The 43,798-nt window shown below is 61.6% G+C and carries 37 protein-coding genes (1 of these 37 running past the window's edge); 13 read left to right on the top strand and 24 right to left on the bottom strand.

What is annotated here, in order from left to right; all coding sequences use genetic code 11:
- The 3 genes from QD356_RS17340 to QD356_RS17330 form a co-directional block, all read left to right on the top strand.
- On the top strand, positions 1–268 hold a 268-nt coding region (locus tag QD356_RS17340; protein ID WP_279878426.1), incomplete at its 5' end, for a M24 family metallopeptidase.
- A gap of 346 nt (positions 269–614) precedes the next feature.
- Positions 615–1,673, top strand: coding sequence for a hydrolase (locus QD356_RS17335; RefSeq protein ID WP_192838784.1), 1,059 nt, complete (start codon positions 615–617; stop codon positions 1,671–1,673).
- 348 nt (positions 1,674–2,021) lie between these two features.
- Positions 2,022–3,191, top strand: a complete 1,170-nt coding sequence (locus QD356_RS17330) for a dicarboxylate/amino acid:cation symporter (RefSeq protein WP_043334254.1) — start codon at positions 2,022–2,024, stop codon at positions 3,189–3,191.
- 180 nt (positions 3,192–3,371) lie between these two features.
- Here QD356_RS17330 and msrA read toward each other — a convergent pair whose 3' ends face one another.
- A complete protein-coding gene (gene msrA / locus QD356_RS17325) occupies positions 3,372–4,010 on the bottom strand; it encodes a peptide-methionine (S)-S-oxide reductase MsrA (RefSeq protein ID WP_131432038.1) in 639 nt (212 codons plus the stop codon).
- 49 nt (positions 4,011–4,059) lie between these two features.
- Here msrA and QD356_RS17320 point away from each other — a divergent pair, with 49 nt between their 5' ends.
- A complete protein-coding gene (locus QD356_RS17320; RefSeq protein WP_192838783.1) occupies positions 4,060–4,536 on the top strand; it encodes a YchJ family metal-binding protein in 477 nt (158 codons plus the stop codon).
- A gap of 148 nt (positions 4,537–4,684) precedes the next feature.
- On the opposite strand, the gene QD356_RS17315 is transcribed toward QD356_RS17320, so the two are convergent.
- From QD356_RS17315 to QD356_RS17305, 3 genes are all read right to left on the bottom strand, one after another.
- Positions 4,685–8,887 carry a translocation/assembly module TamB domain-containing protein gene (locus QD356_RS17315; protein WP_192838782.1) on the bottom strand — a complete coding sequence of 1,401 codons (4,203 nt, stop codon included), beginning with the start codon at positions 8,885–8,887 and terminating at the stop codon, positions 4,685–4,687.
- A gap of 92 nt (positions 8,888–8,979) precedes the next feature.
- Positions 8,980–11,043 carry an autotransporter assembly complex family protein gene (locus tag QD356_RS17310; RefSeq protein WP_192838781.1) on the bottom strand — a complete coding sequence of 688 codons (2,064 nt, stop codon included), beginning with the start codon at positions 11,041–11,043 and terminating at the stop codon, positions 8,980–8,982.
- A 151-nt stretch (positions 11,044–11,194) separates the two neighbouring features.
- A complete protein-coding gene (locus QD356_RS17305) occupies positions 11,195–12,403 on the bottom strand; it encodes a hypothetical protein (protein WP_192838780.1) in 1,209 nt (402 codons plus the stop codon).
- Positions 12,404–13,057: 654 nt separating this feature from the next.
- On the opposite strand from QD356_RS17305, the gene QD356_RS17300 reads away from it, so the two are divergent.
- Entirely contained in the window at positions 13,058–13,642 is a 585-nt protein-coding gene (locus QD356_RS17300; RefSeq protein ID WP_043334256.1) for a Fe-Mn family superoxide dismutase, read from the top strand.
- A 441-nt stretch (positions 13,643–14,083) separates the two neighbouring features.
- A complete protein-coding gene (locus QD356_RS17295; protein ID WP_225996559.1) occupies positions 14,084–15,211 on the top strand; it encodes an alcohol dehydrogenase family protein in 1,128 nt (375 codons plus the stop codon).
- A 233-nt stretch (positions 15,212–15,444) separates the two neighbouring features.
- On the opposite strand, the gene QD356_RS17290 is transcribed toward QD356_RS17295, so the two are convergent.
- From QD356_RS17290 to mtnA, 3 genes are all read right to left on the bottom strand, one after another.
- Entirely contained in the window at positions 15,445–16,731 is a 1,287-nt protein-coding gene (locus tag QD356_RS17290) for a nucleotide sugar dehydrogenase (RefSeq protein ID WP_192838779.1), read from the bottom strand.
- A 3-nt stretch (positions 16,732–16,734) separates the two neighbouring features.
- On the bottom strand, positions 16,735–17,619 hold the full coding sequence (gene galU, locus QD356_RS17285) for a UTP--glucose-1-phosphate uridylyltransferase GalU (protein WP_192838778.1): 885 nt from the start codon (positions 17,617–17,619) through the stop codon (positions 16,735–16,737).
- Between the two features lie 185 nt (positions 17,620–17,804).
- Complete coding sequence (mtnA, locus tag QD356_RS17280; RefSeq protein WP_192838777.1) at positions 17,805–18,989, bottom strand: S-methyl-5-thioribose-1-phosphate isomerase; 1,185 nt, start codon at positions 18,987–18,989, stop codon at positions 17,805–17,807.
- Between the two features lie 270 nt (positions 18,990–19,259).
- Here mtnA and ubiG point away from each other — a divergent pair, with 270 nt between their 5' ends.
- Entirely contained in the window at positions 19,260–19,976 is a 717-nt protein-coding gene (gene ubiG / locus QD356_RS17275; protein ID WP_192838960.1) for a bifunctional 2-polyprenyl-6-hydroxyphenol methylase/3-demethylubiquinol 3-O-methyltransferase UbiG, read from the top strand.
- Positions 19,977–19,978: 2 nt separating this feature from the next.
- The gene (locus tag QD356_RS17270) at positions 19,979–20,659 is read left to right on the top strand and encodes an HAD-IA family hydrolase (protein ID WP_192838959.1); all 681 of its coding nucleotides are present in this window, start codon (positions 19,979–19,981) and stop codon (positions 20,657–20,659) included.
- Between the two features lie 227 nt (positions 20,660–20,886).
- Here the strand turns inward: QD356_RS17270 and QD356_RS17265 are convergent, their stop codons facing one another.
- From QD356_RS17265 to QD356_RS17205, 13 genes are all read right to left on the bottom strand, one after another.
- Positions 20,887–21,651, bottom strand: coding sequence for a YciK family oxidoreductase (locus tag QD356_RS17265; protein ID WP_192838776.1), 765 nt, complete (start codon positions 21,649–21,651; stop codon positions 20,887–20,889).
- A 236-nt stretch (positions 21,652–21,887) separates the two neighbouring features.
- A complete protein-coding gene (gene ybgF / locus QD356_RS17260; RefSeq protein ID WP_107334807.1) occupies positions 21,888–22,673 on the bottom strand; it encodes a tol-pal system protein YbgF in 786 nt (261 codons plus the stop codon).
- Between the two features lie 138 nt (positions 22,674–22,811).
- Positions 22,812–23,321 carry a peptidoglycan-associated lipoprotein Pal gene (pal, locus tag QD356_RS17255; RefSeq protein ID WP_054556684.1) on the bottom strand — a complete coding sequence of 170 codons (510 nt, stop codon included), beginning with the start codon at positions 23,319–23,321 and terminating at the stop codon, positions 22,812–22,814.
- Positions 23,322–23,391: 70 nt separating this feature from the next.
- Positions 23,392–24,684: a Tol-Pal system beta propeller repeat protein TolB gene (gene tolB, locus QD356_RS17250; RefSeq protein ID WP_054556685.1), complete on the bottom strand. Its 1,293-nt coding sequence runs from the start codon at positions 24,682–24,684 to the stop codon at positions 23,392–23,394.
- Positions 24,681–25,880: a cell envelope integrity protein TolA gene (tolA, locus tag QD356_RS17245; protein ID WP_192838775.1), complete on the bottom strand. Its 1,200-nt coding sequence runs from the start codon at positions 25,878–25,880 to the stop codon at positions 24,681–24,683. The genes tolB and tolA overlap by 4 nt, the downstream gene beginning before the upstream one ends.
- Positions 25,881–25,883: 3 nt before the next feature.
- The gene (gene tolR / locus QD356_RS17240; RefSeq protein ID WP_054556687.1) at positions 25,884–26,330 is read right to left on the bottom strand and encodes a protein TolR; all 447 of its coding nucleotides are present in this window, start codon (positions 26,328–26,330) and stop codon (positions 25,884–25,886) included.
- Between the two features lie 14 nt (positions 26,331–26,344).
- Positions 26,345–27,022, bottom strand: a complete 678-nt coding sequence (gene tolQ, locus QD356_RS17235) for a protein TolQ (RefSeq protein WP_054556734.1) — start codon at positions 27,020–27,022, stop codon at positions 26,345–26,347.
- A 135-nt stretch (positions 27,023–27,157) separates the two neighbouring features.
- Positions 27,158–27,592: a tol-pal system-associated acyl-CoA thioesterase gene (ybgC, locus tag QD356_RS17230; protein WP_131432032.1), complete on the bottom strand. Its 435-nt coding sequence runs from the start codon at positions 27,590–27,592 to the stop codon at positions 27,158–27,160.
- Positions 27,589–28,632 carry a Holliday junction branch migration DNA helicase RuvB gene (gene ruvB / locus QD356_RS17225; protein WP_192838774.1) on the bottom strand — a complete coding sequence of 348 codons (1,044 nt, stop codon included), beginning with the start codon at positions 28,630–28,632 and terminating at the stop codon, positions 27,589–27,591. The genes ybgC and ruvB overlap by 4 nt, the downstream gene beginning before the upstream one ends.
- 240 nt (positions 28,633–28,872) lie before the next feature.
- Positions 28,873–29,487, bottom strand: coding sequence for a Holliday junction branch migration protein RuvA (gene ruvA / locus QD356_RS17220; RefSeq protein ID WP_043333607.1), 615 nt, complete (start codon positions 29,485–29,487; stop codon positions 28,873–28,875).
- A gap of 312 nt (positions 29,488–29,799) precedes the next feature.
- Positions 29,800–30,378, bottom strand: coding sequence for a crossover junction endodeoxyribonuclease RuvC (ruvC, locus tag QD356_RS17215; RefSeq protein WP_043333606.1), 579 nt, complete (start codon positions 30,376–30,378; stop codon positions 29,800–29,802).
- Positions 30,379–30,658: 280 nt separating this feature from the next.
- Complete coding sequence (gene aspS / locus QD356_RS17210) at positions 30,659–32,446, bottom strand: aspartate--tRNA ligase (RefSeq protein WP_043333603.1); 1,788 nt, start codon at positions 32,444–32,446, stop codon at positions 30,659–30,661.
- A gap of 147 nt (positions 32,447–32,593) precedes the next feature.
- A complete protein-coding gene (locus QD356_RS17205) occupies positions 32,594–32,818 on the bottom strand; it encodes a zinc ribbon domain-containing protein (protein WP_043333602.1) in 225 nt (74 codons plus the stop codon).
- 319 nt (positions 32,819–33,137) lie between these two features.
- Here QD356_RS17205 and QD356_RS17200 point away from each other — a divergent pair, with 319 nt between their 5' ends.
- Positions 33,138–34,190: a D-2-hydroxyacid dehydrogenase gene (locus tag QD356_RS17200; RefSeq protein WP_192838773.1), complete on the top strand. Its 1,053-nt coding sequence runs from the start codon at positions 33,138–33,140 to the stop codon at positions 34,188–34,190.
- 138 nt (positions 34,191–34,328) lie between these two features.
- Here the strand turns inward: QD356_RS17200 and QD356_RS17195 are convergent, their stop codons facing one another.
- Positions 34,329–36,269, bottom strand: coding sequence for a hypothetical protein (locus QD356_RS17195; protein ID WP_192838772.1), 1,941 nt, complete (start codon positions 36,267–36,269; stop codon positions 34,329–34,331).
- 170 nt (positions 36,270–36,439) lie between these two features.
- Here QD356_RS17195 and QD356_RS17190 point away from each other — a divergent pair, with 170 nt between their 5' ends.
- From QD356_RS17190 to QD356_RS17180, 3 genes are all read left to right on the top strand, one after another.
- A complete protein-coding gene (locus QD356_RS17190) occupies positions 36,440–37,360 on the top strand; it encodes a ribokinase (protein ID WP_054556692.1) in 921 nt (306 codons plus the stop codon).
- A 143-nt stretch (positions 37,361–37,503) separates the two neighbouring features.
- A complete protein-coding gene (locus QD356_RS17185) occupies positions 37,504–38,457 on the top strand; it encodes a nucleoside hydrolase (protein WP_131432025.1) in 954 nt (317 codons plus the stop codon).
- A 386-nt stretch (positions 38,458–38,843) separates the two neighbouring features.
- Positions 38,844–39,998, top strand: a complete 1,155-nt coding sequence (locus tag QD356_RS17180; RefSeq protein WP_107334817.1) for a bifunctional nicotinamide-nucleotide adenylyltransferase/Nudix hydroxylase — start codon at positions 38,844–38,846, stop codon at positions 39,996–39,998.
- Positions 39,999–40,153: 155 nt separating this feature from the next.
- Here the strand turns inward: QD356_RS17180 and QD356_RS17175 are convergent, their stop codons facing one another.
- Positions 40,154–41,086, bottom strand: a complete 933-nt coding sequence (locus QD356_RS17175) for a LysR substrate-binding domain-containing protein (protein ID WP_054556694.1) — start codon at positions 41,084–41,086, stop codon at positions 40,154–40,156.
- A gap of 321 nt (positions 41,087–41,407) precedes the next feature.
- On the opposite strand from QD356_RS17175, the gene QD356_RS17170 reads away from it, so the two are divergent.
- The gene (locus QD356_RS17170; RefSeq protein WP_225348134.1) at positions 41,408–42,817 is read left to right on the top strand and encodes an aspartate ammonia-lyase; all 1,410 of its coding nucleotides are present in this window, start codon (positions 41,408–41,410) and stop codon (positions 42,815–42,817) included.
- Between the two features lie 137 nt (positions 42,818–42,954).
- Here QD356_RS17170 and QD356_RS17165 read toward each other — a convergent pair whose 3' ends face one another.
- Positions 42,955–43,443: a hypothetical protein gene (locus tag QD356_RS17165; protein ID WP_192838770.1), complete on the bottom strand. Its 489-nt coding sequence runs from the start codon at positions 43,441–43,443 to the stop codon at positions 42,955–42,957.
- Between the two features lie 158 nt (positions 43,444–43,601).
- Positions 43,602–43,798 carry the 3' end of a protein kinase gene (locus QD356_RS17160; RefSeq protein WP_192838769.1) on the bottom strand. Its footprint extends 1,702 nt past the window's final position, so only the last 197 of its 1,899 coding nucleotides appear in the window; its start codon lies off the right edge, out of view; it ends in the stop codon at positions 43,602–43,604.

The following is a 43,798-nucleotide window of genomic DNA, read 5'->3' as shown; positions in this document are numbered from 1 at the left end:
CGGCGACATCCGTCATCCGCCACAAGGTCACCCGATGCTGCGCCTGACGCGTGTGCTCGAGACCGGCATGGCCATCACCATCGAACCGGGCTGCTACATCATCCCCATGCTGCTGGAGCCGCTGCGCAACGATGCACGCGGTGAGCATATCGACTGGAAGCTGGTCGAGGCGCTGGCACCGCATGGCGGTGTGCGTATCGAGGACAATCTGGTCATCACCGCAGACGGTGCCCTCAATCTGACACGCAGCCCGGCGACGGGCCTGTAATCAGGCCTGCCACAAACTGTCTGGGTCTCTCGCTGTGACACTTGCCGTCACACGCCTGCCTCACGCCGCCATGGGCCCTGTGCCGATGGCGGCTTTTTGTCGCGTATCCCGGGGCTGAGTATTCGAGCACCAGGCCAGGAATGTGATCCAGGGCCGAGCTATCGCCGTTGGCATCGATGCGTATGCTGCACTGCGACTAGCGATTGGCGTCGCCAAGTGAAATGATGCCAACGATATCCGTGCAGAAATTCCTGTCAGATCTTGCTGCAGGCCACCGCCATCAAGGGCATGTCCATCATCCGACCAACAACGTCATCGCCCTGGCCTGCCACTGGAGCTACCTCACATGCCGCACTCCATCTTCACGTCAGAGTTTCGCCCTGCCCTTGGTCTGCGCAATCGCCATGTCCAGACCTTGTTGCCCCGCTTTCTGCCCCGCGCGCCCCTGAGTCGACGCACCGAGATTCTCAATCTCCCCGATGGTGACTTCGTCGAGCTCGCCTGGGTCATCAGCGACGGTCATGAAAAGCGTGAGCGTACGACGGCCCTGAGCGACGATGCGCCGCTGTTCGTGCTGTTTCATGGCCTTGAGGGTGACTTGAGTTCGCCCTACGCCCGTGAGCTGCTCAATGCAGCCGCCCGGATGGGCTGGCGACCGGTGATGATGCATTTCCGTGGCTGCGGGCAATCTCCCAACCGCCTGCCACGCGCCTATCACAGCGGAGATACCGCTGACGCCTATTGGGTGCTCGGCGAGCTGGGGCGACGCTACCCCCACGCCATCAAGGTCGCCTGTGGCGTATCGCTGGGCGCCAACATGCTGCTCAAGCTGGTGGCGGAGCAAGGCGGTGATGGTCTGGACCTGGCCGGCGCGATCGCCATCAGCGCCCCGCTGGACCTGGCAGCCAGCGCGGACGTGCTCAATCAGGGCTTCTCGCGCCTCTACCAGCGCCATCTGCTCAAGGGCTTGAAGGCCAAGGTGGCGGCGAAGCTTGCCAATGGTCCGTTACCCATCTCGATCGGAGCGCATCAGCTGACCCAGCTGAACAGTTTCTGGGCCTATGACAACGAAGTCACCGCACCCCTGCATGGCTTCACCTCTGCGAGTGATTACTACACGCGCTCCTCGGCGGGCCGTCTGCTGAGCGAGATCGAACTGCCGACGCTGATACTGCAATCACTGGACGACCCCTTCATGCCACGCGATCTGTTCGCACGCTTCCACCAACCTTCCGAGGCCGTGCGTATCGAGCTCAGTGAGCGCGGTGGGCATGTCGGCTTCGTCGAGTGGCGCCGTGGGCGACTGAGCTCCTGGTTGGCTCGTCGTGTCAGTCAGCAACTGGATGCCTGGAGCGGGCTGCCCAAGCCGCAAGCGCAGGCCGAGGTGCATAGCGAAGCGCACTGAGCTACCTGTATTGAACCGGCTGCATTGAACTGTCGTGCATCGAACTGGCGGCATTGTCCGCCATTCAGACGCCAACACGCTTTCCCCTCCCTGGCTTTCTTGTCCTTGGCTTTCCTCGCCTGTTCCGTCTCTCCCACCCTTGCTCGCCTTCCCACCCTCAGATCCGGTGGGAAGCCCTGAGCCCTGACTACTACCGTGTACGCTTTTGGGATGGCCAAATTTGGAGCATTAAAAATGATAACGGTATACAGAATGAGGGAGTGTAGGGTGACACGGATCACTGTCACGATTCAGGGAGAATGGTAGACTGCGCGCCCATCCTACGTTCAAGACTCTACTGGCCTGATAATGAACCTGATTTTTCGCCTGGTGCTCGGCATCGTGGCTGGCATACTGCTGGGACAATGGGCTCCCGAATCCCTGATACGCGCCCTGCTGACCTTCAAGGTACTGTTCGGTGAACTGCTGGAATACGCCATTCCGCTGATCATCCTGTTCTTCATCATGAGCGGGATCGCACGTCTCGAGCGCTCCTCGGGCCGTCTGCTGACCCTGACCATCGTGCTGGCCTATGCCTCGACCACGCTGGCAGGACTGTTGGCGGGCATCGTCGGGCTGGAGGTCGTGCCGCATATCGTGCAACAGGACCAGCTGCCGGTCAGTCATGCCATCAAGCACTTGAGCCCCTACTTCACGCTGGATATTCCGCCGCTGACCGATATCAGCACGGCTCTGGTAACGGCCTTCCTGTTCGGCATCGGCATTTCCGCCACCGAGCATGACGGCATGCGCCAGCTGGCCGACGGCGGCCGCGACATCGTCGAACGCTTCATTGCCAAGGCGTTGATTCCTGCCCTGCCGTTCTATATAGCCGGCCTGTTCTGCGAGATGACGATCGCCGGCACGGTAGCCAATACCCTCAAGAGCTTCGGCATGATCCTGCTGCTGGCTCTGACCCTGCACTGGCTGTGGCTGAGCGTGCTCTACGTCACCAGCGGCACCAGCACCGGCCGCTCGCCCATGAAGGCGCTGGCCCACATGCTGCCCGCCTACTTCACCGCCGCCGGGACCATGTCTTCCGCGGCCACGATTCCGGTCACCGTGCGCCAGATGCACCTCAATCACATCTCGCCGTCCGTGGCGAGCTTTGCGGTACCGTTGCTGGCCACCATCCACATGTGCGGCAGTGCCATCACGCTGACCGTGTGCGCCATTGGCGTGATGCTGGTCACTCCCTCCCTGGCAACGCCCGAGCTCACCACCCTGCTGCCGTTCATCGCCGCGCTGGGCGTGACCATCATTGCCGCGCCCGGCTCGCCCGGCGGGGCCGCGATGACCTCGGTGGGCGTATTGCAGAGCCTGCTGGGCTTCGATGCCGCCGCCGTCGGCCTGATGATGGCGCTCTATCTGGCGCAGGACAGCTTCGGCACCGCGTGCAACGTCACCGGCGATGGTGCCCTGGTGCAGTGGATCGATCGCTTTGCAGAAGCCGAGCAGGACCGACAGCGCTACCGCTGACACTGTGCCTCGCCGCACCTGACCGACAGCGGTTTCTGACAAAAGCTGTTCCTGAAAGAAAAAAAGCCTCATGGCGGCCGTGAACGTCGCGGCGACCATGAGGCTTTCGTGTCTCTCAGCGGCAATCTGTCACCAACAGGCTCATGACGGCATGCCCTGCCTGTCATGACTGCCGAGCTGTCAGCCGATGGGACAGCTGATTCCCGTGCCTTTCAGGCCGCAGTAGCCGCCCGGATTCTTGGCCAGATACTGCTGGTGATATTCCTCGGCGTAGTAGAACTCGCGCAACGGTGCGACCTCGGTGGTGATGCGGCCGAGACCGGACTGGTCCAGCGCCTGCTGGTAGTCGGCCATGCTCTTCTCGACGATGGCGCGCTGGTCTTCGCGGGTGTAATAGATCGCGCTGCGGTACTGGTTGCCGATGTCATTGCCCTGACGCATGCCCTGAGTCGGGTCATGGGCCTCGAAGCTGGCCCGCAGGATTTCCGGCAGACCGATCACCGTCGGGTCAAAGATCACACGCACGACCTCGGTGTGGCCTGTCTTGCCGGTGCAGGTCTCTTCATAGCTCGGATTCGGCGTATGGCCGCCGGCATAACCGACCGCCGTCACCTTGACGCCCGGCAGCTGCCAGAAGAGGCGCTCAGCTCCCCAGAAGCAGCCCAGTCCCAGCACGATCTCCTCACACTCACTGTCGAACGGCGGTACAATCGAGCGGCCATTGACGTGATGAACGCCGCTGATGCGAACCGCTTCACTGCGCCCTGGCAAGCTGTCCTGTGCTGAAGGAATGGTCTGCTTATCTTCCGTTATCCACATGGCGGACTCTCTCCTGTGTCGCGTCGTGCAATCGTGTATAGGTTCAATGATGTCATCTCTGCCCCCCAAGATCTGCCCCTGCCAGCCCAACAGCGCTGCGGCGCGACGCTACGTCGATTGCTGTCAGCCGATTCATGCTGACATCACCCGCGCCGAACGCCCCGAGCAATTGATGCGCGCCCGCTACAGTGCCTTCTGCCTTTCGCTGAGTGACTTCCTGATCGAAAGCTGGGATCCGGCACATTGCCCGGCGCGCGCCGATCTCGAAGGTGCTGGCCCGCAGTGGCTGGCATTGGAGATTCTGGACAGCGGACAAGACGCCGATACCGGCATGGTACGCTTTCATGCCACCTTCTTCGAGCAGGGAAAGTTCCAACAATTGCAGGAACTTAGCCGCTTTCATCACGATGGCCATCACTGGCGTTATGTCGACGGTGATGCCGAGTGGCAGACACTGACACCGGGGCGCAACAGCCTGTGTCCCTGTGGCAGCGGCAAGAAGATCAAGCGTTGCTGCACTGCGTGACCGTCAGCGTCTTGTGCTGACACGCGTGAGCACGATCTCTCGAGCACCTTCTGAAACGAGTTCTCCGAAACGCCCCCTCCAAAACGAGACAGCCCCACCGAACCTGTCGATGGGGGCTGAACCTATGGCAATCAATTGGCCCTGCGTGTCATCTGTCCTTGCCGACTCTGGGCGCCAGCTCACTGCGACCCAGCGAGAAGCTGTAGAGCAGATCCACGGCCTGCGCCGTGCCGGACACCGCTTCGGCATACAGATTGCGGAACAGCTTGTAGCGCAGTGTCAGCTCCGCGATCGGCGAGAACAGCCCGACGCCGTAACTGAGCTTCAGGTCCGGAGCGATATAGCCGCTGACCACCACCTGGCTGTCATCCCCGCTGCCGGAGCTGTCCAGACTCAGGTCGCGCACACCGAAGGTTTCCCCGATCTGGCCGACCACCTGACCACTTTGCGCCAGCGACATGCCGATCAAGGCGGATGTGACCGCACTGTCACTGCTGGTGTCGCTGTCCAGGCCCTCACCGCGCAGCAGATAACTCAGTGCCGAGGACTCATCCATCGACGGGTCCGAGAAGATCTCGACGCTGGGTGACGAGGCAAGTCCTGTCACACGCACCCCTGCAGTCACGTCGTCCTCGGTGTTGTCAGGATCACGGATCGCCTCGATATTCAGACGCGGGCTAGAAGGCGGCCCGGCCAGCAAGACCTGCCCCTTGCTGATCTGCAGGTCCTGCCCGAAGCTCTTGTAGGTTCCGTCGACCAGATTGACCTCACCGAAGACCTGCACGCCGCCCTTGGACTGACGCACATCGAGATCGCCTCTGAGCTTGGTCTTGAGCCCCATCGCCTCCAGGCGCGCATCCGGCCCGATATGGATGCCGATACGCACCTCCAGCGCCATGCCGGCCTCGTTGAGCGCCTTGGCGGTATCGCTGCCATCGGCAAGCTCGGCCGGGTTGGAGGTGTCCTCATCACTGGGACGCTCGATGATGATGGTGTCACTGGAGGGTGACACGGCAGACGGCGGCACCTGGTCAACTTCGATACGTGTCCACGGCACCTTGACGTCGCCCCGCAGCTTGAGCAGCGTGGGGCTGGCATTGATCTCGAGATCCGGTGCGACGCGCATGCGCCCGATCCCGGCGATATGCAGCTCGAGCGGATTCTTTGCACCGTCGAGGTTCAATGACGCCGTCCAGTCCTCAAGCGTCGGCCACGCCGCCTCGCCATCGATGCCCCAGCGCGCATCATTGCCCACCAGATAGCCATCGATATCGGCACTGTTGCCATCGAAGTTGACGGTGAACTGGGCATCCGACAGCGACACCGGCAGGCCTTCGCCCTGCACCTTGACACCGGTCAGCGCGATCGGGCCGGTCAACGACGGCAGGCTCAGGTTGCCGCCGACCTCGACGTCACCCGCCAGCTTGCCTTCCAGTTGAGTCATGCCTGCCACCAGCGGGCGATACGGCGAGAGGTCGATGTCGCGGATGGCCAGCGAGCCATCCAGATTGCCTGCGCCCGCCGGGTCGAGGACCGACACGGAGAGACCGATGCCGCCAGCGCTGTCGAGGCGAATCTGGGTATCGAGATCGGCCTTGTCGGGCGTGGCTTCCAGCGCCAGTTGCAGGGTGGTCTCGGGCAGAGACCAGGCATTGCCGTCGGCGTCTTCGCCGGACAGCGTCAACTTGCCCGCCAGCTCCGCGTCAGCATTCCAGCGTTGGCCGCCCTGCTTCCAGCTTGCCGTGATCTTGCCGCCCGTGGCACCGCCGATGATCCAGCTCTCCGGCATGGCGCTCTGGGCCATGTCCAGGGGAATCCCCTCGAGAGTCACCACGGCCTGACCGTCGTTACCCGCGCTCAATGGCTCGGCGACACAGATCTGGCCGCCCTGTTCGCGACTCAGACAGAACGGCTGCACCAGCACGCTGCCCTTGGCGAGATTGGCATCGAAGCTCGCCGGCGTGTCGAAGTTGAAGTCCCCGAAATCGGTATTCGCCGTCAGCGGAGACAGCGCACCACGATAATGCTCACGCGCCTTGTCGAGCCCACCCTTGAGGGTCAGTCCCAGACGAGAAAGCGGCATCTCACCGGCCATCTCGGTATCGAACTGCAGGGTGTGATCGCTCAGGAAGCCTCCCAGCGTCAGCGCGACCGTCGCGATCTGTTGTCCGCCAGCTCTGACATCATCGGCATTGAGGGCGATATCCAGTGCCGGGTCATCTATCCCCCGCTTGCGGGCATCGACCCCGGCCGACAGCGCCATGTCGGAGATACGGTTCTCACCGATCTGCAGGCGTCGTGCGGTGAAGTTGCTCGCCAGCTGAGGCTTGTCGAGAGTGCCCGAGGCATCGATCTTGCCCTTGAGCTCACCCGCGATATCCGGCATCAGGGTCGAGAGCGCCGGGAAATCGATGTTGGCCGCCAGGGTGATGGTCTTGGCAATCTTGCCATTGGCGCTCAGACGGTTCTGGCCCTGGCGCAGCTCCAGCGCGTTGACGTCCCACTGCATGTCGGCATTGCCTGAAAGCTTGCCGGTCAGCGTGAGCGGACGCTCGAGCAAGGTGCCATGGATATCCAGCTTGCTGACATCGACGGCCCACGGTCCTTGCTGCGGCTGGTTGAAGCTGGCCACGAGATTGCCGCTCAGCTCACCACGCACGGCTTTCTGACCACCCCCGGTCGGGGCCGGCAGCAAGTCTTCGGGATGCAGCTTGTCGAGGGCCAGCTCGGCGGCGACCCTAATGCCTTCCTGCCAATGAATCTCGCCACGGGTGGTCGCGGAGCCGCGCTTGAGCGCGATCTTGAGCGGCTGCCAGCGGTAATGCGCGAGATCGCCGTCGCCTGCCAATGACAAGGTGGCGCGCGGAATGTCACGCCCCTCGATGATGGCGTCCAGTGTGGTCGTATACCCCGACAGTGAACCCTTGGCGACCAGCGCCAGATTCTCGACGCTGTAGTCAGGCGTGAAGGAGGCAGCGGCAGCGGTGCCAGACGTATTCTTGCCATCCTTGGCTTGGGTCGCTGTCTGAGCGCCTTTCTGCGCATCCGCGGAGGTGTCATCAGAGGCATCAGTGACGGCAGCAAAGGGCCAGGTGATCCGCTCGGAGCTCAGGCGCGCCTCGAAGGGCAGATCGCTGTCCAACACATCCGCGCTGGCCACAAGCTCAGCGGCAAGTGGGCCGTCGGCCTTGAGAGAGGCTTCAAGATCCGCCAGCGAGCCTTCCAGAGACAGGCGCAGCTTTTCATGACGCACGGGATCAATCAGGGTCTCGGCATTGAGCGTGGCGCTCAGGGGATACTCGTCCTTCAAGGTGACCTGCGCCACGAGATCGGCGTTCACATCACGTGAATCGACCTCGAGACGCGAGAGCGTGATGTCATGCCCTTCCGCCTTGAGCGCCAGCGACAGGCGACTGACCTCATACGGGCTTGGCCCCTCGAGCGCAAAGTCTTCGATGGCGAGGTCGGGAACCTCGATGGTCAGCGGAATATAGACTTCCGGCAGGGCGATGCGCCCGGCCTGTGCTGTCTCATCCGTGGTTTCAGCGGCAGTCTTGCCAGACACTTCTGCGGCGTCATCCGTGACGGTCTCATCCGTGATGGACTTGTTCGAGATGGTCTTATTCGAAATAGCCTTGGCGGCGCTCTCGGCTTGAGACGCCACGACCTGAGTGTTGACCACTGCACTTGCCGCTTGCTGAGCCTCAGGCGTGATGCTCACTCCCTCGAGGCTGGCAGTGTCTGACGTCGCTTGAACCGCGGCGGCATCAGCCGGAATGAAACGACTGGTGATCAGGCGTGTCTCGCCCAGCGTCAGCGTACTCACTGACAGCGCGGCCGAGGTATGGAAGTGATCAAAGGTGACGCGACTGCCATCCGCCAGCGCCAGGGCGAAGTCATCAATGGCGACCTTGCGCACCTCGATGGGGATCGGCACCACGATGGGCACATTGAGACTCTCACCGCTCTCCGGTTCCGGTTCAGTGCTGGCACCGCTATCGCTCAGGGTGATCGCAAGACCACTGGACTCCAGCGACTCGAGACACAGCTTGCCCTTGAGCAGGCAGTCCTCACCCCAGGCCAGCGACAACGAGTCGGCATTGACGGCCAGCCCCGGCAGGTCCAGCGAGACGTCCTTGAGTGACAGCGCTTCCAGCGGAGAGCCGGAGGCCTGAGAGTAATCGATGAAGCCACGCGAGCGCGCCTGATCGAGCACCAGCCCGGTGCCCCACGGAGACAGCACGCCCCCGACCAGCAGCATCGTCAGCCCGATCAGGAACACGAGCAGCCATATCAGCAACCGGATGACCAGGCCGCCCCGACGTACATAGGGATTAGACAATTCCAACATCTCCATATCTTTTTTATCAGCTCACCCGCTCAGCTGATGGTCCTTTGCTGGCGCTTGATCCGCACGACACTCGCTCACGATGCGCGAGCCGCTCAGAATTCCGGCCCGATCGAGAAGTGAATACGGTAATCGTTGTCATCGTCATCGAAGGGATGGGCGATATCGAGACGAATCGGCCCTACCGGCGAGATCCAGCGAATCCCCATGCCGGCCGCCGTCTTGAGCTCGAGTGCGTCCCAGCCATTGAAGGCGTTACCGGCGTCGTAGAAGGTCGCGCCCCACCAGTCGCCGGTCAGACGGTAATCGTATTCCAGGCTGCTGGTGAGCAACGAGCTACCGCCCTCCAGATCGCCGTCATCATCTTCAGGGGCGAGTGTCTCGTAGGAATAGCCACGCACACTGTTGTCGCCCCCGGTGAAGAAGCGCATCGAGGGCGGCATGTCATCAAAGTTGTCGGTATCGACGTGGCCGACGCCCATGCGCGCCACGAAACGATGGTTGTCGCCGATGGAGCGTATCCAGTTGGTGTTGAACTGGGAGCGTAGGAAGGTCACGTCCGAGCCCCACATCTGATCGCCGTACTCGAAGGTCAGCTGTTGGCGATCGCCCCACATCGGGAAGGTCTTGGGACGCGTGCGGGTACGGTTCCAGCTCACACCGGGATACAGCAGCAGCACGGCCCCGGATTCGTCCGCCTGGGTGTAGTCCTCATAGGTCGAACCGAAGAACACGCGCTGGGTCCAGCCATTGTCGAACTTCCACTCGCGGGTGAAGCGCACGGTGGTCTCGAGACTCTCGGTATCTTCATCGTCGGTGTTCGACATCCCGTACTCGAGGACATAGCTATCCTTGAGCGGGTCTTCGAGCGGCATGCGGTATTCGCCCTCGAAGGTCTGTTCCGGCGAGGATAGGAACAGGCTGTTGGTCAGGCTATGGCCATAGCGATTGACCCACGGCATCTCCCAGCTGAACTGCAGGCGTGGCCCGACATCCGTCGCGTAGCCGATACCGGTCTCGAACTTGTGACGGTCTGCGGGAATCAGGCTGATGTCCACGGGGATGATGGGGCCGTTGGCCGTCTTGACCGCGGCCTCCAGCGCATCGCCCGTCAGCACCGGCGTGTCGTTGCCGGCGGCTTCGGTAGTGCCAGCCACAGCGGAGCGAGCGTCATCAGCCTCCACGGCGGCCTGCGCGACGGGCGCCGTCGAGTCCGAGCGGGACGCCGCGTCAGCGCGACGGCTCTCATCCTCCGCCTCGATTTCTGTCCTCTCGACATCGGCAAGCCATGAGCCCTCATAGCCCTGTGCCTCGGCATAGGGAGTCTTGATCTCGCTGTCGGGACTGGTGGTCTTGAGTTCGGCGCCCGGATTGAGCTGTGGCTTGATCGCGGCCGAGCGGAACCAGCCGGCCTCACTCAGCCGCTGGTTGAACTGGGTCAACTTGCCGGCTTCGTAATAATCGCCAGTCTCGAACGGCTGCATGGCCCTGACGCGATCCAGCTCTATCTGACTGTTGAGGTAGGTGATATCACCGAAGCGGTAGCGCTGACCGCTCTGCATGACCAGATAGATGCGTGCCGAGTGCAGCCAGGGGCGTACCTCGATGCGCTGCTGGGAGAAGGAGGTGTCGAAATAGCCGCGTTCGAGGCTGAGCGACGTCAGGGTCGACTTGAGGCTGTCATAGCGTGAGTGACGCAGCACATCGCCTTCCTCGAGGTCGGCGTCGGCCAGCACCTTCTTCATGACCTTGTCGCGCGCGGCGTCGCCTTCGAGTCGCAGCTCCAGCGTCTCGATGGTGACCGGCTCACCGGCATCCACCGTCACGACCACATCATCGCCGCCCAACAGCCCCTTCTCGGGATAGCTGAGCGTGATCTGGGCATCGTAGTAACCGAAGGCCTGCAGCGCTTCCTGGGTGCGCCGGATGATCTCATCCTCATAGCGCTCGGCCGGCGCATCGCCCTCAAGCGTCATCCCGGCCAGGAAGTTGACCACATTGGTGGCCGTCGCGCCCTTGACGCCCTTGACGGCGGCATCGATCGCCAGCGCCTGCGGCGCGAAGCACAGGCCGCCACACACGATCAGCGGCGTCAGATAGCGATGCGGCAATCCGCGCGTCCCGGTCGCTCGAGCAGACTCTTTGTTGTCGCCACTCATGATTCGTCCTTTGTTGAGTGCTGGTGGAAAGCACTGTCCATCGTTCCCATTCATCATGTCGTGCGGCGCTCGGTCATCACGGGGCGTGTTACATGGCCCGCCAGTGGCGGACCACGCCATATCTCGTTGCTTATATCCCTGCGGCGCCAGCTCAGCGACGTTCCAGTCGACTGACGCGCTGCTCCAGCTCAGATACCTGGCCCAGCAGCGACGCGACACGGCCACTCAGCTGACGGCGGCTGGCATCCAGCGAGCGCAACTGGTCGCGTGTGTCCTCTGACGCCCCCTGAGAAATGGCTTCCAGGCCGGCACTGAGCGCTGTCTGCTGACGGCGCAGCTCGCCCAGCTGGGAGGCCAGTGAGCGTTGCGCGCTCTCAAGCGCTGCCAGCTCGTCAAGCGGCGCGAAACGGCCCTTGAGCTTGCTGGCCAGTTCATCGCCATCAGCGGCGGCTGCAGGCTCCGGCAGTGCCTTCAGCGTCTCGCCCAGTTGCTGCTGCGATTGCTGCAAGTCACGCGTCTGGGTCTGTTGCGTGGCCAGGTCCGTCTGGAGTGCCGTGAGGCGAGTCTCGAGCGAGGCCAACTGCTCGGCGCTAACGCTTTCAATATTGTTCTCAACCTCGCTTTCAATATCGCTCTGCAAGCTCTGCATGCGGGCAGCCAGCGTGTCCAGGGTGCTGGAGGTCTTGTCCACCAGCGGCTCGAGGTGCTCAAGCGTGGCCGACTGGGCGTCCAGGCGCGCGCCCAGCGCAGCACGGCCATCACGGCTGAGGGATTCCAGCGCCGCCATCGAGCCTTGCAGCGCCGTGATCAGGGTCGCGTGATTGTCATCTGTCTGGGCAAGCGTCGTGACGCGACCGTCCAGACGATCAAGCGCCTCGTCCATGGCGGTCAGACGCTCTTGAGCGCCATTCGCGTCCTTCGCCACCTTGCCTTCCAGCGTCTCGAGGCGCGCGACGGCCTCACTGGACAGGGATGCCTTGTCCTCCTGCAGGGTGGTCAGCGCCGGCACGACAGTGTCATTCAACTGGCTGTCCAGGGCACTGAGTTGCTCACCCAGTGCATCACGCAGTTCGCTCAGGCGCTCATCACCCTGCTGCTCAAGCTGGGCCACGGAACGTTCGAGCTGGCTGACACGCGCGCCGAGCTGATCGCGTTGATCGCCCCCGAGGGTCTGCAGGTCATGCAGCTGCCATTGCTGCCAGCCCACCACGCCCCCCAGGGCGAGGAGGCAAAGCCACGTCGGCCAGCGTCTGGGCGCGGGGGGACGGGTGTGATGCACGCCAAGCGCATCGTCGGGACGCGCGACCAGCGCATCGTCCGGTGAGTCATTGAGAGACGGTTCAGCGTTGTGCGGCCGCATTCTGGCTCCAGGTCCGGCAAACGATCATCAGCGAAAGGTTCAGCGCAGCATCTTCAAGGCGGCGCAAGACGACCGGAAGTGCGCTTTTTCGCCTTGCTGTATAAAAATACAGTCATGCAGGTTCTGCAAAAGATAAGTCACGGTTCACGTACAGGAAATCGAGTCTAACAGCTGACCTCGGTCATCTCATCAGGTTCCCGCCACGGCCCGTCATCGAGGGCAGAGTGGCAGGAATGTGGCAAAAGCCTGGCAATGCACGTGAGCCTTGCAAGACGCTTGAGAGGATAGCGCGGTCAGTGCCCACCAGCGTTGGCCTGTCGGTGTCTGGGTGCTATAGTGCCAGACACTGCGATACGCGCAGCCTCTGTCTTCGTAGCTATCTGGATTCACAAGGTTTTTCACGCTGATTGCACATTTCATGCGCGTAGCCACGGCATGAAGGATGCACGGCGAGTCATGCACTTTCGCCCTTGCCCGCTGCCTGAGCGGGTGGCCAGTTTCAGGGCCGGGAGTGATGCTGGTCGCGGAGCTTGAGTCTGTGCTTGTCTGACCCTCTTCCATCACGCGATGGCAGGTCAGGCATTGAAATACTCAGCCCCAAGCCCCACGAAGGCAGAGTACGACCCAATTGGTGAGGAAAAGGAGCTGATCCCCATGGCATTTGAACTTCCAGCACTGCCGTACGAAAAGAACGCACTCGAGCCGACCATCTCTGCCGAGACCCTTGAGTACCATTACGGCAAGCATCACCAAGCCTACGTCACCAAGCTGAACAGCATGGTCGAAGGCACTGCTGACGCAGAAAAATCTCTCGAAGAGATCATCCAGAGCGCCCAGGGTGGTCTGTTCAACCAGGCAGCTCAGGTGTGGAACCACACCTTCTACTGGCACTGCCTGTCCCCGAATGGTGGTGGCGAGCCGTCCGGCCCGCTGGCAGACGCCATCGTGGCCAAGTGGGGCTCCGTTGCTGACTTCAAGGAAGCCTTCAACACTTCCGCCGCTGGCAACTTCGGTTCCGGTTGGACCTGGCTGGTCAAGAACGCCCAGGGCGAGCTGGAAATCGTCAACACTGACGACGCTGACACCCCGATCGCCAAGTCTGGTCAGACTCCGCTGCTGACCGTCGATGTCTGGGAGCACGCCTACTACGTCGACTACCGCAATGCGCGTCCGAAGTACCTGGAAAGCATCTGGAACATCATCAACTGGGAATTCGCTGCACAGAACTTCGCAGCCTGAGCTTTTCCAGCTTGAGTTTGGCTAGATCGAGATTGGCAAGCCTCAGGAGGTCGAGTCGTTTACCGCTCGAGACTCCAGCTGAGCCAGGGCATTTAACGTCACCCTGATATGACGCCTGGATGCCCTGCTCTGAAAACCCCGCCACCTGGCGGGGTTTTTTCGTTCAAGACAATGTCACCCAGCCGCGAGCCTGCTACACGCAAGGCTTAACTAAGCTTGGGAGTGCACCACCAGGAGAAGAATCTCGTCTGTCGACTTGCAAATGACGGCGTTGCCCCTATCTAATGACTGATAAGTAGAACGTATGCTCTACCTCGTTGCGTACCCATGATCGCTCACAGGGACTCGACGACAAGAGACTCGACGACATTGCTGGCACACACTGCTTGAAATGCATTCCTTGACTGCGCGAAATACATACTTTGAAAAAAGGGAATACCGATGCCCACTGACACCTCGACCTCCTCACTGCCCGACTCCATGCTGGCGATCGTGACCACCGGCCATGGGGGTTATGAATGCCTCGAGACGCAGCAGCGCCCGGTGCCGACACCCGGTGAAGGCGAGGTGCTGATCAAGGTGCTGGCGGCTGGCATGAACAACACCGAGATCAATACGCGTCTGGGCTGGTATTCCTCCACGATCACTACCGCGACCCAACAGGCCAGCAGCCTGCATGACAACGCGGATGCAGACGCGGCGACTGACAAGCCGGCGCCGCCGGAAGGTGGCTGGAAGGGTGAGACGCCCTTCCCCCTGATACAGGGCACGGATTGCTGTGGCGAGGTGGTGGCATTGGGCCCGGATGCGGATGCCAGCCTGCTGGGCAAGCGCGTGCTGGTACGCTCCTGCATGCGCAGCGAGGGCTGGGACTCATTGGAGAATGAATGGATGGGGTCAGACTTCGACGGCGCCTTCGCGCAATTCGTCAGCGTGCGCGCCAGTGAAGTGTTCGCGGTGGACTGTGACTGGAGCGACGTCGAGCTTGGCTCCCTGCCCTGTGCCTATGGCACGGCGGAGAACATGCTCGAACAGGCAGAGCTCAAGGCGGGCGAGCGTGTGCTGATTCTGGGCGCCTCGGGCGGGGTCGGTTCCGCTGCATTGCAGCTGGCCAAGCGCCGCGGCGCGACGGTGTATGCGGTGGCGGGCGTCGCCAAACATGAGGCTCTTGCAGAACTTGGCGCCGACAAGCTTCTGGACCGCAAGGCCGACCTGCTCGAGCAGCTGGGCCACGAAAGCGCCGACCTGGTGGTCGACAATGTCGCGGGTGACAACTTCCCGGTCATGATGAAACTGCTTGCGCGTGGCGGCCGTCTGGTGACCACCGGCGCCATCGCCGGCCCGATGGTAACGCTGGATCTGCGCGATCTTTACCTGAAGAACCTGCGCCTGCTTGGCACCACTGCCTGGTGTGAAGCCACCTTCCCCAATCTGATCCGCTATGTGGAGCAAGGCGAGATTCGCCCGCTGATCGCGGCCAGCTTCCCGTTGACCGAGATCGTCACTGCCCAACAGCAGTTTCTGAGCAAGGGCCACGTGGGCAAGTTCGTGCTCGAGCCCTGGGCCTGAAGACAGCCTGGCGGTCATCATGAAAAGCCTAGCGGTCTGCATGTAAGGCCTGGCGCTCATGATGTAAAGCCTGGCGGCCTAGATTTCAAACCTGAGCCCCACGACAAAAAGCCCTCATCCGGTTCCGGATGAGGGCTTTAGCGTGCCAAGCACGCAAGGGTCAGTCTGAAGGAGCGTCAGTCTGAGAGAACATCAATTTCAGAACCCGTCAGCCTGACCCACCGAGATACCCGTCAGGGGCTGGCACGGCGGCCGATGCCGCGATAGACCAGTCCCTGACTTGCCACGTAACGCGGGTCGAAGATGTTGCGACCATCGAGCACCAGGCCCGCGCCCAGCTCACGCTTCAGGCGCTGCCAGTCCGGGTTCCAGTAGCACTTCCACTCGGTGACCAGCATCAGGGCATCAGCGCCCTCCAGGGCGTCATACATGTTGCCATCGACCAGCTCCAGCAACGGATGCGCACCACAGGCCTCACCCAGCGCCGACAAGGCCGCGGGATCATGCACGCGCACGCGCACGCCCTGGGCCCACAGCGCCTCAAGCAGGGTCAAGACCGGCGCATGGTCGATACGCGCGGTACCCGGCTTGAACGCCGCGCCCCAGATCGCCACGGTACGACCGCGCAATTCACCATCGAAGTGCTGCCACAGCTTGCGGAACAGCGTCTCCTTCTTGGCCTCGTTGATGTCGAGCACATGCTCGAGCAACATCGATTCACGCCCTGTCTGGTGCTGGACATCAGCCAGACGCATCAGGTCACGCGAGAAGTTCGGGCCGCCGAACCCACAGCCCGGATAGAGATAGCCGAAGCCGATACGCGGATCGGCGCCCATGCCCTGACGCACATATTCCACATCGACGCCGAGGGAGTCGGACAGACCCGCCACTTCGTTCATGTAGCTGATACGCGTCGCGAGCATGCCGTTGATGGCCAGCTTGGTCAGTTCGGCGGCGCGGCGCGGCATGATCTGGAAGACATCTTCACGCCGGTTGAAGGCACGCAGCAGCTCCTGCACCCGCAGAGTGGCAGGTTCCGCTTCGCTGCCCAGCAACCAACGGGCCGGACGCTCGAAGGTGGCCAGTGAACGGCCTTCCTCCAGCATGTCCGGCAAGGCGACGGCGTACTGGTCGTCACGCGGCAGCAACGCCTCGAAACGCTCGGTCGTGCCCACCGGGAAGGTCGAGTTGTTGACCAGCACCAGCGGCTCATCCAGGGTCACCACCAGCTGCTCGACACGGCTCAGCGCGCCTTCGCGCTGGTCCGGCGAGACGGCGATCCAGTGGATATCGATGCGCCGCAGTGACTCGAGGTTCTCGATGAGAGTGAGATCGCCCCGCTCCCGATGGCGATCAAGACGTTCGCGCAGGCCTGGCTCACTGTTCAACCAGTCGACGCGCTCCAGGGCAGCCCAGTCCATGTCCTCATGCGGCCACCACCAGACACGGTGACCCACGCTCGCCAGAGCGGCGCTGGCCGTTGCCGCCGCCAGTTCGCTTCCGTGCACCAGCACCTGCATGGCTTATTTCTCCTGGTAGCGAGTCAGCAGCTCGCGGAAGCCTTCACCGAAGGTCGGGTGACGCTTGGCGAAGGAAAGAGTCGCTTCAAGATAGCCCAGCTGGTGGCCGCAATCGTAGGTATCACCGGCCATGCGGTAGGCCGCGACGGCCTTGTCGTCACGCAGGGCGTCGATGGCATCGGTCAGCTGGATCTCACCACCCGCGCCCGGCGGAGTGTTCTCCAGAAGCTCGAAGATACGGCCCGGCAACAGATAACGGCCGATGACCGCCAGGGTCGACGGCTCGGTGCCCGGGGCCGGCTTTTCGACCATGCCGTTGATCAGGGCGGACTTGCCGGCTTCCGGCGTGTCACCGTCGATCGCGACGATACCGTACTTGTAGGCCATGTCCTGCGGGACATTCTCGACCATGATCTGGGCGGCGTTGGTGGCTTCGTAGGCCTCCATCATGCGCGCCAGGTCATTCTTCTCGAGCCCTTCGCCATCGACCAGCACGTCCGGCAGCATGACGATGAACGGCTCATCACCGACGATCGGCTTGGCACACAGCACGGCGTGGCCCAGGCCCAGCGGCTCCGGCTGGCGCACGCTGATGATCTTGACGTCATCCGGGATGATGTTACGCAGCTGTTCGAGCAGCTCGAGCTTGCCCTTGGCTTCCAGGGTGGTTTCCAGCTCGAAGTGCTTGTCGAAGTGGTTCTCGATGGCATTCTTGCTGGAATGGGTGACCAGCACGATTTCCTTGATACCGGCTGCGACCGCTTCTTCCACCACATATTGGATCACCGGCTTGTCGACGATGGTGATCATTTCCTTGGGGATGGCCTTGGAGGCCGGGAGGCAACGTGTGCCGAGACCGGCAACAGGCAGAACAGCCTTGCGTATCATGTAGCGTCTTCCTTGTGTCTATGTCGTGGTGAAGCCCGTCGAAGGACCTCCACCGGGTTACTGTCGTCGAAGCCAATCAACGACCATCCTTCATCATAGGCAGAGATTATGCCAGTTTGATCAAGGAGTGCGAAATTCCTGCACTATCCGAGGCTTGGTAAGCGCTACCACCCTGTGAAACGCCATCAGCGGCGCATGGCGCGCCCGAGCAGCGCACCGACACTGTCGCTATCGGGCGACTCTACCACGCCATGTTCCGTGACGATGGCATCAATATACTCATGCGGTGTGACATCAAATACCGGATTGAAGACATCGATGTCCTGCGGCGCGATCTGACGACCGCCTGCCTCGCGCAGCTCGGCGGCGTCGCGCGTCTCGATGGGGATGTCCGCGCCACTGGCCAGGCTGCCATCGAACGTGGCCAGCGGGGCCACTACCATGACCTTGATGCCGTGGGCGCGGGCCTGAACGGCCAGCGAGAAGGTACCGATCTTGTTGGCTGTATCGCCGTTGGCCGCAATGCGGTCCGCGCCGACGATCAACCAGCGAACCCCTTCCGGCGTCCGGGCACCCTGCTGCATGATCAGCGAGGCTGCGCCTTCCACGGCCAGACGCGCGGGAATCTTCTCCTGCACCAGCTCCCACGCCGTCAGGCGAGAGCCTTGCCACCAGGGGCGCGTTTCGTTGACATGCACACGGCCGAGAATGCCCTGGGCGTAGGCGGTACGAATCACGCCCAACGCCGTGCCATGGCCGCCGGTGGCCAGCGCACCGGTATTGCAGTGGGTCATGACCTCGCACCGCGTCTCGCCTTGCGCGAGGGAGGCCGCAATCACCTGGGCGCCAAACTCGGCCATGCGCAGATTGTCCTCCAGATCCTGCTCATGAATGCGCACGGCCTCCTTCAGCAACGCCTCATACGGGGCCTGCGACCGGGTGGCGTGTGCGGCAATCACCGTACGCATGCGATCCAACGCCCAGAACAGGTTGACCGCTGTCGGGCGCGAGGCAGCCAGCACATCACAGGCACTGGCCAGGCGTGACTGCCAGTCGCCGCCCTCACGGTTGATGACGAAAGCCTCCAGCGCCACGCCATAGGCGGCGGCGATCCCGATGGCCGGTGCACCGCGGACCACCATGTCGGTAATGGCAGTCGCGACCCCGCGTGCATCCTCGAGCAGCACCTCGCGGGTCTCACCCGGCAGCAGGCGCTGGTCGAGCAGTGCAAGCTTCACCGCCGGCTGAGTGACATCAGAAGTGACATCATGAGTAACGTCAGCGCTGGCATCGGGCGGGGTGCCTGCCGTGTCTTCTTCCCGCGACGCACACTCTTGCTGGCTTACCCAGCGAATCGGAACCAGGCTCATGACCACTCCCCGTTGCTACATGACAATAATGACGACTGGTCATCGCGCGTGGCGCGACGCCCCACCCCATCGTAACGCAAGTGCCCGTCATGATGAGTTTTTTGCGCTGGGCGCTGACCCGCGACGGCAGTCGGATTAGAATGGTGGAATCGTGCCCGAGGGTAAGGTGCCTGTACAGGCCTGCCACTTCCCATACAGCACTTCCGTAACGGTAAGGATGCAAAGATGAGCGATAACGACACCCAGCAAGATGCCCAGCCCCAGGACCATCTGGGCAATGTCGATGCCAGCGAGATCGCCAAGTTCTCGGCATTGGCCAGTCGCTGGTGGGACCGTGACAGTGAATTCAAGCCGCTGCATGACATCAATCCGTTGCGGGTCGACTATATCGACACCCACGCTGGCCTGGCAGGCAAGCGAGTGATCGACGTCGGCTGCGGTGGCGGCATTCTCTCCGAAGCCATGGCGCATCGTGGCGCCCAGGTGACGGGCATCGACATGGGTGAGGCGCCGCTGTCCGTTGCCCGCCTGCATCAGCTGGAGTCCGGTGTCGAGGTGGACTATCGCCAGACCACCGCCGAAGCCGCCGCAGAAGAGATGGCCGGCCAGTTCGACATCGTCACCTGTCTGGAAATGCTCGAGCACGTGCCGGACCCATCCTCGGTGATCGCGGCCTGCGCACGACTGGTCAAGCCCGGCGGCATGGTGTTCTTCTCGACCATCAACCGCAATCCCAAGGCGTATGCCTTCGCTATTCTCGGCGCGGAATATGTGCTCCAGATGCTGCCGCGTGGCACCCACGAGTATCGCAAGTTCATCCGTCCGGCCGAGCTGGGGCGCTGGACCCGCGATGCGGGCCTCAAGATGGAAGGCTCCACCGGCATGACCTACAACCCGCTGACGCGCAAATATCGCCTGAATTCCTCGGACCTGACCGTCAATTATCTGATGCACACGCGTCGCCCGACCGAGGAAGAGCTTGCGTGAGCCTGCCGGCAGCGCTACCTCGTCCCGCCGCCTTGATCTTCGATCTCGATGGCACCCTGGTGGACACCGCGCCAGACCTGGCGCGCGCCACCAATGAGCTGCGTCAGCATCACACCCTTCCGGCGCTGGACTACGACGTGATTCGCGCCGAAGTCTCGCATGGTGGCAGCGCTCTGGTGACCCTGGCCCTGGGCCATGAGCTCGATCACCCCGAGCACGCCAGCGAGCGCACTCGCCTGCTGGAGTTCTATGCCCGCGATGTCGCGGCGCACAGTGTGCTGTTCCCGGGCTATGACGCCCTGATCGAGATCTGTCAGCGCGCAGGCCTGCCGTGGGGCATCGTGACCAACAAGCCCCGTCAGTTCGCCGAGCCGCTGATCGCCGCGCTCGAGCTCACGCCCGGCTGCCTGCTGTGTGCCGATGACCTGCCGGTCAAGAAGCCGCATCCAGAGCCTCTGTGGGAGGCGGCACGCTGCCTCGGTGTCGACGCCTCCGAATGCTGGTACCTGGGGGATCACGACCGTGACATGCAGGCGGCGCGTGCAGCGGGCATGCTGGCGGTCGCGGTGCGCTACGGCTATGTCCGTGAGGGCGACGATGTGGACGCCTGGCCTGCCGATGTGTGGTTTGATACCTCGGAAGAAGTCATCAATGCCGCGTTGCGGGCAGCGGAGCTGCGCTGACCGAGCGACACGGACACAGCTCGCACGAATCGCACACGAACCAGCCCCCACGAGCGAGTGATCCGCAGATGAACATCAGAAGATAGACACAAGCCGCTAGAAACAAACAGCTAGACACAAGAACGCCGACGGCCAATGCCGTCGGCGTTCTTGTTGCAGGGTATGGCGAATGCCCCGCCTGGCGGCATCACTCGTCATCCAGTAAGGAGATGACAGCTGACAATGGCTCAGACTTTCGGCGGCTGGGCGTCGAACATCTCGCCGGTATGACCACGACTGTCCGGCCCCATCAACCACAGATAGGTCGGCATGATGTCGGCGGGCGTACGCAAGGTATCGGGGTCTTCGGCCGGGAACGCCGACTTCCGCATCGGGGTCCGCGTCCCACCGGGATTGAGCGTATTGACGCGCACCTGGCTGGTATTCTCCAGTTCCTGTGCCAGCATCTGCGAGAAGCCTTCCGTAGCGAACTTGGAGACACTGTAGGCGCCCCAGAAGGCACGCCCCTTGCGCCCGACACTGGAGCTTGTCAGCACGACGGAGGCATCCTTCGAGGCCTTGAGCAACGGCAGCAATGCCTGGATCATCCAGATGGGGCCATTGATATTGACCTGCATGACCTGCTCCCACAGCGCCGGATCATACTGCTCGAATGGAGTGATCTTGCCCAGCAGGCTCGCGTTGTGCAGCAGGCCATCCAGACGACCGAACTCGCTGTGCAGGGTATCCGCCATCTGCTGATAATCCTTGAGCGATGCCCCTTCGAAGTTGAGCGGATAGATGGCCGGTTGCGGTGCTCCCAAGGCCTCGATCTCGTCGTAGACTTCTTCCAGCTTGGCAATGGTTCTGCCCAGCAATATCACCGTCGCTCCATGACGCGCATATTCGACTGCCGCTTCACGCCCAATGCCGGACCCCGCCCCGGTCACCAGAATGATCCGCCCTTTCAGCATGTCGTCCGGGGCCTGATAGTCGATCTTGCACTCTGCCATGGTGATATCCCTGTCTGAGATCTGTCGTCAACGCCGATGAGAGTCACTGTCTCCACACCGGCAATACTCGCTCGGCCACATGAATCGAATGAAGCGTGCCCGGGTCGCCTGCCGATGGCACCCGGGTTGCCTGCCGATGGCATGAGACGCCGAGCGCCACATAACACAAAGCCCGCACCTGGTAGAATACCAAGCGCGGGCTTTGGGGAATACAGGTGGCCAATGGCCACGGGCACTCAGGCGCCGGAGGACAGGAAGTCCTTGGCCATGGTGCCAGCCTTGCTGTCCGGATACTGCTGGACCAGCTTCTCGAGCAAGGAGCGACTTTCCTGCGCCTTGCCTTGACGCGCCTTGACCAGCCCCAGCTTGTACATCGCATCCGGCACCTTGCTGGATTGCGAGAATTCGCTGATCACGGTGTCGAAGGCCTGGGCAGAAGCATCCAGCTGGTTCTTGGCCGAATACAGCTCGCCCAGCCAGTAATGGGCATTGGCTGCGAGGTTGGAATCCCCATGGTCCACCACGAAGGCTTCAAAGGCGACAATGGCACCGTCGAAGTCGCGAGACTGAACCTTGGCGAAGGCATTCTCGTAATCCTTCTGGGCAGCTGCACCGCTGTCGGCATTGCTGGCGCCATTGGTGCTGGCTGCACCACCGGCACTTGCGCCGCCAGTGACTGCCGCTGCTGCCTGTGAATCGACAACCTGACCGTTCTCCCCGGCGGAAGCGCCGCCAGAAACCCGCTGTTCCAGATCCAGGTAGCGTTGCTGTGACATCTCGGTCAGGCGCTTGAACTGGTATTCCAGCTCATCGATCCGGCCGCGAAGTCGGGCAATTTCCTGTGCCTGTTCGTCGAGTTGATTGAGAAGGGTCAGGGTGCCGCCGCCACTCAAACGAGTATTGGCCTGCTGATAGAGCGAGTTTGATTGCCCAGTGAGGTCCTCGACCGTCGGTGCGGCCAAAACGGACAACGGGAGCAACAAGGCTCCCGCACCGAACAACCCTTTCAGGCTGTGTTTCATGCTGTCGGCTCCGCCGAATCATCATGGTATCGCGCAAGCAAGCCCGGGGTTCAAGGACACGCCTCTTGCCCGGGCCAGCTCAACACAAGTTTCTAGCGTCTCCGCGCCTCTTCAGGGAATCGCGGAGATGAACCGTGCTTAGTAGTCGAAGACCACACGACGGTTCTTGGCGTAGGAAGACTCGCCGTGGCCCTGGACTGCCGGACGCTCTTCACCGTAGGAGACGATCTCGATCTGTGACGGAGACACGCCCTGGACAGTCAGGAAGCGTGCGACAGACTTGGCACGACGCTCGCCCAGACCCAGGTTGTATTCACGAGTACCGCGCTCATCAGCGTGGCCTTCCAGAACGACATTGGCGCTGGTATTGGCTTTCAGGTACTGAGCGTGACCCATCAGGACGCTTTCGAACTCAGGACGGATGGTGTCCTTGTTGAAGGCGAAGTAGATGGTACGCACGTCAGGCATGGTGGCGTTGCTCATCTGGTTGGCGTTGCTGTTGGCACCAGTGTTCATGCCGGCAGTGTTCGCACCGCTGTTGGCTGAATCCATGTCGCCGTCCTGAGCGCCGCCGCTGCTGGAACAACCTGCCATGACGCTCAGGGACAGGGCAACCAACAGACCTTTTGCATACGGGGTGAACTGCATTGTGAAACTCCTTGCTCTAATGGGTACGAATGCCAAGCCTTTCTTGGTGGCTCAGTTGCATTCTAGTGGTTTAGTTCAGGAACGGCGACCACGCAGGTTCACGCACGTCGCCTTGTGCAGACGGCAGGGAGAATTGTGCCCTTCCGTCTGCCGACACCTGGCCCAGGACCCCGCGGGTTCCTTGCTGAGTGGCATATATCACCATAGTGCCATTCGGCGCAACACTTGGTGATTCATCCCACTGAGTATCGGTCAGGGAGGTAACCCGACCGCTCTTCAGATCTTGCTTGGCAACCTGATAACCGTTGCCTGCGCGGTTGATCATGAACAGGTTCTCTCCATCGGGTGAGATGCGCCCGCGGGAGTTGTAATTGCCGGTATATGTCACACGTTCCGTGCCGCCGGACAGATCAAGACGATAGATCTGTGGGGAGCCAGCACGATCAGAGGTGAACACCATACCGCTGCCATCCGGCAACCAATCCGGCTCGGTATCGATCGCAGGATTGTTGGTCAGACGCTGGAACTGACGGCTGGCAATATCCATCACATAGATTTCCGGCTGGCCATCCTTTGACAATGCCATTGCCAGTTTACGTCCGTCCGGCGACCAGGCCGGGGCACCATTGATGCCTCGGAAACCTGTCAGTTTTGCACGACGACCACTGCCCAATTCCTGCACATAGATAGCGGGACGTTCGGCTTCAAAACTGACATAGGCCAGCTTCTTGCCATCCGGCGACCATGCCGGTGACATGATCGGTTCATCGGAGGCCAGAATCTCCTGACTATTGTGGCCATCTGAATCCGCCACGTACAGGGCAAAACGAATATTGTCGCCAACACCATTGGCGGTAATGTATGCGATTTTTGTCGAGAAAGCACCGCGAATTCCAGTGATTTCCTCAAATATTTCATCGCTCATATAATGGCCACGCGCGCGCAGCTCACCATTGCTTCCGGTGATGACTTCGCCAAGCATGCGCTTGTTGCCCAGCACATCCATCAGCTCATACTGGATGCTATAACCGCCATTGCTGGCCGTCTTTACCTGACCCACCACGAGGTAACTGGCCCCCAGACGCTTCCAGTCATTGACGAAGACGTCCTGCGTCGTGCCCGGCAACGCGATCAGATTGTCGCGCTTGATCGGGTCGAACTGGCCACTGCGCGCCAGGTCATCGGAGATGATGCGTGCGAGGTCCTGCGGCAGACTTCCCCCGGTCAGATTCTCGAACGGCACGACAGCGATAGGTGTGGCGCTGTCATTGCCCTTGGTGATCTCGATGGTCAGGTCAGCTCTTGCCATGCTGGTCACTGCCAGCAAGGCGGCTGCCATCATCCATGCGGTCAATCGTCTCATCGGCCCAGGTCCTCTGGATTGAAGTACAGGTTGAAGTTTCGGAACTGGCTCTTGGCACCAGCCGGCAGGTCCTGCATCTCGGTAAACGGCGCGGCTTTCTGGATCGCCTGAATCGCGGAGCGATCAAAGGCGGCGTTACCACTGCTCTTGCTGACCGCTGCCGTTACCAATTCGCCTGTCGGCAACAATGACACTCTCAGCGTGACTGTCATACCGGGAACAGAGCCCGAGGGCCGATTCCAATTCTGTCCGACATACTTCTTGAGCAGGTTCTCGAAGCTGTTGGCAGCCTGAGCGGCCTGTTTGGCGCCGCTGATGGCGTCGCTTTCATTATCTATCAGGCTATCCAGCGAACCGGCAGAGGCCTGCGCCGCTTTCTCGGCAAGAGCCTTCTGACGTGCGGCTTCAGCGGCTGCCTTCTTGCGCGCTTCTTCCGCCGCCTTGGCCTTGGCTGCCTTCTCCTTGGCGGCCTTGTCGGCTGCCGCCTTGGCCGCCTTTTCCTTCTCGGCCTTCTCCGCTGCTGCCTTGGCCTTGGCTGCCTTTTCGGCTTCCGCCTTCTTGGCTTCAGCGTCTGCCTTGGCCTTGGCCGCCTTCTCCGCTTCGGCTTTCTTTCGCGCTTCTTCTGCGGCTTTTTCCTTGGCGGCCTTTTCGGCTTCCGCCTTGGCCTTGGCAGCCTTCTCGGCTTCCGCCTTCTTCAAGGCATCGGCCTTGGCCTGCTTTTCCGCTTCGGCTTTCTTGCGATCAAGGGCAATCGCCTTGGCTTCCTCTGCACGCCTGGCCGCTTCTGCCTTGGCCTTTTCGGCCGCCGCCTGCTCAGCCTTCAACTGTTCCGCCGCCTTGGCCTGCTCAGCCGCCTTTTGCTGTTGTGCCTTCTGGGCAGCCGCCTTTTCCTCGGCGGCGCTGCGCTGCTGTTCCGCTGCACGCTCTGCTTCTCTGGCCGCCTCTTCCTTGGCGCTCTGGCGCTGATCGGATTCTTCGGCCGCATCACGCGCCTTGCTGGACTTCGCCTGCTGGGCCTGATTGGTCGTGGTCTCGGTACTGACCAGTGTCGCGTTGACGATGGTGGTGTTGGTCTTCTCCGGTTCGGATTCTGGCCAACTCACCAGAGTCAGAATCAGGATACCCAGGTGCAGGCCAACGGCCAGCACCACAGGCAATCCCAACCCGACCCGCTGTTCTATCTCTGGCTGACTCATCCATCAGCCCTCGGTCGGTGGTTCTGAAATCAGCCCGACATTGGGGACACCGGCACCCTGCAACGTGCTCATCAGCCCCATGACATCGCCGTAGGGCGCTGTCTTGGCACCCTTGACCAGCACGGGCGTCTTGGGCTTCTCGGCCACGATGGACGCGACCTTGCTGCCCAGTTCATCCAGTGCCACCGGCGTGCGCTTGTCTTCATCCGACCCCAGGTCGATGTAGTAATTGCCGCTGTCGTCCAGCGAGACGATCAATGGCGTCACATCATCGGGATTGTCGATCGGCTTGGAGGTGACCTTGGGCAATTCGACCTGAACCCCCTGCGTCATCATCGGCGCGGTGATCATGAAGATGACCAGCAACACCAACATGACGTCGATGAAGGGCACCACATTGATCTCGGAGGACAGCTTGCGCTTGTGGCCTCTGCTATACGGTCCTTTCATTGACTCGCCTCCCTTCAAGCGTCGTTGCTGCCACGACCGTGCAGATTACGATGCAGAATGGAGTGAAGTTCTTCGGCGAAGTCTTCATAGCGACCCAGCAGCTGATCAGCACGACTGGCCAGACGGTTGTAGAAGATGACGGCCGGAATTGCCGCGAACAGGCCCATGGCGGTCGCGACCAGTGCTTCGGCAATCCAGGGGGCGACGGTGGTCAGAGTTGCCTGCTGAGCCGTACCCAGTGCCTGGAAGGAGCCCATGATGCCCCACACGGTACCGAACAGGCCGACATAGGGGCTGACGGAGCTGACCGTGGCCAGAAACGGCAGGTGAATGTTCAGGCGCTCTTCTTCACGTGACAGCGTGACGCGCATGCTGCGTTGCACACCGTCCATCACCGCATCGGCATTGCTGGACTTGGGCTTGAGACGGCTGTACTCGCGGAAGCCGGCCCGGAAGACGCCAGAGGCGCCCGGGGTGGATTCTTCATCCGTCGGCAATTCACGATAGAGGTGATTGAGGTCGACCCCGGACCAGAAGCGCTTTTCAAAGGCCGCGTAAGCCTGCTTGGCACGGGACAATGCCATCCCGCGCTGAAAGATCACCACCCAGGATGCAATGGAAGCTGCCAGCAACAGCAACATGACTGCCTGAACGACCAGACTGGCGTTCACGAACAGCGAAATGATCGACATCGAATCTTCCACGGAAATCCCTCTTTACTTGGTTCAGTCTGTGCCACCGTCAATCAGTGACACGATAAATAATCTGTTCATCAGCCTGGCGTCTCGGCACCTGACTGGCAGCGGCCTCATCTGCGCCTTGTGATCTCAGACCTCAAGAGCCGCAAGCAATTCCCCGGGCCAACGTCTGGGGCGCAAGGTCGTGGCATCGACGCAAGCGATCACGACTTCCGCTTCGCTCAATATCTGCTCACCGCGCAGCGCCTTCTGGGTGAACGTCAAGCGTGCACCGCGCAAGGCGCCTGCCGTTGCCGTCACGGTCAGCAGGTCATCCAGATGCGCAGGACGAAGATAACGATTTGTTACGCTGTGTACTACCAGCTGAATGCCTTTTTCAAGCAAGGCTTGCTGCGTGAAACCCTTTGCTCGCAACCATTCACTGCGAGCGCGCTCCATGAAGCGCAGATAATTCACGTAGTAGACGATGCCACCAGCATCAGTATCCTCGATGTAGACGCGCACAGTGTGGTGAAAACATGCAGCTTCACCCTTCAACGTATTTCCTGCGCCTTCAGATGTCATGGCGCGTCACTTCCTTCCTGTCCCAGCCGCGCCTGCTCTTCACGCGGGGTGATCCCGAAGTGCAGATAGGCCGAGCGCGTAACCAGTCGCCCACGCGCCGTGCGCATCATGAAGCCTTGCTGAATCAGGTAGGGCTCCAGCACATCCTCGATGGTATCGCGCTCTTCCCCGATGGCCGCCGCCAATGAATCGACCCCGACCGGCCCGCCATCGAACTTCTCGATCATCGCCAGCAGCAGTCGACGGTCCATGTGATCCAGGCCGTGGCTGTCGACGTTGAGCATGTTGAGCGCCTTGTCGGCCACTTCCAGCGTCAAGCGACCATCCGAGCGCACTTCGGCGAAGTCACGCACCCGACGCAGCAGGCGATTGGCGATACGTGGCGTACCGCGGGAGCGACGTGCAATCTCAAGCGCCCCTTCCATCTCGACTTCCATGCCGGAAAGCCTGGCACTGCGCGCCACGATGTCGGTAAGTGACTCGATATCGTAGAACTCGAGGCGCTGGACGATGCCGAAGCGATCGCGCAACGGCGCAGTCAGCAGCCCCGCACGCGTCGTCGCGCCTACCAGGGTGAATCGTGGCAGCTCAAGCTTGATCGAGCGGGCCGCGGGGCCTTCACCGATCATGATGTCGAGCTGATAATCTTCCATCGCCGGATAGAGCACTTCCTCGACGGCCGGTGACAGGCGGTGAATCTCGTCGATGAACAGGACATCGCCTTCCTGCAGGTTGGTCAGCATCGCTGCCAGGTCCCCTGCCCGCTCCAGCACCGGCCCAGAGGTCGACTTGATATCGACACTCATCTCGCTGGCGATGATATGCGCCAGCGTCGTCTTGCCGAGACCGGGCGGGCCGAAGACCAGGGTGTGATCCAGACTATCGCCTCGTCCTCGCGCGGCACTGATGAAGATTTCCATCTGCTCGCGGACGATGGGCTGTCCGATGTAGTCACTCAGCGTGCGTGGCCGGTTGGCGCGATCGATCCGCTCTTCCGGATCATGCGTCGCCGCGGAGATCAGTCGGTCCGACTCCATCATGATGCTTGCTCAACTCCTGATGACGCAGGTCACGCACATGACGCGGGTCATGGGCCATGAACGTGCGTCAGTGGCAGGTGGCAAGGTTTGCCAGGGCGGTGCAACGATCTAGCGCATCTGCGTTCAAGCGCGCACTTTCTACCCCAGTAACCTGCCAACCCCTAGTCAATAAATCCAATCACGATGCGCCGTTTCCTTCACGGAAACTATAGGGCGCATGTTTGCTGCCCTGGCGGGGCCTCAGCTGGCCATCTTGCGCGCCAGCGCCGCCTTGATGAGCGCTTCCGTGGAGGCGCCGGTCTCGAGCCCCGAGAGCATCTTGGCCGCCTCGACAGGCTTGTAGCCCAGAGACACCAGCGCGGCTTCGGCATCCGCCAGAGGATGGGTGACCGGCGGTTGTGGCTGCGAAGCACGCGCCATTTCATCCAGCCCATCATCCGCCGGCAGCGTCCAGTGCTTGAGGCGATCACGCATCTCGATGATCAGGCGATCCGCCGTCTTCTTGCCGACGCCCGGCAGACGTGTCAGCGCCCGACTGTCTTCATCGTGAACACAGCGAATGAAATCGGACTGCTCCATTCCCGACAGAATCGCCAGCGCCAGTCGCGGACCGACACCGGAGATCTTGATCAATTCACGGAATAGACGACGCTCGGGCTCCTTGCCGAAGCCATACAGCAACTGCGCGTCTTCGCGCACCACCAGGTGGGTGTAAAGCTGGCAATGTTCGCCCACGGCCGGCAAGCCCAACAGGGTGTTCATCGAAGCTTCCAGTTCATAACCGACACCCTGTACGTCAAGCACCAGCTGCGGCGGTTGTTTTTCCAGCAATGTCCCGGTCAGGCGTCCAATCATGTTGCGGCTGTCCTTGCTCGGCAGAGAACGTGTTCGGTGGGATCGTGCTGCTCGCAGACCCGATTCTCTGCACGGATTGTTACAATGCGGGCAAGCCTACCAAAGATGAAGCGTAGGCGGCATGTCCCAGTGTCACGACGAATTTGTCGCATCTTTCTGACAGTCATACCTTGGGTGATGGCACGAAGCCTGATGCCACGCGGTTTGGCGCATCACGCAATCGGCTGCTGCCAGTCTCGGCAGACACTCTACAAGTGACTGAAAAATCGCTATTAATTGAGCACGATACCGCATTTGTCGCTCAGCGGCATGTCAGGCGTCGGGCTCGAAGTCTCGCCAGCTGCTGCTACGCCGCACGCGGGTTCCCTTGCGTCGACTGGTATTCCCCAGCCCCAAGGCTTCCAGCTGATCATTGCCGGGCGTCAGGCGTCGACGCGCGAAACAATGCGTCAGGGCAATGGCCAGCGCATCGGCGGCATCGGCCTGTGGCGTGGCGGAAAGCTTGAGCGTATGCGTGACCATATGCTGCACCTGTGACTTCTCGGCGGCACCGGTACCGGTCACGGCCTGCTTGATCTGCCGCGGCCCATATTCGAACACCGGCAAGCCGTGATTGGCCGCACACACGATGGCAGCCCCGCGCGCCTGGCCCAGCTTGAGCGCCGAATCGGCGTTCTTGGACATGAAGACCTGCTCGATGGCGAATTCCGCGGGGCGATGCAGGGCGATCACCTCGCTGATACCGGCATAGATCTGCGCCAGGCGCTGATCCAGGCTGACCTGTGACATGCGAATGCAGCCACTGTCCACATAGCGAGGCTGAGCCGCAGAGACATCCAATACCCCATACCCGGTCAGACGTGAGCCCGGGTCGATGCCAAGAATGATCATGCTGCCGCCTCGTCTCTCACACCTTGCGTCTTTGCTGTCGTCATCGCGCCATCGCTCTTACTGTGTATATAACCAGCCACCATGCCACAAAAAAGGCGGTGCGACACTGTCATTGCCTGACGTGAACGCCAGCAAACAGTCTCGCACCGCCTTGTCGGGCTTGCTCGCCCCTTTGCCTACCAGGCCAAAGGGACAAACCTGCCACTGCGGGACCGCCCTTGTCTGATCGAATCAGTCCAGACGGCCCCACCAGTCACTCTCTCGGTCATGCGCCGCTGAATCAGGCCTGACCGCTTTCGTCTTCGACCTTGACCTTCTGACGCAGACGGATGTTCAGCTCCTTGAGCTGCTCACCGCTGACCACGCCCGGGGCGTCGGTCATCATGCAGCCGGCGCTCTGGGTTTTCGGGAAGGCAATCACTTCACGAATGGTCTTGGCGCCGGTCATCAGCATCACCAGACGGTCGAGACCGAAGGCCAGACCACCATGGGGCGGCGCGCCGAACTTCAGGGCGTCGAGCAGGAAGCCGAACTTCTCTTCCGCTTCTTCTTCACCGATGCCCAGCACTTCGAACACAGTACGCTGCATGGCCTGATCGTGGATACGGATGGAGCCGCCACCCAGCTCGGTGCCGTTGATGACCATGTCGTAGGCGCGAGACAGTGCCGCTTCCGGGTTGGCCTTGAGCTCTTCCGGCGTGCAGGACGGCGCGGTGAACGGGTGGTGCAGTGCGCTCAGACGGCCATTGGCATCGGCTTCGAACATCGGGAAGTCGACGACCCACAGCGGTGCCCACTCGCGGGTGTAGAGGTTGAGGTCTTCACCCAGCTTGACGCGCAGCGCACCGATGGCCTCGGCCACGATGTTGGCCTTGTCAGCGCCGAAGAACACGATGTCGCCATCGACGGCGCCACAGCGGTCCAGCACTTCATCCACGACGTCTTCCATGAACTTGACGATCGGCGACTGCAGACCCTCGATGCCCTTGGCACGTTCGTTGACCTTGATCCACGCCAGGCCCTTGGCACCGTAGATGCCGACGAACTTGGTGTAGGCGTCGATTTCCTTGCGTGACAGGCTGGCACCGCCCGGAACACGCAGTGCGGCGACACGGCCCTTGTCGTCCTTGGCCGGACCGGAGAAGACCTTGAAGTCCACGCCGCTCATCAGGTCATCGACATCGACCAGTTCCAGCGGGATGCGCAGGTCCGGCTTGTCGGAACCGAAGCGGCTGATGGCCTCGGAGTACGGCATGGTCGGGAAGTCGCCCAGCTCGACATCGAGCACTTCCTTGTAGAGGCCACGGATCATGGTCTCGGTCATGCCCATGATGTCCTGCTCGTCGACGAAGCTGGCTTCGAGGTCGATCTGGGTGAACTCCGGCTGACGGTCAGCACGCAGGTCTTCATCACGGAAGCATTTGGCGATCTGGTAGTAACGATCGACACCGGCGACCATCAGCAGCTGCTTGAACAGCTGCGGAGACTGCGGCAGTGCGAAGAAGCTGCCGGCGTAGGTGCGGCTCGGCACCAGATAATCACGAGCGCCTTCCGGCGTGGCACGTGTCAGGATCGGGGTTTCGATGTCGAGGAAGCCCAGGGCTTCGAGCTGGGCGCGCACGCTGTGAGTGATGCGCGAGCGCAGACGCAGCTTCTCGATCATGTCGGGACGACGCAGGTCGACATAACGATACTTGAGGCGGACTTCCTCACCGACCTTGTTGTGGTCGTCGAGCTGGAACGGCGGCGTCTGTGCGGTGTTGAGCACTTCGACGTCCTTGGCCAGCACTTCGATCATGCCTGTCGGCATGTTCGGATTCTGGGTGCCTTCCGGGCGCAGACGGATACGGCCCTTGATACGCAGCACGAACTCGCTGCGCGCCTTGTCGGCAGTGGCGAAGGCATCGACGGTGTCCGGATCGACGACGATCTGGGCGATGCCATCACGGTCGCGCATGTCGAGGAAGATGACGCCACCGTGGTCGCGACGGCGGTGCACCCACCCGCACAGAGTGACATCCTGATCGATCAGGGTCTCGTTCAGTTTGCCGCAATAGTGGCTGCGCATGTTGATTCCTTGTTGCTCAAATTCATGATCGACGCGCTGATGCGCATCTGTCTCAGAGGGCCTGCCGTTGGCGATGAGGGTCAAGGGTACCCACCGGGCGCCCTTGACCCTCATCATGCTGATGCCTGACGCACTATCCCAGCTGTGTCAGGCGGTGCTGTCGCTACCACCGGCCAGATTCTTCTTGCTGCCGGACTTGAAATCCGTCTCGTACCAGCCACTGCCTGCCAGACGGAACCCGGCGGCGGAGACCAGCTTCTCGAGTTGGTCCGTCTTGCATTCCGGGCACTCCGTCAGCGGCGCAGCGCTGATCTTCTGCAACTTGTCCATCCGATGGCCACAGGCCTTGCAGTGGTATTCATAGATCGGCATGGTTTTCTTTCCTGACAATACTGGTCACGGGGCTGTCTGAGCACCGTGAACCATGACAATGTTATGCCTTGCGGCGCGTCTTGCGTTCAGCGCACCTGCGGCCCCAACATGAGAGCTTTCGCAAGCACCAGCAAGAGACGCCTACAATAAGGCCAGTTGAGCGGCTTTCAAGTCAAAGCGAAAGGGGCACATTATAGCGTGCTCGGCCCCGTGCGGGGCAACACCCAAGCACAAACCGGCCCAGACGCTACGTACTCGTCATTTCCGGGCCAGCCTTTCTCTCTTCCTATCTATCTTCCTACGCCATCATGAGGCACCTATGTCCGATCACGATCGTACTGCGCAGTCTCCCTCTCATCCTTCCACGCCCGCTTCCTCTCAGTGTGAAACTGCCTCGTCCACCGGCGCACCGCAGGCCGTCATGCTCGATGCCGGCTCCGTCGGTGACGGGCTGGACTTCTCGCGTCTCGAGGCCCGCCTGGAAGGACTGGTCTGTCATGAAGCGACCGCGCCCGAGGAAGTGGTGCCACGGCTGAGCGGTGCCTCCATCGTGCTGGTCAACAAGGTACGCATCGAGGCTCACCACATGGATGAGCTGCCGACCCTCAAGCTGATCGCGGTGATGGCGACCGGCACCAACAATATCGACATGGCGGCTGCCGAAGCACGCGGCATTCGGGTCATGAACGTCAATGCCTACGGCACTCACTCGGTGGCGCAGCACACCTGGATGCTGCTGCTGGCATTGGCAGGCCGCCTGCCGGAATACCAGACCGACATCGCCGCGGGCGAGTGGCAACGCAGCGCGACCTTCTGCCTGATGGGCCGCCCCGTGGTGCAGCTGTCCGGCAAGCATCTGGTCATCATCGGCAAAGGGGAGCTGGGCACTGCGGTGGGCAGGCTGGCCGAGGCGTTCGGCATGCGCGTGACCTTTGCCGCCCGACCGGGCACAGCCCCCACTGCCGAGCGCCCCGCGCTGGAAAGCCTGCTGCCCCAGGCTGACGCCATCAGCCTGCACTGCCCGCTGACCCCAGAGACGCAGCATCTGATCGATGAGCAGGCGCTCGCCGCCATGAAGCCCGGTGCACTGCTGGTCAATTGCGCCCGCGGGGGCATCATCGACGAGGACGCAGCGCTGGAGGCACTGGCCACTGGACAACTCGGCGGCCTGGCGGTGGATAGCCTGCCGGAGGAGCCGCCACGTGAAGGCCACTCGCTGCTCTCGGCCCTGGAAAGCCAGCACCATTCGGCGAGTGCGCCTTTGAACCTGATCGTCACGCCGCACAATGCCTGGATCAGCCAGGAGGCGCGCCAGAACATGCTCGATCTCAGTCTGGCCAATATCGAGACATTCCTGAGCGAACACGCCTGACACGGCCACAGCCTCGCGGCCTCAACCTCGCGATGAGAGCCACTGACGCCGAGTGGCAGGTGTGAGCGGTACGTCACGAAAAAAGCCCCCGAACCGGCATATGCGCCGAGTCGGGGGCTTTTTATGAGTGGCCTGGCGTCAGCGGATGCGGATATGCATGCCCGCCGCCTTGAGGGCGTTGCCTTCAGCGTCCCACGACACCACACGACCGCGTGAGCTCAACAGTACCCACCGGGTGCCGCTCGCTCTTTCCTCACCCTCCTTCTCGTCGCCCTCTAGCGCGCCTCCCTCTAGCACACCGTCAGCGGCCAAGCCCCGCTGTTGCAGAAGCTTGTCGCCAGCCTTGCCTGTCCCGGCGTCTACGCCTACCTCGTTCATTCCCATCGCCTCGATCTGCTGAAGGTCCTCTTCCTGCGGCGCACGCATCCGGTACTGACACTCACAGCTTTCGCCGTAGGTAGTGATGATCTTGTGTCTGAGCGCATGTACCTGCTCGAGATCCTCCGGGTGAATCAAGCGATCGAAGTCCATTTCGCGCATCGCCAACGGCTCGTGGCCCGAAGCGCCGAGCATCTTCCAGAGATTGGGGTGGATCTGGACGATGCGCTCAGGAATGTCCATTTCCCACAGGCTATCGCCACTGGCTTCGAGGGAATCCAGCAAGCGACGCTCGCTGGACTGCAATTCCTTCTGGGTCTGGCGCAGGCGCTGGTACATCTCTTCGGCGGTGGCGTTGGCATCATCCAGCTCGACGATGCCACTGCCGCCCGCGGACTCGACTTCCGCGCCCATGCCGATGCGATGCAGACGCTCACGCAGCTCGGCCAGCGGCACCGAAAGGCGGCGGCTGATGTGGTGCGTGCGCCAGCTCATGAGAATGAAGAAGGTGAAATAGAACAGGATCAGGCCACCGACCAGCGCCATGCCGACCAGCTGGAAGTTGCGCCCGATCTCGGCGGTACGAAAGAAGACGGCGCTCTCCTCGACCATGCTCAACATGATCCAGCCATTGCCCGGCAAGCGCTCCCACGCCACCTTGTAGGGCGCTCCCGCCACATTGACGCTCTCCAGGCCACGCCGCTGCTCGAGGATACGGGGCGCGAGTCTCTTGAAGACGTCATGACCTTTCAGCTCCAGCTGGGCGGGCCGAATGACATCCTCTTCCTGGAGGTCATTGGCATCGGGAATCTCCAGCGGCAGCAGCGACAGCAACTGCTCACCGGCGCGCGGGACGGCGAGTGAGCGCCCCTCGGCATCGAACAGCATCGCGAAGCCTTGCCAGGGCAGCTCCATCGCCAGCACCTGATTGACGATCACGTCCAGGGTCATGTCGACGCCGGCGACGCCGAGAAACTCGCCTTGCTCGGAATAGAAGGGACTGACGGCCGACGTCATCCAGCCATTGCCGGCCGGGTCTTCGTAGATGTCGGTCCAGATGGTGTTTCGCGAGGGATTTGCCTCTGGTGCGGCCAGATAGAAGAAGGAGAAGTCACGACAGTCGTGGTCGGCTGGCACCAGCGAGGCCAGATCGACATAGGGGAAGAGGCGGACATAGCAGTCGGCCATCGTGACGAAGGACTGCACCACGGCCGAGTGCGAGGACACGACACTGCGCATGATCGGGTCGACCGCCGTCATGCGCAGCGCCATGGGGATGTCCTGCTCGAGACCTGGCAAGACGGGATAGAAGCCGCTGCCCTGATTGTCAGCCGTCTGCTGACTGGCCCAGACACCGCTGGGCAGGCTTGCGTGACGGGCAACCTCACGCGCCGCTACCCCGGTACCGGTGTCGCCCATGGCCAGTTCGCCTGCCTGGGCACCGAGCCCGCGCGACAGGTTCTGGACATGCTCCAGTTGCTGGCTGAGTGACTTGGCCTCCCGCAGCATCGCCAGATTGAGCTCGCTGCTCGACTGGGATTGCAGGTAATTGAGGTTGGCATCACGAATCTCGTCATTGGACACGAAATACACCGCCACCAGGGCGGTCTCGACCAACAGCAACGGAATCATGGTACTGGTGAAGAGCGCTCGCCAGACCCACTTCTTGATCGTGACGGCGGGTTGCTTCGACTCCGACATGGGCGACTATCCTGAATCCAGCGAGATGACAGGAAGTATGCACTTTCTCTTGCGTTCCAAGAGGCTAATAGCTTCAACGCTTAAACATGACCTGAAGGTCAGACCTTGGTGATACGACTGGGGACAGGCGGCCAAGGCTTTGCTAGGATGCTCGCCCCCAAGGAGGCTGCATGCTTTACAACTACGGTTCTATCAATATCGATCATGTCTATCGGGTACCTCACCTGGTACGACCGGGTGAAACCCTGGCGAGTCTCTCCTACCGTCAGGTACTGGGTGGCAAGGGTGCCAACCAGTCGCTCGCGCTTGCGCGCGCCGGAGGCGACGTCACGCACTGGGGCCGCCTTGGCAACAGTGATCGCTGGGCACTTGAGCCGCTGGAAAGCGCCGGTGTCATCACCTCGCAAGTCGAGCTGAGCGCCAGCGCCAGTGGCCACGCCATCATCCAGGTGGACGACCACGCCGAGAACAGCATCATTCTGCATCCGGGCGCCAACCACGGTTTCACCGATGAGCATCTTGCGACGCTGTTCTCCGGCGTGACGCAGGGAGATTGGCTGCTGCTGCAAAATGAGTGCAACGCACTGGGCAAGGTCATCGAGCTGGCACATGCCAAGGGCATGAAGATCGCCTTCAACCCCGCCCCGATGGGTGCTGATGTCCTGCGCCTGCCGCTGGAACACTGCCAGGTGCTGTTCCTCAATCGCGGTGAAGCGGCACAGCTGGTCGAGCTGGAAGAGAGCGCGCCTGTCGCCACCCTGCTCGCCGCGCTGCACACACGCCTGCCTGACACCGAAGTGGTCATGACCCTGGGCAGTGAAGGCGTCTGCTACCAGCTGGGGGAACAGCGCATCCAGCTGCCGGCACACCGCGTCAATGCCGTGGATACCACCGCGGCGGGCGACACCTTCATCGGCTATTACCTGGCAAGCCAGATCGAAGGCCAGAGCATCGAGGAAAGCCTGCGTCGTGCCAGCACCGCCTCTGCCCTGTGCGTGAGCCGCGAAGGTGCAGCGCCGAGCATTCCGCTGGCCAGTGATGTCGCCGCTGCCCTGGCCGAATGGCCGACGCTCGACGTCCTGAGCAACTGACGTTCTGGGCTACTGAGTCTTTGAACAACTGAACTACCTGCACGGGGCACCACCACGTGGCCCGTGCCGTGCCCGTGTCATCTCATGGGCGCCCTGTTGGAATAACGCCCTCTATTGCAGGTCACTTCTTTCACGAGGTCAGCATGAAAACACCGATTATCTTTGATACCGATCCGGGCGTGGATGATGCCCAGGCGATTGCCATCTGTCTGGCGCATCCGGACATCGAATTCCTCGGCATGACCACCACCTTCGGCAACGTCACCATCGAGACGGCCACCTCCAACGCCCTGCTGCTGGGCGAACTGGCGGGTCAGGAAATTCCGGTCGCCCAGGGTGCTGCCCAGCCGCTGGTCAAGGACAAGTTCCCTGCGCCGGCGCACATCCACGGCGCCAATGGCCTGGGCAACATGGAGATCCCGGAGCCCAAGGGCAAGGCGCTGTCCATCAGCGCACCGCAGTTCATCGTCGAGCAGGTCAATGCGCGTCCGGGCGAGATCACCCTCGTCGCCGTCGGCCCGCTGGGCAATCTGGCCACCGCACTGCAGCTGGACCCGAGCATCATCAGCAAGGTCAAGCAGGTCGTCATCATGGGCGGTTCCATCCGTGAAGGCGGCAACGTCTCACCGGTCGCCGAAGCCAACATCTTCAATGACCCACATGCCGCCGCCAAGGTGCTGACCGCCGGCTGGCCGCTGACCATGGTCGGTCTCGATGCGACGCACCGCTGCGTGCTGTCTCCGGCCCACGTCGAGCGCATCCGTGTCGCGCAAGGCGCACTCGGCGAAGTGCTGTCCGGCAGTTATCAGTTCTACAAGGCCTTCTATCAGGAAGCGCGTGGCATCGATGGTTGCTGCCCGCACGACAGCTGTGCCCTCGCCTGGCTGATGAAGCCGGAGCTCTTCACCACCGAGCGCGGCCACCTGAATGTCGAAGTCGAAGGCCTAGCCGAAGGTCAGACGCTGTTCGCCCCTGAAGGACGTGAATTTCTCGGCAATCAGTGGTCCCAGACGCCGCTGGTTGACGTCTGCGTCAATGCCCAGGGCGACAAGGTCGTCGAGTGGATCACCGACGTGCTGACCGCCAAGGCGTCCTGACCCGGCGCCCGGCAGGCACGCCTGGGGCCTGCCATCGGCCTTGCCACAAACCGAGACAACGCCCGTCAGCGTCATTGCTGGCGGGCGTTGTCTCGGTTTGAGCACTCGCGCTTGTTCACTTTCCCCTTTCCCCTTCCTCCTTCCCTCTTCTCCTCTTTGGCGTCTCTCCTTTACCGCAACGGCCTTCCCACGCCCCGAATACCGAGACGTTGCTGAGTTATGGAAACTCTTTCAGTAAGATAACGGGATAAACTTTTGAATAACCCTTACCAGACGAGAGTGAATGGCGAGCCGTTCGGCGCATGCACATAATCTGATACGCTAGCAAAATCTCACTGGGCAAGCGCCTCATACGCCGCCCCATCCTGCCTGCCACGGAGCTCATCATGCCTTCGACGACAACGTTGCCCTCTGCCCCCGCTGCAACGCTTCGCACTCAGGATTCTCCCGCGATCGCCGACACCCAGTACGACTGCCTGGTCTTCATCGGTCGCTTCCAGCCCATGCACCATGGCCATGTTGCCGTGATGGAAGAGGCCCTGCGCCTCGCGCGGCAGGTCATCGTGCTGGTCGGTTCTGCCTGGCAGGCACGTTCACTGCGCAACCCGTTCACCTTCTCTGAACGCACGCGCATGATCCGCAGCTGCTTTGACGATGCCGACAATGCGCGCCTGGAAATCGTGCCGTTGCTGGATGCGCTCTACAACGACGATGTCTGGGTGCGTGATGTGCAGCGCAAGGTACGCGATATCGCGCGTCCGCAGGCCAACCGGATGCCGAGAATCGCGCTGATCGGTGCCAATCGTCGTGACAGCAACAGCCAGTCAAGCTACTACCTGAGCCTCTTCCCGCAATGGGAGTCAGTGGCGGTGCCACTGCGCGAGGGGATGGAGGCCAGCCGTATTCGTGAAGTCATCTTCACCGAGCGCGCCCGCGCCGAGGATTGGCTGGACAACGAGGGACTGGAGCTGCTGCCACCGCCGGTGGCTCAGCACCTGCATGGCTTCCTGGATGAGACCGCGTGGCAAGGGCTGGTCGAGGAACGTCGCCTGCTGGAGCAATATCGCGCCGCCTGGAGCGATGCGCCCTACCCACCACTGTTCATCACGGTCAACGCCGTGGTGGTGCAGTCCGGCCATGTTCTGCTCACCACACGTCGCGCGGCACCCGGCAAGGGGCTTTACGCTCTGCCTGGCGGCTTCGTGCAACCCCAGGAGCGCCTGCTGGATGCCTGTCTGCGTGAACTCAAGGAGCGTGTGCGCCTCAAGGTGCCGGAACCGGTACTGCGTGGCTCTCTGCGCGGACAGCGTCTGTTTGACGCGCCACATCGCAGCTGGCGCGGACGCACTCTGGCAGAGGCCTTCTACTTCGCCCTGCGCCCGGAGCAGCAGCTTCCCAAGCTCAGAAGCGGCGGCGGCGAGAACGAGGAGCAGGCACGCTGGGTCGCGCTGGCGGATCTGGAGCCCGACACCCTCTTCGAGGACCACTTCTTCATCATTCAGAATTTCCTCGGCCTGCACGCAGGCCAAAGCAGTTTCTGACTACCCGGAACGGCCTACGCAGGCGCGCGCTCTTCCCTGCATCAGCACAACGAAAACGGCAGCCCAAGGGGCTGCCGTTTTCGTCAGAAGACACCTGGCTTTGCTTGTGTCTTCGCCTTCGCCTTTGTCCTTGTCTTTGCCTGCAACACTCAGGCTCAGGCTTCGAGGAAATCTCGCGGCAGGTTCATCAGCTGTTTCCATAGCTTGTCGATGCCGGGCTTGTGGACAAGGGAGCAACGATAGAGACGAATCTCCAGCGGGATATCCCACGCCTCGTTGCCCGCCCGCACCAACTTGCCGCTTTCCAGCTCATCACGAATGCAGAAATCCGGAATCCACGCCATGCCGACGCCCTGCAGGGCCATGCCCTTGAGGCCCTCGGCCATCGCCATCTCATAGACGGTGCGCAGGCGCAGGCGCAGCGGATCATTCTTGAGCAGCATCTTCACGCTGCGACCCAGAAATGCCCCCTGGGTATAGGACAGCAAGGGAATCGCATCCTGGCTGGTCTCGCTCTGCCCGGTCAGCGGGAAGCGTGGCTCGCCATTCTCAAGCGGCACGCATACCGGCAGCATGTTGACCTTGGCGACCGAGAAGGACGGGAAGGCCTCGGCGTCCAGCTGCATGCTGGCGTAAGGGTCGTAATAGGCGAGCATCAAGTCGCAGTTGCCTTCGCGCAGCGAGTGAATGGCGTCGCCGACATTCATCGCGGACAGGCGTGTCGGCAACTCCCCCAGGCCCTGCTGGAGACGCGAGATCCACTTGGGGAAGAAGGCCAGCGCCAGCGAATGCGCGGCCGCGATATCCAGGGTCTCGTTGGCCATGCCCAGACCACGCAGATGGGCGAGACACTCTGACAGCTGCTCTGTCAGGTTGCGCGCGGTGACCAGAAACAGCTGGCCCTCCGGCGTCAGACTGACCGGGGTCGTCGAGCGGTCGACCAGCGTAGTGCCCACGGCCTGTTCAAGCGCACGGATGCGGCGACTGAACGCAGGCTGGGTAACGTGTCGCAGGCGAGCCGAGGTGGAGAAGCTGCGGGTATTGGACAGCGCAACGAAATCTTCCAACCACTTAGTTTCCAGGTTCACCCGAACTCCCAAAAATGTCGAACATGCCCAAGCGAGGCTTGCCTGGCCGGTCATGCAGGGTCTTGTCATGGAGAATGGTGCGTCGCGGCGCACCACCACCTTCGTCTTATGCGTTTGACGTATACGGCAGCGTTGAATGGCATTGGCCGCCGAAGGGCTGCGCTGGTTACCCTTGTCCACCTAGCCGCCATCCAAGCGCCACAGTGTACTTCAGCCAGGAGTTCCGCCCAAGTGAACCATCTCTCGGAAACCCCCATCGCCGCCAATGCCACCCCGGCAACCTCCACGCCGGCCGACCTGAGCCATGCCGAGCGTGAGGCACTGGCCAACGGCTTCCGACTTGAAAAGGATCTCCTCGGGCGCGAGCCGGTGCCGGCTGATGCCTACTACGGCGTGCAGACCCAGCGCGCGCTGAACAACTTCCACCTCTCCGGCGTGCCGCTGTCGCACTTCCCGCGTCTCGTCGAAGGGCTCGCGCTGGTCAAGGCCGCCGCCGCCGAAGCCAACCATGCGCTGGGCTATCTCGAGACACGCGAACACGATGCCATTCAGCACGCCTGTGCGCGTCTGATGAATGGCGATCACCATGATCAATTCGTGGTCGACATGATCCAGGGCGGCGCCGGCACCTCGACCAACATGAATGCCAACGAAGTGATCGCCAATCTGGGCCTGGAATTTCTGGGCTACGAGAAAGGCGATTACCAGCAGCTGCATCCCAACAATCACGTCAACATGGCGCAGTCCACCAACGACGCCTACCCGACCGCCATCCGTGTCGGCCTGCTGCGCAGCCACTCGATGCTGGTGGACGCGCTGAGCGAACTGGCCAATGCCTTCGCCACCAAGGCGCTGGAATTCGATGACGTGGTCAAGATGGGTCGCACCCAGCTGCAGGACGCGGTGCCGATGACGCTGGGCCAGGAATTCCGAGCCTTCGCCAACACCCTGCGAGAAGATGTCGATCGCATCGCCAACCTCAATGAGTTGCTCAAGGAGGTCAATCTGGGCGGGACCGCGATCGGCACCGGCATCAATGCCGACCCGCGCTACAGCGCACTGGCGATCGAGGCTCTGGCGCGTCGTTCCGGCATCGACTTCCGTCCGGCGTCGGACCTGGTCGAGGCGACCAGCGACATGGGCGCCTTCGTGCTGTTCCACGGCATGCTCAAGCGCCTGGCGGTCAAGCTGTCCAAGATCTGCAACGACCTGCGCCTGCTGTCCTCAGGCCCGCGCACCGGCTTCAACGAGATCAACCTGCCGCCTCAGCAGCCGGGCAGCTCGATCATGCCGGGCAAGGTCAACCCGGTGATTCCCGAGGCCGTCAATCAGGTCGCCTTCGATGTCATCGGCAACGACACCGCGCTGACCATGGCGGCGGAAGCCGGCCAGCTGCAGCTCAACGTGATGGAGCCGCTGATCGCCTACAAGCTGCTCGACTCCATCCGCCAGCTGAGCCGTGCCATGACCATGCTCAAGAATCGCTGCGTGATCGGCATCACCGCGAATCGTGATCGCTGCGCCGAGCTGGTCAACAATTCCATCGGCCTCATCACCGCGCTCAACCCGTATATCGGCTATGACAACGCCACCCGCATCGCCAAGGAAGCCCTGGTCAGCGGTCGCAGCGTGCTGGAACTGGTACGTGAGGAAGGCCTGCTGGACGAAGCGCGCCTGGAGGCACTGCTGTCCCCGCAGGCCATGACGCGCCCGCGTCAGATGAAGGACTGACCCTTCAGCGAGAGTCTGCTCGCTAGCCGTATCAATCTGTTGTCACATGCGACAGCGCCGCACCAGAAAGCCTCTGGTGCGGCGCTGTCGTATCAAGGCCATAAATCAGACGACTTTACTGACTTAGGGCATCACGCTTACTGCTGTGCGCTGGACTGCGAGATTACATCATCACGATGCGCGGCAAAGTATTTGCGTGCACGCTCAGCTTCTTCCACGGTGGGTGTATAGGTCGTCCATTCTCCGCCCTTCTCATCACGATAACGCACGACACCCTCGTCATGGTCGATTTCATAGTAAGGGTGGACTTCACGCAGATTGAAGAATGCGGCTGGGGCAAAGAACAGGATATCAAGCGCCAGATAACCGCCATTGAACTTCAGCGGCAGAATGCCATACATCGGCATCTTGTTGTCATCCATTACTTCAAACTCGTAATTGCCGAAGCTGGTGGTGGGTAGCGTTTCTTGAACGGTAGACTGATCTCTGGAGACATCTTTCAAGTTGATACGCGCCGTCTCTGACGGGCTGCTGATCGTCGTATGCGCGCTACATCCTGCCAGCAGCGCCAGAATAGCCAGACCACCTGAAGCTTGACGCAATTTCCGAGCGAGAGGTCGAGACATGAGTACGTTCCCTGTAGGTTATCGATTTTTATCGATCTGATTATTGGGTTCAGCAAGATCAGCAATGATCACGCGATGTGACAATAACACGACTCACGATAATAGCCGTTATATTAATCGGCATCACTATGCGACTGCCATCCAAGGCAAACTCCTTTTCACACCGCGTGCGGGTCACGCGGATCCCGTGGATAGAAGCGTTCGGGTTGCGCCTCGATATGATCGAAATGCTTGGTGTTCTTATAGGGCATCTTCATGAAGCCGGAGATTCCCAGCCCGGAGATCAGCGGCACGGCATCGAGAATCTCCGCCAGCAGACGCGCGAATTCCTGCTCTCGCGAGGGGTCCAGCAGTC

Origin of the sequence: Cobetia sp. 2AS, from assembly GCF_029846355.1 — a bacterium.
Lineage (GTDB): Bacteria > Pseudomonadota > Gammaproteobacteria > Pseudomonadales > Halomonadaceae > Cobetia > Cobetia amphilecti.
The sequence above is the reverse complement of the archived record's forward strand: the minus strand, read 5'-3'. Positions and strand labels throughout refer to the sequence as shown.

Excerpts from the sequence above, each read along its gene's own strand:
- QD356_RS17335 (WP_192838784.1), top strand. The coding sequence starts at position 615 with ATGCCGCACTCCATCTTCACGTCAGAGTTTCGCCCTGCCCTTGGTCTG.
- QD356_RS17330 (WP_043334254.1), top strand. The coding sequence starts at position 2,022 with ATGAACCTGATTTTTCGCCTGGTGCTCGGCATCGTGGCTGGCATACTG.
- msrA (WP_131432038.1), bottom strand. The coding sequence starts at position 4,010 with ATGTGGATAACGGAAGATAAGCAGACCATTCCTTCAGCACAGGACAGC.
- QD356_RS17320 (WP_192838783.1), top strand. The coding sequence starts at position 4,060 with ATGTCATCTCTGCCCCCCAAGATCTGCCCCTGCCAGCCCAACAGCGCT.
- QD356_RS17315 (WP_192838782.1), bottom strand. The coding sequence starts at position 8,887 with ATGTTGGAATTGTCTAATCCCTATGTACGTCGGGGCGGCCTGGTCATC.
- QD356_RS17310 (WP_192838781.1), bottom strand. The coding sequence starts at position 11,043 with ATGAGTGGCGACAACAAAGAGTCTGCTCGAGCGACCGGGACGCGCGGA.
- QD356_RS17305 (WP_192838780.1), bottom strand. The coding sequence starts at position 12,403 with ATGCGGCCGCACAACGCTGAACCGTCTCTCAATGACTCACCGGACGAT.
- QD356_RS17300 (WP_043334256.1), top strand. The coding sequence starts at position 13,058 with ATGGCATTTGAACTTCCAGCACTGCCGTACGAAAAGAACGCACTCGAG.
- QD356_RS17295 (WP_225996559.1), top strand. The coding sequence starts at position 14,084 with ATGCCCACTGACACCTCGACCTCCTCACTGCCCGACTCCATGCTGGCG.
- QD356_RS17290 (WP_192838779.1), bottom strand. The coding sequence starts at position 16,731 with ATGCAGGTGCTGGTGCACGGAAGCGAACTGGCGGCGGCAACGGCCAGC.
- galU (WP_192838778.1), bottom strand. The coding sequence starts at position 17,619 with ATGATACGCAAGGCTGTTCTGCCTGTTGCCGGTCTCGGCACACGTTGC.
- mtnA (WP_192838777.1), bottom strand. The coding sequence starts at position 18,989 with ATGAGCCTGGTTCCGATTCGCTGGGTAAGCCAGCAAGAGTGTGCGTCG.
- QD356_RS17265 (WP_192838776.1), bottom strand. The coding sequence starts at position 21,651 with ATGGCAGAGTGCAAGATCGACTATCAGGCCCCGGACGACATGCTGAAA.
- ybgF (WP_107334807.1), bottom strand. The coding sequence starts at position 22,673 with ATGAAACACAGCCTGAAAGGGTTGTTCGGTGCGGGAGCCTTGTTGCTC.
- pal (WP_054556684.1), bottom strand. The coding sequence starts at position 23,321 with ATGCAGTTCACCCCGTATGCAAAAGGTCTGTTGGTTGCCCTGTCCCTG.
- tolB (WP_054556685.1), bottom strand. The coding sequence starts at position 24,684 with ATGAGACGATTGACCGCATGGATGATGGCAGCCGCCTTGCTGGCAGTG.
- tolA (WP_192838775.1), bottom strand. The coding sequence starts at position 25,880 with ATGAGTCAGCCAGAGATAGAACAGCGGGTCGGGTTGGGATTGCCTGTG.
- tolR (WP_054556687.1), bottom strand. The coding sequence starts at position 26,330 with ATGAAAGGACCGTATAGCAGAGGCCACAAGCGCAAGCTGTCCTCCGAG.
- tolQ (WP_054556734.1), bottom strand. The coding sequence starts at position 27,022 with ATGTCGATCATTTCGCTGTTCGTGAACGCCAGTCTGGTCGTTCAGGCA.
- ybgC (WP_131432032.1), bottom strand. The coding sequence starts at position 27,592 with ATGACATCTGAAGGCGCAGGAAATACGTTGAAGGGTGAAGCTGCATGT.
- ruvB (WP_192838774.1), bottom strand. The coding sequence starts at position 28,632 with ATGATGGAGTCGGACCGACTGATCTCCGCGGCGACGCATGATCCGGAA.
- ruvA (WP_043333607.1), bottom strand. The coding sequence starts at position 29,487 with ATGATTGGACGCCTGACCGGGACATTGCTGGAAAAACAACCGCCGCAG.
- ruvC (WP_043333606.1), bottom strand. The coding sequence starts at position 30,378 with ATGATCATTCTTGGCATCGACCCGGGCTCACGTCTGACCGGGTATGGG.
- aspS (WP_043333603.1), bottom strand. The coding sequence starts at position 32,446 with ATGCGCAGCCACTATTGCGGCAAACTGAACGAGACCCTGATCGATCAG.
- QD356_RS17205 (WP_043333602.1), bottom strand. The coding sequence starts at position 32,818 with ATGCCGATCTATGAATACCACTGCAAGGCCTGTGGCCATCGGATGGAC.
- QD356_RS17200 (WP_192838773.1), top strand. The coding sequence starts at position 33,138 with ATGTCCGATCACGATCGTACTGCGCAGTCTCCCTCTCATCCTTCCACG.
- QD356_RS17195 (WP_192838772.1), bottom strand. The coding sequence starts at position 36,269 with ATGTCGGAGTCGAAGCAACCCGCCGTCACGATCAAGAAGTGGGTCTGG.
- QD356_RS17190 (WP_054556692.1), top strand. The coding sequence starts at position 36,440 with ATGCTTTACAACTACGGTTCTATCAATATCGATCATGTCTATCGGGTA.
- QD356_RS17185 (WP_131432025.1), top strand. The coding sequence starts at position 37,504 with ATGAAAACACCGATTATCTTTGATACCGATCCGGGCGTGGATGATGCC.
- QD356_RS17180 (WP_107334817.1), top strand. The coding sequence starts at position 38,844 with ATGCCTTCGACGACAACGTTGCCCTCTGCCCCCGCTGCAACGCTTCGC.
- QD356_RS17165 (WP_192838770.1), bottom strand. The coding sequence starts at position 43,443 with ATGTCTCGACCTCTCGCTCGGAAATTGCGTCAAGCTTCAGGTGGTCTG.